This window comes from Paraburkholderia sp. A1RI_3L (assembly GCF_048957895.1).
GTDB lineage: Bacteria > Pseudomonadota > Gammaproteobacteria > Burkholderiales > Burkholderiaceae > Paraburkholderia > Paraburkholderia kururiensis.
In genome coordinates, this window is record NZ_JARCHA010000003.1 from 286,511 (window position 1) to 343,115 (window position 56,605).

Sequence of the window (56,605 nt, forward strand, 5' to 3'; positions counted from 1 at the left end):
CGATGGCCGCATGCTCCAGCAACTCATCGAGCAATGGTTGACGTTGATGCGCGAGCGCGGGCTCGGCCGCAAATTTCGTCAGGCGGGCCACTTCGAGCTCGGTCAGATAGCAGATCTTTTTCTTCTTCACAGCGGTTCTCCTGTTCGATCCAGAAAAGAAAAGCTTGCGGATGCGACTGGCCCGGAGCCCGACCGGCCGGCTCCATAAGCTTGAGGGAGGGCTGGTTCAGATCGGGCGCCGGGCGGTGGAGAGCGGCGCGACGGCAAGACCGGCAAGGCACGCTCGCGCGAACGTACGGCGAGCGCGTGCGCTCGCCACGCCCGTTCGGCGGTGGCGACGCATGAGACTCGGCATTCGGGTGCGGGGCGCGGGCATGGGAGAAACAGGCGTTAGCGCAAGCGCGTGTCGCGCGAGGCATTGAGCAGATGGAACGAATTCATCATAGCACCGCGTCCGTATACCGGCTCGTGGCTGCTATCGGCATTGCGTTTGCGTCGGCACAAAAAATTTTCGCTGGCGCTGTCATAAGTGGCTCACACCACCGACCAACGTGCAGTTTCCTCGATTGGAGCCGGTGATGCAGACCAGATACGGATGGATGAGCACGCGGTGCATACGGGCGTTGGCGCTCTCGCTCGTATGGGCGGTGAGCGGCGCGGCGCAGGCTGCGTCGGTCTGCACGGCGCGTAGCCCGGCGCATCGTGTCGCGCTCGTCGAGCTCTACAGCAGCGAAGGTTGCAGCAGTTGCCCGCCCGCGGACCATTGGCTGAGCCAGTGGAAAGACGGCGGCACGGCGAGCGGGGTGGTGCCGCTCGCGCTGCACGTCGATTACTGGAACAGCCTCGGGTGGACCGATCGCTTTTCGCGGCACAGTTTTACGGAACGCCAACAAGGTCTCGCCGAGCGCGCCGGAGGTCATCTCGTCTACACGCCCGAAGTGTTCGTTTCGGGACGCGAGTTGCGCAACTGGTCGCATGCCGCGAGTTTCGATGCACTCGTCGCGCAGGTGCGCTCTGAACCGGCCGCAGCCGACATCACGATCACGCTCGAACCGGCTGGTACTGATTCGGCTTCCTCAGTAATGGGCGTAATGGGCGCGGCAGCGTCGACGCAACCGATGCATGTCGTGGTCGATGCGCAATTCACGGCTCACGGCGCACGCGAGCGTGGTCCGCTCGACGCCTACGTGGCCGTCTACGAGAACGCGCTCACGACGCAGGTGCGCGCCGGCGAGAACAGCGGTGCGACCCTGCATCACGATCGCGTGGTGCGCCAATGGATCGGCCCTGTCGCGCTGGATGCGGGACATGCGCACATCGAGCGCGAGATCGCCTTGCCGGCCGACGCCCAGGACGCGCTCAAAGCCTCGCGTGGGTCGTTCGGCGTCGTCGCCTTCGTCGAAAATGCGGCGAGCGGTGACGTCCTCCAGGCAGCCGACCTGCCTGCGTGCCACTGACCGGATTTTTCCTGGAGATCGATATGGCCACCCCTGAAACGAGCGCTCGCGATGTGCATCGCGACGCGCCCACCGAGAAACGAACGCATCCTTCCGGCGGCGTCATTCATCCGCTTTGGCTGCGCCTCACGCACTGGCTCAACGCGCTGGCCGCGCTCGTGATGATGTTTTCCGGCTGGCGCATCTATAACGCGTCGCCGGTGTTCGCGGGTTTCAGTTTTCCGAATGCCGTCACGCTCGGCGGCTGGTTGGGCGGTGCGCTGCTGTGGCACTTCGCGGCGATGTGGCTGCTTGTTTTCAATGGACTCGTCTATCTCGCGCTGAACCTCGCCACAGGCCGTTTCGCACGAAAGTACCTGCCGCTCACGCCACGCGCGGTGCTGCGCGACCTCGTGGGTGCGCTCACCGGCAAGCTTTCGCACGCCGACCTGCGCCACTACAACGCCGTACAGAAGGCAGCGTATGTGTTCGTGATAGCCGATCTGATCGTGCTCGTGCTGTCCGGGCTCGCCGTCTGGAAATCGGTGCAGTTCCCGCTGCTGCGTGACTTGATGGGCGGCTACGACAATGCACGCGTCGTGCATTTCGTTGCGATGTCGTTGATGGTCGCATTCGTCGCCGTGCATCTCGTGATGGTGGCGCTCGTTCCGCGCTCGCTCGTTGCGATGCTGCGCGGACGTTAAGGAGAAACGTCATGAGCATGGAAAGCAAAAAAACGATAGCGAAGCTCGACCGCGAGTCGATCCTCATCGACGCGCGCCGCGAACTAGCCATGCCGGCGCGACGCGCGTTCGGCAAGCAGTTGATGAGCCTTGGCGGCCTCGTGATGCTGACCGGCTGCAACGTCACGGACGAAGATTCGGTGAATCGCTTTCTGCGCGCAGTCTCGCGTCTGAATGACCGCGCGCAGGCCGCGATCTTCGATCCGAACCAGCTCGCTCCCACTTACACCGAAGCGCAGATCACGCGGCCGTTTCCGTTCAACGCCTACTACGGCATCGACGAAGTGCCTCACGTCGACGCGTCCGCCTACCGTCTCACGGTGAGCGGCCTCGCTACCGGCCAGCGCGTGTGGACGCTGCCCGAACTCTACGCGCTGCCGCACGTCGAGCAGATTACGCGGCACATCTGCGTGGAGGGCTGGAGTGCGATCGGACGCTGGGGCGGCACGCCGTTTCGCGAGTTCTTGCGGCGCGCAGGCGCGGACACCACGGCGAAGTACGTCGGCTTCAAGTGCGCCGACGACTACTACGAAAGCATCGATATGCCGACGGCGCTGCATCCCCAGACTTTGCTCACGTTCGACTACGACGGCGAGCGTCTACCTGCCAAATACGGATTCCCGATGAAATTGAGAATGCCGACCAAGCTCGGCTACAAGAATCCCAAGCACATCGTGGAAATCTTCGTCACCAACACGTTCCCTGGCGGCTACTGGGTCGATCAGGGCTACAACTGGTTCGGAGGCTCCTGACGCGCGCGGGCGGCCACACCTGATCGGTCAAAGGCGGCCCCGGACGGCAGGTGCTTCAGAAGACCCGGCAACGCATGGTGCGTGGCCGGATAGACACACCTCATCACAACCCATGGAGTGATCAACATGAAGACGCTGAAGAAAATGACGATGGCAGTCCTGACGATTTCGCTGATGACGGCGGGTGGTGTGGCATTCGCCCAGGAAGCGAACGGCGCGATGTCTCACGACGCCATGTCCCACGACACCATGTCTCATGACTCGATGTCGAAAGACAACATGAAGCACGACAAGATGGCAAAGAGCGACAAGATGAAAAAGGGTGACGCGATGAAGCACGAAGCGTCGGGCGCGATGAGCAACTAACGAAGGGAAGGGGCACACCTGTCCCATTGACTGGGATAACGCGTTGTCATGCAAAAGCCGGGTTTACCCGGCTTTTTAATTTGCTCTGAAAAACCGGTAAGACATTGCCGCTGCGGCAGTGGAAATGATGCGCTTCAGGTGCAATTTTTTACCGGGTTAAGGTATTTGAATAAGGTGTAATTACTGAAATAGTGTTTTGTAATTTAATAGAAAGGTGATGTTAATGTTTTCCGCCGGAGCCGTGCCAGTTAAGGCTGTAGCGGCGGCTTTCATGCACGCCACATTAATTGTGACAATGGGGCGTTCAGCCTTTCGAGGGATTACTCTAAAAACAGTATGTTCTCATCAAAAAAAGTTTGACCGCCTATTTTGAAGTGACTATCTTTGCACCCCATCCAGTCCGGCGCGCAACTTTCGGTAAGGTTCTGGATCGTAGCGAGCCCTCCCGCAATCGCTGTCGGCCGCTATAGCTTCCTTCTCGCGCGTCGGGCTTCATTGCAGTCGATTAGTACCACTATCTAGTACAGAAGGTGCGGTGCTTACGGAAATGTGCGGTTCACGCAGGGAGGTGTGAAGGTGGTCTCGAAAGTCGAAGGGCAGTTTCCGGTTGCGGCGGGCCGGCTGGCAGGGCAGGGGCGCCCACGCCAGTTCGGTCGCAAGCAGCAAAGTCCCGCGCGCCGCTTCGGCGGTATCGCAGCTGTCATCCTTCTGCACGTCTTGCTTGTCTACGCGCTCCTCAACGGCCTTGCGACCAAGGTCGTGCATGTCATCCAGCATCCCATCGAAACAAAAATCATCGAGCCGGTGAAGCCGCCGCCGCCTCCGCCGCTGCCCGTCGTGCAGTTGCCGCCGCCGAAGTTCGCGCCGCCTCCGCCGCCATTCGTGCCGCCGCCCGAAGTGCCTGTGCAGGCGCCGCCTCAGCCCACCATCACCCATCAGGCCACGCCGGTGCAGTCCGCGCCGGCCGTTGCTCCGCCAGCCCCGCCCGCGCCCGTGGCGCCCGCCAAGCCGGTGAGTCATGAGATTGGCGTGGTGTGTCCGAACTCGGATCAGGTGCGTGCTTCCATGACGTACCCGAAGGAGGCGCAGGAAAACAACATCACGGGTGACGTCCTGATCGAATTCGTTGTGGACCCCGAAGGGCACATCACGAACGAGCGTGTCGCGCAGTCCGCAGATCCGGTACTCGATCGCGCTGCGTTCAACACGGTGAGGCGCTTCAACTGCATTTCTCAGGGCCAGGCTGTCCGTGTACAGGTTCCGTTCTCGTTCAACTTGAACTGAACACGCCGCACGTGCGGTACCGGTAGCGATTGATTAACGACACAGGTTGTACAGGTTCAACGGACAAAGTGGAGTAGATATGAACAAGCGTACTCTCGCCGCTCTGGCGGCAGGCATCGTGATCGCAGCAGGCGCGGTGGATACCTTCGTGGTGCCGCAGGCAGCGTGGGCTCAGGCGAGCGATGCGACGGCGACGGCAACGGCTGCGCCTCAAACGGCTGCGCCCGCTGCCGATCAGCCGGCGCCGCCGCCCGCACCGGCCAGCACCGAAGCGGTCGAGAATCCCTATGGTCTCGGTGCGCTCTGGAAAAACGGCGACTTCGTTGCGCGCTTCGTGCTCGGTCTGCTCGTGGTGATGTCGATGGGTAGCTGGTACATCATGATCACCAAATTCTTCGAACAGTTCCGCGCCAACCGCCGCGCCAAGGTGGCCGACGAGCAACTGTGGAGCGCGCCGTCGCTGGCAGAAGGCGCGAAGCAACTCGAGGAATCGTCGCCGTTCCGCTTCATCGCCGAAACCGCGATCGAAGCCGGCGAACATCACGACGAAGCGTTGCTCGAAGCAGTGGATCGCAATACATGGATCGATGCGTCGGTCGAGCGCGCCATTACCAACGTGTCGAACCGCCTGCAGGACGGTCTCGCGTTTCTCGGCACGGTGGGCTCCACGGCGCCGTTTGTGGGTCTCTTCGGCACGGTGTGGGGCATCTATCACGCACTGACCGCCATCGGTATTGCCGGCCAGGCTTCTATCGACAAGGTGGCGGGCCCTGTGGGCGAAGCGCTCATCATGACGGCCATCGGTCTCGCGGTCGCCGTGCCCGCGGTGCTCGGCTACAACTTCCTCGTTCGCCGCAACAAGTCGGTGATGGAACGCGTGCGTGCCTTCGGCGCGCAACTCCATACCGTGGTGCTGGCAGGCGGCAAGCGCCAGGTGCGTGTGGCAAGCAAGGCGCAGCTCGTCGAACAGGCGGGGTAATCAACCATGGCCATGACCGTTGGAGACGCAGAGAGCGACGAAGTCATCTCCAATATCAACACCACGCCGCTCGTGGACGTGATGCTGGTACTCCTGATCATCTTTCTGATCACGATTCCGGTCGTCACGCACACGGTGCCCCTGCAATTGCCGAAGGAGCGTATCCAGCCGCTGCAAACGCAGCCGAAGAGTATCGAGATCGCGGTGAACCGCGATGGCGATTTCTTCTGGAACGAAACGCACGTGGACGCGCAGACGCTGCTGGATCGCCTGAAGACCGTGTCCGTGCAGACGCCGCAGCCCGAAGTGCACGTGCGCGGCGATCAGAGCACGCGCTACGAGTTCATCGGACGCGTGATTACGGCGTGCGAGCGCGCGGGTATCGCGAAGGTTTCATTTATCACTGAGCCGCCTGCGCGCGGCGGCTAGGAGTCGACGATGGGGATGAACGTACCTTCGGGCGGTGGCAGCGAACCGGAAGTGATGGTCGACATCAACACCACACCGCTCATCGACGTGATGCTGGTGTTGCTGATCATGCTGATCATCACCATTCCGATCCAGATGCACGCCGTGAAGATGGACCTGCCGGTCGGCAATCCGCCGCCTCCGCCAAAGCAGCCCGAAGTCGTGCAGATCGATATCGATTTCGACGGCACGACGACGTGGAACGGCACGCTGGTGCCCGACCGCGCGGCGCTCGAAGCACGGCTCGCACAGGTGGCTGCCGAGCCGGACCAGGCCGAGATTCATCTGCGACCGAACCGGCTCGTGCCGTACAAGGACGTGGCCGCCGTGATGGCTGCGGCACAGCGCGTGGGTGCGACGAAGATCGGGTTGATCGGCAACGAGCAATACATGCAGTAGGTGTGCCGGGTCGCAACCGCAAAGCACATCTAAGCAACTCGCAATCGAAAGGAAGGCAGGGCACCGATGATTCATCAATGGTTCAGGGTGGCGCTCGTGCGCCGGGCTGTAGTCGCGGCCGTCTTCGGTGGTGTGTGCACAATCGCGGCACTGCCGTCGGCACAGGCTGCGGACACATTGCGTCCTGACGTGGCGAAGCCGCTCAATGCCGCGCAGGACCTGTACCGCGCGCACAAGTACAAGGACGCGCTGGCGAAGATCGCCCAGGCAGCCGCTGTGCCGGACAAAACGCCCTACGAGAACTACATGGTCCTCGAGATGCGGGGCGCTGCGGCGATGGCCGCAGGCGACGACGCGACGGCGGCGCAGGCCTACGAGTCGCTGCTCGGCTCCGGCCGGCTCAGCGCCGAAGACGAACAGCGCACCACAGCCGCGCTCGCCGGTATCTACTTCCAGCAGAAGAACTACGCACGCGCCATCGCCACGGCGCAGCGCTACCAGAAGGCAGGTGGCGCGGACCCGCAGATGCGCACGCTGCTCGTGCAATCCTGGTACCTCTCGGGCGACTGCGCAAACGTGGTCACGTCGCTCAAGTCGAGCGTCGATGCACAGACGCGCGCAGGACACACGCCTGACGAAGCCCAGCTGCAACTGCTCGGCACTTGTGCACAACGCGTGAAAGACGACACGTCGTACCGTGCCGCGCTCGAAAAGCTCGTCGCGTATTACCCGAAGCAGTCCTACTGGGACGACCTGTTTCATGCCATACGCGCGAAACCCGGCTATTCGTCGCGCCTCGATATCGACACCTACCGGCTGCGTCGCGCCACCGGTGCGCTCAACACTGCCGAAGACTACATGGAGATGACGCAGCTCGCGATCGTGGCGGGAACGAGCGCCGAAGGCAAACAGGTAATCGACCAGGGTTTCACATCAGGGGTGCTGGGTCGCGGGCCGGATGCCGAACGCGAAAAACGCCTGCAGGCGCTTGCTGCGAAGCGCGCGCAAGGGCCGGCTGATAGCGCCAATCCCGTGGCACCTGTAGATGCCGGTTTCAACCTCGTGTTCGCGGGTCAGGCAAAGCAGGGCATCGACCAGATGGAAGACGCCATCAAGAAGGGTGGTCTCGATCATCCGGATCAGGCGCAGCTTCATCTGGGCGAGGCGTATTACATCGCCGGCGAGAAGGCGCGTGCGGTGCAGGCATTCCGGGCAGTGAAGGGCACGGACGGCTCCGCGGACCTCGCACGGTTGTGGCTGCTCGTGGCCGCCAGGTGATCGCAGCAAGCGGGATGTTTGCGTTGCCGTATGCAGTGACCGCAGTGACGAAGGGGAGGTGAAGGCGTCGGGAATCGATTGCTGCATACGCAAGTCTGGATCGGCACGAGCCTCGATGAGGGGATTGTTCGTGGTTTTAAACGCGGCTCATGTTCGCTTTTAAAGCCTCGGCAAACCACGCATTTCGGCACGCCGATATACGAAAGCCCTTAGCCTTCAAAACATGATTTGCTTTTATCAAACAAATTTTGACTACGGGATTGTGTCTTGCTATGGTTTCGCCACTCGATAACAAGGCACGCGCCGCAGTACATGCTGTGGCGATAGGCAGCAAGATTCGCGCGCTGCGTCACCGGCTCAGATACACGCTGGCGGAAACAGCGGAAGCGGCGGGCATTTCGAAGCCGTTTCTCTCGCAGGTCGAACGAGGGCACGCTACGCCGTCCATCACATCGCTGGTCGGCATTGCGGAAGCGCTGGGTGTGAACGTGCAGTACTTTGTCGAGACACCGAACGAAGCACGGTCGGTATGTCGCGGCGAAGAGTTGAAGTTCTTCGGGTTCGCCGATTCCGCGAATCTTTTTGGACGCCTGACGAATCTGTCGGACGACCGCAAGCTGGAGGCCATCCTGGTCAGGATGCCGGCGGGACAGCAGCCTTCCGAAGTAACCACGCATGCGGGAGAAGAGTTCCTGTATGTGATCCGCGGACAGCTCTCTCTCACGCTGGAAGGTACGACATTCGGATTGCAGGCCGGTGACAGCGCGCACTACGCGTCCACGGTGCCGCATGGGTGGACGAATACGGCCGCTGAAGAAACGGTGCTGGTCTGGGTGGGTACACCCAAATTGTTCTAGTCGTATGCAATAACCCGTCGTTTCGTGCGAGTTTTATTGCACTCGTGACTTAGGATTACTGAATTGTAAGTGTTGATTGCCGTGCTCACGTCATACGTAGAGCGCGTGGCCGGGTATTACCTGTTTTCGGCTTTGGCGCATTGGGACCACGCACATGGCAATAGCGCAATGAGAGGTGATGGACCGGCTTTGAAGCGCGAAGTTCTTTGCAGTACTTGTTTTGGGATGTCTGGATGAAGACGGGTGACCGGGCCTGCGAAGCTTGAATTCGGCGAGCCAAGAGGACGGATAGACCGGTTTGGGATAACAACTTGACCTTACTGACAGGGTAAAGAAGGGGAATATGAAGCTAACTGTTCTAGGATCGGCCATCCGAAAGATTCTATGGGCCGAAATGGCGTTGACGGCGGTGCTCGGCACGTCTGCCTTCGCCCAAACTCCGCCGGCCACCACGGGTTCGTCCACCGGTTCATCCAGTGCGGCACCCGCCGCCGATACGCAACCCGCAGCCGCTGCGCCTGCTGCTGCATCGGGTGCAGCAACGGCTGAAGCACCGGCCGTCAAGAAGCTGCAGAAGTTCGAGGTGACAGGCTCGCTGATCCGCTCGGCGGACAAGCAAAGCAATCTCGAAGTGCAGACGATTACCGCGAAAGACATCCAGCAGAGTGGCTACACCACCGTAGCCGACTTCCTGCGTGGCACCGCGGCGAACTCGGCAAGCAGCTGGTCGCAGAGCACGATGAACACCTCGGCGCCGGGCGGCGCGGGCATCGCGCTGCGGGGCCTCAGCGAAAAGTACACGCTGGTGCTCGTCGACGGTCAACGCGTGGCGAACTACGCGCAGGCGGTCAACTTCACCGACACGTTCTTCGACGTCAACTCGATTCCGGTCAACATCGTCGACCACATCGACGTCGTGAAAACGGGCGCGGTTTCAGTGTATGGCTCGGACGCCATTGCGGGCGTGGTCAACATCGTCACGAAGAAGAACTTCCAGGGACTGCAGATCGATGGCCAGCTCGGGAAGGCACAGCATCCCGGCGACGGCCAGGGCAGCTTCAGCGTATTGGGCGGCTTCGGCGACCTCAATTCCGATCGCTTCAACGTGACAGCGGCCGCAAGCTACTACCGCGATAGCGGTTCGACGCTTGCCGATCGCGACATGACGAAGAACCAGGACTTCACTCAATACCCCGGCGGTCTTGCGGCACCGCTCGGTCCCAACCAGCAGTCGTACTGGGGTCCTGCCGGCTCCACCACCGCACTCTCGCCGTGCCCCCCGGGCAGCAGCGCGGCGAATACGGGCGGCGCATCGTGTACCTACAACACGGCTGCCGGCACGTCGCTGATTCCGGCGACCACGCGGCTCAACGCGAAGGTGCGCGCCACCTTCAAGATCGATGACACCACTGAAGCCTATGCGGGCTTCTGGGCAAGCCGCGACGAAACGGTTCAGCTGGTGGGCCCCGCGGCACTCTCAAGCACGTCGAACTTCTTCACTCCGTCGTCGGGCAGCGTGACGCAGCTTTCGCGCACCGTGCCGGCCTCGAACCCATTTAACCCGTTCGGCGTGCCGACGCCGATCAACCTGACGTTCCCGAACAACGTCGGCGTGGCGGATACGGTTTCCACGTACTGGATGGCGTCCACGGGCGTGAAGGGCTCGTTCGACACGGCGAAGTTCGGTTCGTGGGACTGGTCTCTCGATTACGGCCACTCGCAGAGCACGGTCGACTCCACGTTCACGAACCGCCTCAACGTGGCTGGCGTCGAGAACATGCTCGCCAACGGCACGTACAACTTCTCGAATCCGGCTGCGACGCCGAACGGCCTGAACGGCGTATTCAGCGACGACAACCAGCAGGCCATCTCGAAGCTCGATAGCGTCACGGCGAAGACGTCGACCACGAACCTGTTCACGCTGCCCACCGGCAACGTGGGATTCGGCGTGGGTACGGAGTTCCGTCACGAGTCGTCGCTCATCAATCCGCAGACGCTCGCCGGGCAGGGCATCACCGCGCCGGCGAACGTGCAGACCGTGGACGCTTCGCGCAACGTGGCGGCAGCGTTCTATCAGATCGACATTCCGATCCTGCACAACCTCACGTTCACGCACGCGGGTCGCTACGACCACTACAGCGACTTCGGCGGCGCGTTCTCGCCCAGCTTCGCGCTGCGCTTCCAGCCGGTGCGCATGCTGACGACCTACGCGTCGTACAGCCGCGGCTTCCGCGCACCGACGGCGGTGGAAAACTCGCAGGCCGTTTATCTGGGCCATCAGAACCTCGTGGACCCGAACGACCCGAGCGGCGTGCCCACCAAGCACTTCACGACGGAGCAGACCACCGGCAACCCGAATCTGCAGCCTGAGCACACGAAGAACTACAACATCGGCTTCGAGCTTTCGCCGGATGCGACCACCGACATCGGCGCCGCGTTCTACAAGGTGCACATCGACAGCGTGATCGGCACCGCCGATCCGAACGCCGTGCTCGACCAGAACGATCCGTCGAAGGTCATCCGCAATCCTGACGGTACGGTCCGCTACATCGTGCAGCCGTTCGTGAACCTGGGTTCGCTCGATACCGACGGCTTCGACATGAACTTCCGCAAGGCGGTTCGCACGTCGCTGGGTACCTTCACGCTGGCTGGCGACTGGGCCTACGTGTGGCACTTCAAGCTCAACACGCCGGGTGCTCCCACCCAGGACTTCGCGGGCAACAACCTGGCGCTGCTGCAACCGTTCGGCGCGAGCAATCCGCGCTGGAAGGGCAACACGAGCCTGAGCTGGGACTACCACATGTTCACGACGACGCTCACGTGGCAGTACACGGGCCCGTATACGAACGCGGTGGCGGCGGAGTTCGGCGACGGCGGCACGCTTTCGGTGGCGTCGTACAGCCAGTTCAACCTGATGGCGACGTACCGCGGCATCAAGCACTGGACGATCTACGGCGGCATCACGAACCTGTTCGACCGCAAGCCGCCGTTCGACGTGGAATGGCAAGCCGTGCCGGACATCACGGGCTACGACCAGTCGCTGTACACGAACCTCGGCCGCTTCTTCCAGGTGGGCGCGACGTACCGCTTCTGATGCTCTGACGGCATCTGCCGATGGACACGCTGCTTCCCGCCCGAGGAAAAATGGGCGGGAAGCAGCGGACCGAGTGACCCATGATGAAACTCCCGATGTATCGCGTACTTCGCACGATGCTGCGCACGATGTTCCTCCGGCCAGGCGCTGTCGCACTCGGCGCGCTCCTCGTCGCACACGGGCTGCCTGCCGAAGCCAGCCCGTTCCTTGCCCAGTTTGGCAATCCGAAATACCCACCCGACTTCACGCACTTCGACTACGCCGCCCCGAACGCGCCGTCGAACGGCACGCTGAATTTCCAGAACTACAACGATCTGCAAAGCTACGACTCGCTCAATCCGTTCCTCGTCACGGGCGCGGCCGCCCCAGACATCCAGAACCTGATGTTCGACACGCTGATGCAGCGCAGCTGGGACGAACTTGCCTCTGAATACCCGCTCATTGCTGACGACGTGGAAGTGGCGGCGGACGGGCGTTCGGCCACCTTCCACATCAACCCCGCGGCACGCTTTTCGAATGGCGACCCCATCACCGCGGCGGACGTGAAGTATTCGCTCGACACCCTGAAAAGCCCGCAGGCTTCGCCGCTCTTTTCGTCGCAGTTCGCTGAGATCAAACGCGCGAGCGTCGTGAATCGCCTGACCGTACGGTTCGACTTCGCCGATGCGTCGAGCGCGGCGCCGCTCATCGCGGGCGACCTGCCCATCTTCTCGCCGAAGTGGGGCATGCGTGCCGACGGCACACGCCCCCCGTTCGATCAGATCTCGAACGTGCCGCCCATTGCGAGCGGCGCGTATCTGATCGAGCAGCGCCGCAACGACAAGCAGATCACCTACCGCCGCAACCCGCACTACTGGGCCGCGAATCTGCCCACGCGGCGCGGCATGTACCGCTTCGAGCGCATCAACTTCCGGCTCTATCTCGACCAGTACACCAAGCTCGAAGCATTCAAGGCCGGCAACGACGACACCGACGTCGAATACAGCGCCACGCAATGGGCGCGCAAATACGTCGGCAAGAATTTCAAGTCGGGGCTGCTCGCGAAGGGCCTCTTCCCCGATGGCCCGCCGCAGATGCAAGGCTTCCTCATCAACACGCGCAAGCCGCAGTTCCAGGACGTGCGCGTGCGCGAAGCGCTCACGCTCGCGTTCGACTACGACTGGATGAACCGGTTGATGTTCTACGGTCAGTACGTGCGCACGAACAGCTATTTCGAGGACACGCCGTTCGGCGCCACGGGCACCCCGGGGCCAAAGGAACTCGCGTTGCTCGAACCCTTCCGCAAGGACCTGCCGCCCGCCGTGTTCGGGCCGATGGTGCGCCAACCCAGCACGCTGCCGCCGGGTTCGCTGCGCGCCAACCTGCGCCGCGCGCGCGAACTGCTCGCCGAAGCGGGCTGGCACTACAAGGACGGCGCGCTGCGCGATGCGAACGGCACGCCGATGACGATCGAGATTATGGACAATCAGCCCGGCATGGACCGGCTCATCATTCCGTACACCCAGGCGTTGCAGACGCTCGGCATCAACGCATATCTGCACGAGATCGACGCGGCGCTCTATCAACGCCGGCTCGACAACTTCGAGTACGACATGACCACGTTCATCTATCCGCCGGTCACGATTCCGGGCGTCGAGCTGCTGCGCCGTTTCGGCAGCAAGGCCGCAGGCGAGGTCGGATCGGAGAACTACCCCGGCATCCGTTCGCCCGCCGTCGACGCCCTCGTGCACGCTGCGGTCAGCGCCACGACGCTCGACGATCTGGAAACAGCCACGCGCGCGCTGGACCGCGTGCTCATCAACGAGTACTACCTCGTGCCGCAGTACTACATGCCGAACGCGCGCATCGGCTACAAGACGACGCTGGGCTTTCCTGCCGTGGTGCCGAAGTCGTATCAGTACGAGGACTGGGTGATCGACTACTGGTACTGCAAGCCGCAAGGCGCGGCCCAACCCGGCACCACGGCCGCAGCGCATTGAGGACCACCATGCTCGCTTACATCATCCGACGTCTGTTGCTCATGGTGCCCACATTGATCGGCGTGGTGACGCTGACGTTCGTCGTGACGCAGTTCGTGCCGGGCGGCCCCGTCGAGCAGGTCGTGAACCAGTTGCGTCACGGCGCGCATCACGGTGAAGGCGGCAGCGGGGGCGGCGGCTATCACGGCAGCCAGGGCGTGAGCCCGGAACAGATCGAACAGATCCGCAAGCAGTTCGGTTTCGACAAGCCGCCGCTCACGCGCTACCTCATGATGCTGAAGAGCTATGCGACGTTCGACCTCGGGCAGTCGTATTTCCAGCATCAAAGCGTGTGGAGCGTGATTCGCTCGAAGTTGCCCGTCTCCATCACGCTGGGGCTTTGGACCGTGATTCTGACCTACGCGGTGTCGGTGCCGCTCGGCATCGCGAAGGCCGTGCGCAACGGGTCGCGCTTCGATACCGTGACCAGTGTGCTGGTGCTGGTGGGCTACGCGATCCCGGGCTTCGTGCTGGGCGTGCTGCTGCTCATGCTGTTCGGCGGTGGTACGTTCTGGCAGGTCTTTCCCATGCGCGGCATTACTTCGGATAACTTCGAAAGCCTTTCCGCGTTCGGCAAGCTGCTCGACTATCTCTGGCATATCGTGTTGCCCGTCACCGCGGCCGTGGTCGGCAACTTCGCGATCGTCACCATTCTCACGAAGAACACGTTCCTTGAAGAGATCGGGCGCCAGTACGTGCTCACGGCACGGGCGAAGGGCGCGCCCGAACGCGACGTGCTCTGGAAGCACGTGCTGCGCAACGCCGCCATTCCGCTGCTCACGGGCCTGCCCGCCGCGTTCGTGGGCGCTTTCCTGAACGGCAACCTGCTGATCGAGACGCTCTTTTCGCTCGACGGCATGGGCCAGCTTTCGTACGACTCCGTGATTCGCCGCGACTACCCGGTGGTGCTGGGCTCGCTCTTTCTCTTCACGCTGATCGGTCTCATCACCAAACTCATTGCTGACGCCTGCTATGTCATCGTCGACCCCCGCATCCAGTTCGAACGGATGGACCGCTGAGGTGGACGCGGCCTTGCCGGCCGCGTCGCTTTCGCCGCCTCCGCACATGCCGCAGTCACCCTCGCCGTGGCGGCGCACGTGGCTGCGCTTCCGTAGCCAGCGGCTCGGCTACTGGAGCCTCGTGATCTTCGTCACGCTGTTCGCCATCAGCCTCGTAGGTGAACTGATCGCCAATGACCGGCCGCTCGTGGTGCGCTACGAAGGGCACTACTACTTTCCGATCGTGAAGGACTACCCCGAAACGCAGTTCGGCGGCGACTTTCCCGCGCGCGCGAACTACCTCGACCCGTACATCCGTTCCCGCATCACGTCGAACGGCAATTTCGCGATTTATCCGCCCAACCACAACCACTACGACACGATCGACTATTTCGCAGTGCGCCCGTTTCCGGCGCCGCCGTCGTCATCGAACTGGCTCGGCACCGACCAGTTCGGCCGCGACGTGCTTTCGCGGCTGCTGTACGGCTTTCGCGTCTCGGTGCTGATGGCGCTCGCGCTCACTGCGTCGGGCGTGTTCTTCGGCGTACTGACGGGCGCGCTTCAGGGCTTCTACGGCGGTCGCACCGATCTGATCGGTCAGCGCCTGATCGAGATCTGGAGTTCCATGCCCGACCTCTATTTGCTCATCATCTTCGCGTCCATCTTCCAGCCCACGCTATGGCTGCTGTTCATCCTGCTTTCGCTGTTCGGCTGGCTCGTGCTCTCCGACTACGTGCGCGCCGAATTCCTGCGCAACCGCTCGCTCGATTACGTGAAGGCTGCGCGCACCATGGGCCTCTCGAACCGCGAGATCATCTGGCGTCACATCCTGCCCAACAGCCTCACGCCCGTCATCACGTTCCTGCCGTTTCGCATGAGCGCCGCCATTCTCTCGCTCACGAGCCTCGATTTTCTGGGCCTGGGCGTGCCGCCGCCCACACCGAGTCTGGGCGAGCTGCTTCAGGAGGGCAAGAACAACCTCGACGCATGGTGGATTTCCATTTCGGCCTTTGCGGCGCTCGTCGTGACGCTGTTGCTGCTCACGTTCATGGGCGACGCGCTGCGTAATGCACTGGACACGCGCTCGCGCGGCTCGGCATTCGGAGGCGCAAAGTGACGCAGATGCCAACCTTGCCCCGCCAACTGCTCGAAATCGAAAACCTCTCCGTCGCTTTCGGCGAGCGCACCGTGGTGCGCGACCTCAACCTTTCCATTGCGCGCGGCGAACGCGTGGCGCTGGTGGGCGAATCGGGGTCGGGCAAGAGCGTGACGGCGCTTTCCATCCTGCGGCTCGTGCAGCATGCGATGTACACCGGCCGCATTCTGCTCGATGGCGAAGACCTGCTGCGCAAGACGGAACAGCAGATGCGCGGCCTTCGCGGCGCCGACGTCGCGATGGTCTTCCAGGAGCCGATGACGGCGCTCAATCCGCTCTTCACCATCGGCAAGCAGATTGCCGAAAGCTTGCGGCTGCACGAAGGTCTGCGCCCGAACGCGGCGCGCGCGCGGGGCATCGAGCTGCTTCGGCGCACAGGTATTCCGGAGCCCGAACGACGCATCGACAGCTTTCCGCATCAGCTTTCCGGCGGCCAGCGCCAGCGCGCGATGATCGCGATGGCGCTGGCGTGCCGTCCGCGTCTGCTGCTCGCCGACGAGCCCACCACGGCGCTCGACGTCACCGTGCGCCAGCAGATTGTCGATCTCCTGATCGGCCTGCAGGAACAGGAAGCAGCCGAACGCGGCATGGCCGTGCTGCTCATCACGCACGACCTCAATCTCGTGCGCCGCTTCGCGCAGCGCGTGGCGGTGATGGAGAAGGGCGTGCTCGTGGAAACCAACACCACCGATGCGCTGTTCGCGAATCCTCAGCATCCCTACACGAAGCGGCTGCTCGACAGCGAACCGCGTCGGCAGGTGGGGGCGGTGCCTACAGATGCCGCAGCCGTGCTCGACGTGAAGCAACTGGCGGTGGACTACCGCACGCACGTGAAGGGCTGGCGTTCGCTCTTCGGCAGCGCGTCGTTTCGTGCGCTGCACGAGGTGGATCTGACCCTGCGCCGCGGCGAGACGCTGGGCGTGGTGGGCGAGTCGGGTTCCGGTAAATCGACGCTTGCGTCCACCGTGCTCGGTTTGCAGCGCGCAGCGTCGGGCCAGATTCTGATCGACGGCAAACCGTGGTCGAGCCTGCGCACGCCGCAGGCGCGCCGTGCGCTCAGTGCGCAGATGCAGGTGGTGTTTCAGGACCCGTTCGGTTCACTCTCGCCGCGCATGACGGTCGAGCAGATTGTGGGCGAGGGCTTGCGCGTGCATCGTCGGGAAATTGCGCCGCAAGAGCGGCGTGCTCGCGTAACCTCACTGCTCGAAGAAGTCGGACTGCCCGCCGACGCGCTGCTGCGTTATCCGCACGAATTCTCGGGCGGCCAGCGCCAGCGCATCGCGATTGCCCGCGCGCTCGCGGTCGAGCCGGAACTGCTCGTGCTCGACGAACCCACCAGCGCGCTCGACGTATCGGTGCAGCAGCAGGTATTGAATCTGCTCACGCGCCTGCAAAAGAAATACGGGCTCAGCTATCTCTTCATCACGCACGATCTCGCGGTCATGCGCGCGATGGCGCATCGCGTCATCGTGATGAAGGCTGGACGAATCGTGGAAGCGGGCGATACGCTTGAGGTCCTGCGCGCTCCCGCGCATCCCTACACCCGGTCGCTGCTCGCCGCCTCCATGCAGGCGCCGCCGGCAGATATTCGCGAGGAACTGGCATGACGGAAGAAAGCTGGACGCACGCGGCGAAGTCGCTTTCGAGCGAAGCGGACTTCTGGTCGTTGCGCGTGGTGGACGAGCGCACGGAAACCCATGCGGTGCGCAACGATGTCGTGCAACCGCTGCGCATGTCGCGCGACCGCGGCGCGATGCTCACGGCGTGGTCCGGCGCGGGCGCGGGCTACGCGGCCACGGCGGACCTTTCGGCGGCGGGTTTGCAGGCCGCGCTCGATAGCGCGCTCGCCCGCGCACGCGCGGCACAGGCCTTCGCGCTTGTCGATCAACGCAGCGTGCCGCGGCCCTCGGCGAGCGGCAGCTACGCGTCGCCGAACGTTCAGGCACCGCTGCCGGGCCGCCGCGAATGGATCGAGCGGCTGGCGCGCGAGTGCGCTGCTGCAAAGATCGACAGCCGCATCGTGGAGCGCACCGCGAGCGTCGAAATCACGCAGACCGAGCAGGTCTATCTGACGAGCGACGGCGTGCGCATCGAACAGCACTTTCGCTTCGTCATGCCGCACTTGAGCGTAGCGGCACATGCGAACGGCGACACGCAGATGCGTTCGCTCGGTGGTCACCACAGCGGGCTCGCGCAGGGCGGCCTGGAGGTACTGGCGCGGCGCGGTTTCGACGGCGCGGGCGTGCGCGTGGCCGACGAAGCGCTGCAACTGCTCGCCGCGCCGAACTGCCCGTCGGGCACGCGCGACCTGCTGCTCATGCCCGACCAGATGATGCTGCAGATTCACGAGTCGATCGGCCATCCGCTGGAGCTGGACCGCATTCTGGGCGACGAGCGCAATTTCGCGGGCTGGAGCTTCGTGAAGCCGGAGATGTTCGGTACCTATCAATACGGCTCGGAGCTGCTCAATGTCACGTTCGACCCGCAGCCGCCAGAAGAAGCCGCGTCCTACGCATTCGACGACGACGGCAGCGAGGCGAGCCGCCAGTATCTGATCCGCAACGGCGTGCTGGAACGGCCGCTGGGCGGTGCACTTTCGCAGCAGCGCGCCCATCTGCCGGGTGTGGCGAACTCGCGGGCGTCGAGCTGGAACCGGCCGCCTATCGATCGCATGGCGAACCTCAACATCGAGCCCGGCACGAGTTCGCTTGCCGAGATGATTGCGGGTATCGAGCACGGCGTTCTGATGTCGTCGAACACGTCCTGGTCCATCGACGATCATCGCAACAAGTTCCAGTTCGGCTGCGAGTTCGGGCAACTGATCGAAAACGGCCGGCTCACGCAGGTCGTGAAGCAGCCGAATTACCGCGGTATTTCCGCGAGTTTCTGGCGCAGCCTCGCGGCCGTGGGCGACGAATCGACGTGGGAGGTCTACGGCACGCCGTATTGCGGCAAGGGCGAGCCGGCGCAGATCATTCGCGTGGGGCACGCGTCGCCCGCATGCGTGTTCCGCAACGTCGACGTATTCGGAGGCGCCTGATGGCCGAGACTTATTTCTCCAGCGACGTCGCGGCGCTCGGCTGGCAGCGGCACTTCGCGTTGCTCGCGGACGAGATCGGCCGCATGCGCCGCACCGGCGAAACCACGCTCGTGTGGTTCTCGGGCGAACACTCCGAATTCATCCGCTTCAATGCGGGCAAGGTGCGGCAGATCGGCAGCGTGTCGCAGGGCACGCTGACGTTGCGGCTGATCGACGGCATGCGCCAGGCTTATGCGAGCTTCACGGCGAGCGGCGACGCCGCCGCGGACTTGCGCGAAGCTGCGGCCACCGTCGCGATGTTGCGCGAGAGTCTGCGCGATGCCTCCGACGACCCGCACGTGCTCTTCGACACCACGCCATGGACCCAGGAGACGAAGCGCAGCGGCTCGCTGCCCGAACCCGACGCACTCGTGCGTCTTGTGGAGCAGTGCGCACGTCAACTCGATTTCGTCGGCTTCTACGCGGGCGGCACGGTGGCGCGCGGCTTCGCGTCGTCGGCGGGCAGCCGCGGCTGGTACGAGGTGGAGAACTTCGACTTCAGCTGGTCGCTGTACGGCCCGGGCGGCCGCGCGATCAAGACGGTCTACTCGGGCGAGTCGTGGGACGACGCCGTGTTCGCACGCAAGATGGAAGAGGCGGCGCAACGGCTGCCCGTGCTCGCCGAAGCGCCGCGCGTGCTCGCGCCGGGCCGCTATCGCGCCTACCTTGCGCCCGCGGCGTTGGGCGAACTGCTCGGCACCACGGGGTGGAACGGTTTCTCGGCGCGTCAGCAGCAAACGGCGCAAAGCGCGCTGTACCGGCTGCATCGCGGCGAAGTCGCTTTCGATGCACGCGTCACGATGACCGAAGACCTGAGCCTCGGCATCACGCCGGCCTTCAACGCGGACGGCTATTTGCGCGAGAGCGTGCCGCTCGTCACCGGTGGCCGCAGCGTAGGGCAGTTGACGAACGCGCGCAGCGCCCGCGAATACGGGCTCGTGCCGAACGGGGCGCACGAGGGCGAGGTGCCGACCTCGCTGTCGATGCAAGGCGGCGACCTCGCGGCGGCCGACGTACTCACGGCGCTCGATACGGGCCTCTACATCGGCAACCTCTGGTACGTGAATTTCTCGGACCGCCTGAACGGCCGGCTCACGGGCATGACGCGCTTCGCGACGTTCTGGGTGGAAGGCGGTCGCATCGTGGCGCCCGTCGATGCGATGCGCTTCGACGACAGCCTGTACCGGCTGCTCGGCAGCGAACTGGAGCGGCTCGACGCCGAGCCGCAACTGCTGCTCTCGGACCACACCTACGGCGAACGCGAGACGGGCGGCATGAAGCTGCCGGGCGTGCTGGCGAAGTCGTTCGAGCTGACGCTTTGAATGGAAGATGGATCGCACGTTGCCGCGGGCAGGCGAACGCGGCACGTATGAAAAAAGGACGGAGACGACAGGTGCACACAACACGTGAGCCGCGCACATGAAGACCACGACGCGTGCGTTGCCCGAAGGACTCACGCTGCGGCCGTTGAGCGAGGCGGATGCGCCGCAATTCCACGCGCTGCATGCCGACCCCACTGTGTTTCATCACGGCAGCATTCGCCTTGCCGTCGACACGGTGGAATCCACGCGAGAATGGATCGCGACCTTCACGCCGCCTTCGGTCGCGATTGTCGCCGTGGTGAGCGATACGCTCGTGGGCTGCGCCGAACTGTATGCCGGCCGGCTGCGCCGCGCGCACTCGGCGTCCCTCGGCATCAGCGTTCATCCTGCCTGGCACCGGCGCGGCATCGGCTCGCGTCTCATGGCCGAACTGCTCGACGTCGCCGACAACTGGCTGGGCCTGCGGCGCGTCGAACTCCAGCTTTACGCCGACAACGCGCCGGCGCTCGGCCTCTATCGGGCACATGGTTTCGAGATCGAGGCGCGCTATCGCGGCCATGTGCTGCGCGACGGCGTGCTCGTCGATACGCTCCTCATGGCGCGGCTGCGCGATGCCATGCCTTTTATGGACGCCGCCCCGCGCGCGGCGGAAATTGGATGAGCCAGCCGATGGAAGAACGCGAGGAAGAACGCCGCACGCCCATGCCGGGCGCCGTGGAGACCGTGGACAGCGCGAATGCGCCGCGAGGCCGCATCGTCGTGCGCGCCACGCAGTCCACCGACCTCGACGCCCTCGCGGCGCTCTTCAATCTGCCCGGCGTGCGTCGCGGCACGCTGGCCATGCCCTTTCTCGCCACCCGAACGCTTGTCGAGCGCGAAGCGAAGCGCACGCGCGGGAGCGTTCAGGCGGTGAGCTTCTGCGCCACGCTCGACTCGCGCGTGATCGGCACGGTGGACGTCATTCCGCAGCCGCCCAGGCGCGCGCATTGCGCCGAAATCGGCATCGCCGTGCACGACGCGCACGCAGGCCGCGGCGTGGGCACCGCGCTGCTGGCCGCGGCCATTGCTTGCGCCGACCAGTCGCTCGGGCTGCGCCGTCTCGAACTCAGGGTGTTCGTGGACAACGCCGCAGCCATCGCGCTGTACCGCAAGTTCGGCTTCGTGGAGGAAGGGCGCTCGCGCGGCTATGCGATGCGCGACGGCGTGCTGGCCGATGCGCTGCACATGGCGCGCTATGCCGAGGCGCCGGCGTTCGCTTCGCCTGTCGCTTCGCCCCCACTGAACTGAGCCGAACTGAGCCAGGAGCCATCGCCTTTGCCATCGTTCTTTATCGATCGTCCCGTCTTCGCCTGGATCGTCGCGCTCGCGTTCATCGTGGCGGGCGTGCTCGTGGTGCCGCTGCTGCCGGTCGCGCAGTATCCGCGGCTCGCACCGCCGCGCATCGTGATCGGCGCGACGTATCCGGGCGCGTCGGCGGAAGTGATCGACAGCAACGTGGCGAGCGTGATCGAAGAAGGACTGGACGGTATCGACGGCCTGATGCACTACGAGACCACGAGCGACGCGCTCGGCAATCTCGAAATCGACGTGACGTTCGCGCCGGGTTCGAACCCCGACATCGCGATGGTCAACGTGCAGAACCGGCTCAAGCAGGTCGAGCCGCGTCTGCCGCAGCAGGTCGTGCAGCAGGGCATCGTGGTGGACAAGGCGGCCAACACGTTCCTCATGCTCGTCACGCTCACGTCGACAGACGGCACGCGCAATTCGGCCGAGCTCGGCAACTACATGAGCCGCTACGTGCTGCGCGAACTGAAGCGCGCGCCCGGCGTGGGCTCGGCCGAACTATGGGATTCCGACGAGGCCATGCGCATCTGGCTCGACCCCATGAAGCTGCGTGAGTACGACCTCTCGCCCGCCGACGTGACCGCGGCCATTCGCGCGCAGAACGCGGCGGTAACGGCAGGTGCGATCGGCGATGCGCCTGCGGTGACCGGGCAGACGCTGACAGCATCGGTCTCGGTAAAGGGCCAGTTGCAGACGCCCGCGGACTTCGCGGCCATCGTGCTCAAGGCGCTGCCGGGCGGCGCGACGGTGCGCCTTGGCGACGTGGCGCGCGTCGAGATGGGGCGCGACAGCTACACGTTCTGGTCGCGTCTCGACGGACACGCCGCGGCCACGGTCGGCATCCAGCTTGCGCCCACGGGCAACGCGCTCGAAACGTCGAATGCGATTCGCGCGAAGCTCGCGCAGATTTCGAAGACGCTGCCGCCGGGCGTGGCCGTGGCCATTCCCTTCGATACGGCGCACTTCGTGAAGATCGCCATCAGCGAGGTGATCATCACGCTGACCGAAGCCGTGGTGCTCGTGTTTTGCGTGATGTGGCTCTTCCTGCGCGACCTGCGCTACACGCTCGTGCCCACCGTGGTGATTCCGGTCGCGCTGATGGGCGCGTTCCTCGCCATGTACGCGTTCGGCCTTTCGATCAACGTCTTCACGCTGTTCGGGCTGGTGCTCGCGATCGGCATTCTGGTGGACGACGCGATCGTGGTGGTGGAGAACATCGACCGCATCATGCACGAGGAAGGGCTGCCGCCACGCGAGGCCACGCGGCGCGCGATGGCGCAGATCGGCGGCGCGATCGTGGGCGTGACGGCCGTGCTCACGGCCGTGTTCGTGCCGATGGCGTTCTTCCCGGGCAGCGTGGGCGGCATCTATCGGCAGTTCGCGATTGCGATGATCGCGGCCATTCTCGTGTCGGCGTTCATGGCGCTGTCGCTCACGCCCGCGCTGTGCGCGAATCTGCTGAAGGCGCCCGAGCCGCGCAAGGCGGGCGCCCGTGAAACCGGCATCACGGCACGCTTTGCTGCGGGCGTGGAGCGCGCCTCGGACCGCTATCGCAGGCTCGTCGTGCGCCTGCTGCGGCGTGCGGGGCCGGTCTTCGCGGTGCAGGTGGCGCTGGCGGTGGTGTGCGCGCTGCTTTATACGCGCATGCCGGGCGGCTTCCTGCCCACCGAAGACAGCGGCCAGCTTCAGGTCATGGTGCAGATGCCTGAAGGCGCGACCCAGGCGCGCACGCTCGCCACGCTCGAACGCGTGGAGGCGGTGCTGCGCCGCGAGCGCGCCGTGGGACACGTGACGAGCGTGGTGGGCTGGAGCTTCCAGGGCAGCGGCCAGAACGTGGGCATGGCGTTCGTGGAACTCACGGACTGGGCGAAGCGCAGCGTGGACGCACAGACCCTGCGCGACACGCTCAACGCAAAGTTCGCGACGTTTCCCGAGGGCAGCGTGGTGGCGCAGCTGCCGCCTTCGGTGCCGGGGCTCGGTCATGCCGAGGGCTTCTCGTTCCATCTGGAAGACCGCGGCGGCGTGGGCATGGACGCGCTCGAAGCGGGCCGCGAGCGGCTGCTCGAGATGGCGCGCCACAGCCCGGTGCTCGCCGACGTCCACTCTGACACGCTGCCCGACGCCTCGCGCATCGTGCTCGAAATCGACCGTGCGAAGGCCTACGCGATGGGCGTGCCGTTCGATGCCATTGCGGACGTGCTGGGCAACACGTTCGGCATGACCTATATCGACGACTTTCCCGCCAACGGCCGCATGCAGCGCGTGATGGTGGGTGCGCAGGCGTCGGCGCGTATGCGCGATCAGGACCTGTTGAGCCTTTCGGTGCGCAATGCGTCGGGGCAGATGGTGCCGTTCTCGGCGTTCGCCGCGCTGCACTGGACGCGCGGCCCCACCATGCTCACGCGCTACAACGGCTACCCCGAACTCGACGTGTCGGGCCATGCGGTGCCGGGCTACAGCTCGGGCGCGGCGATGGCCGAGATGGAACGCCTCGCGGCTACGCTGCCCACCGGCATCGCGTGGGACTGGGCCGAGGCGGCGCAGGCCGAAACCGAGGCCGCACGGCAGACGCCGCTTCTGATCGGCCTTTCGCTCGTCGCGGTGTTCATGGCGCTCGCGGCGCTCTACGAAAGCTGGACTGTGCCGCTCGCGGTGCTGATGGTCGTGCCGCTGGGCGTAACGGGCGCGATCTGCGCGATGCTCGTGCGCGGGCTGCCCGACGACGTCTACTTCAAGATCGGCATGGTCACGGTGATCGGCCTCTCGGGCAAGAACGCGATCCTGATCGTGCAGTTCGCGCGCGAACTCTGCGCGCGCGGCGTACCGCTGGGCCGCGCCATCGTCGATGCCTGCGCGATGCGTTTCCGGCCCATCCTGATGACCTCGGCGGCGTTCCTGCTCGGCGTGGTGCCGCTCGTCATTTCGAGCGGCGCGGGCGCGGAGAGCCGGCATTCCATCGGCACGGGTGTGTTCGGCGGGATCATCGGCGCAACGCTGCTCGGTCTCGTGTTCACGCCGGTGGCATTCTGCGTGGTGATGCAGATGACGCGGATGAGACGTGCACGCCGCGCACGGCGCGCGGGCCGTACGGGCCTTTCAGATCGTGCGGCTGCGCGCACCGATAGGGCAGTGGGCCGTGCGCCGTATGCGGAGACCGCAACGCAGCCGCATGCGGAGTCGCATGATGCGCCAAGAGGCAGACCGAGGGACGACCTCAGAGACGACCCGAGAGACGGTCTTCGAGACGAACTCAGAGGCGACCTCGGAGACGGCGAGGCCGAGCCTTCGTAAATGACCCCGCGATAGCCAGGCGGGCCCGAACTCGCGCGCTTGCACGTTACATTTCAATAACGGCCGTGCGCCGCGCTTATTGCATAATGCGCGAGTGCGCGGCTGCTGCGTAGCCTGGGTGCTTCGCTTGGTGCTTCGCCTGGGTGCTTCGCTTGGGTGCATCACCTGGTTCGTAGCGCGCCAGCGGGTCCGTTTCCTCGCGCACCCGGCGCCGCGCCGGTTTCCTTCCACACGTACGACAAGCACTTCCCGTTCTACCGCCATGCCGTTCAGCCCAGCCTGCCGTGCGCCATTCGCCGCCGCGCGTGTTCATTGCGCGATCTTTTCAGTGCAGGCGTTGGCGCCGCTGCGCCGGCTGGCTCGACCGGCCCGGCTGACGCAAGCCGCCCCGGTCCTGCGGGCGAATTGACCATGTCCTTTCGCCTGCCCACGCGCCTGCCCACCGGTTTTTCCTCGCGCTTCGCGCTTCGTCTGCCCGCCACGCGCGGCGGACGCGTCGCGCTCGCGCTGATGGTTGTCTATATCGTCTGGGGCTCCACCTACCTTGCCGTGCACGTCGCGCTCGGTTCGTTTCCGCCGTTGCTGATGTCGGGCCTGCGCAACCTGTTCGCGGGCATCGGGCTCTTCGTGTTCGCGATGCGGCGCAACCCCGCGCTGCCCGATCTCGTCGAGGTCCGCAACGCCGGGATGGTCGGCACCATGCTCGTGGGGTTTTCGAGCGGCCTGCTGGCCTTCGGCATGCGCACCGTGGGCACCGGCACCGCGGCCGTGATGGTGGCGACCGTGCCGCTCTTCGCCACGGTGATCGCGGCCATCGCGGGGCGGCCCATCGCGAAGGGCGAATGGATCGCCGTGGGGCTCGGGCTCGTGGGCATTGCGATTCTGAGCAGCGGCAGCGAGACCTCGGGCACCGCGGGCGGCAGCCTCGCCATTCTGTGCGGCGCGCTCTTCTGGGCCGGGGGCGCGCACCTGGCGAGCCGCCTCAGGCTGCCCTCGGACCTCTTTCTCTCCACCGCCTTGCAGATCGGCCTGGGCGGCGCGATGTCCACCATCGTCGCGCTCGTGACGGGCGAGCGGATGCTGGCGATCCACTTTCTGCCGATCCTCGCGTTCGTCTATCTCATGCTGGTGGGCACGATGACCGCTTACGTCGCGTACGGTTACCTGATCCGGCACACGAGCCCCATCGTGGCGAGCAGCTGCATGTACGTGAATCCCATCGTGGCGGTGGCGCTGGGCGCCGTGCTGCTGGGCGAACCGGTCACGCGGTCCACCATCGTCGCGACGGTGGTGATTCTCGTGAGCGTCGGGATGTCGTTCGTGTTCGACCGCAAGCGCGCGCAGCAGTAGGGCGCTTCGAAGGCGGCCCTCCAGGGGCAAGCCCCCGAGGTACTCCCCCAAGGCAAACCTCAAAGCCGCGCCGCAAGCTCCGCGCCTTCGCGAATTGCGCGCTTCGCATCGAGTTCCGCGGCGAGCGCAGCGCCGCCGATCAGGTGATACCGCGTGCCATTCGGCGCCGGCGCAGCCGGGTAGAGTTCGCGCAGCGACTCCTGGCCCGCGCAGATCACGACCGTGTCCACCTCGAGCCACTGCTCGCCGCCGCCGCGGGCAATCTTGAGCCCGCGCGGACCGATCTCGAGATACGCGACCCCGCCCAGCATCTGCACGCCGTTGCGCGCGAGCACCGCGCGGTGCACCCAGCCCGACGTTTTGCCGAGACCCGCGCCGGGCTTGGCCGTCTTGCGCTGAAGCAGCCACAGTTCGCGCGGCGGGTCGGCGCGGCGCGGCGGCTTGAGCCCGCCGCGTTCGCGTACGTCGGGGTCCACGCCCCATTCGTCGAACCAGTCCTCGCGCGGCTGCGGCAGCGGCTCGCCCGCGCGATGCAGCAGGAACGCGGCCACATCGAAGCCGATGCCGCCCGCGCCGATCAACGCGGCCCGGCGACCCACCGGCGCGCCGTTCAGCACGTCGAGGTAGGAGAGCACGTTGGGCGCATCGATGCCCGGAATCTGCGGACGGCGCGGCACGATGCCGGTCGCGACGATCACGTCGTCGAAGCCGGCCGCCGCGAGCGCCGGCGCATCCACGCGCGTGCCGAGCCGCACCTCGACGCCGTGACGCGTCAGCTGGCTTTCGAAATAGCGGATCGTTTCCCTGAACTCTTCCTTGCCCGGAATGCGCATGGCCAGATTGAACTGTCCGCCGATCATGGGCTGCGCCTCGAACAGCGTCACGCGATGGCCGCGCGACGCCGCCACCGTGGCCGCCGACAGACCGGCCGGCCCGGCGCCCACCACGGCAACCGCACGCGCGCGCTCGCTCGAGCCAAGCGGCCGATAAACGAGTTCGGTCTCGCGGCCCGCGCGTGGATTCACGAGGCAGGTGGCGCGTTCGTTACGGAACGTGTGATCGAGGCAGGCCTGATTGCAGGCGATGCAGGTGTTGATCTCGGCGGCGCGGTTGGCCGCGGTTTTGGCGACGAACTCGGGGTCGGCGAGCAGCGGACGCGCGAGCGAGACGAGATCGCCCATGCCCTCGGCGATCAGGCGTTCGGCACGCTCGGGCGTGTTGATGCGGTTCGACACCACCACGGGCACGGAGACGGCCGCCTTGAGCTTCGCCGCAAGCGGCGCGAAGGCCGCACGCGGCACCGAGGTCACGATGGTCGGCACACGCGCCTCGTGCCAGCCGATGCCGGTGTTGAAGAGCGTGACGCCCGCCGCTTCCAGCGCTTTCGCCACCTGTACCGTTTCGTCCCAGGTGTTGCCGCCGTCCACGAGATCGAGCACGGAAAGCCGGTACATCACGATGAAGCGCGGCCCGCACGCGGCGCGCACGGCGGCCACGATCTCGCAGGCAAGACGCATGCGGTTTTCGATGCTGCCGCCGTAATGGTCGGTGCGCCGGTTCGTACGCGGGCAGAGAAACTGGTTCAGCAGATAGCCCTCGCTGCCCATGATCTCCACGCCGTCGTAGCCCGCGCGCTGCGCGAGCCGGGCGCAGCGCGCGTAGGCGCGCACCGTGCGCGCGATGCCGGCAACGCTCAGCGCGCGCGGCTTGAACGGCGAAATGGGCGACTTCACCGCCGAGGCCGACACGACGAGCGGTTGATATCCATAGCGGCCTGCGTGAAGAATCTGCAGCGCGATCTTGCCGCCTTCCTCGTGGACGGCGCGCGTGAGCTGGCGGTGGTTGTGCAGGTCGAGCGAGGAATTGAGCGTGCCGCCGAACGGCAGCAGCCAGCCTTCGCGATTGGGCGAGATGCCGCCCGTCACGATGAGCCCTACGCCGCCGCGCGCACGTTCGCGAAAGTAGGCGGCGAGTTTCGGGTAATGCCAGAAGCGGTCTTCCATGCCGGTATGCATGGAGCCCATCACGACGCGATTTCTGAGCGTGGTGAAGCCGAGGTCGAGTTCGCTGAGCAGATGCGGGTAGGGCGAGGGCATGCGGGTCACGCGCAAAGGGGAGGACGCGCATGACGATACACGCCGCCGGCGGAGGCGCCGTCGAAGGAAGGTTCTAACGGGAGGTGCGGGGACTCGTCAGGCCGGGGACGGCGGCCGGCCGCAAGCCGGCCGCCTCGATTGGCCATGAGCTTCGACGAAGCGCTGAAATGCAGCGCTTCGGGCCCGCGAGCGGAGCAACGAGCGGGTAAGCGAGCAGACCCAGCGAGCAGACCCACGAGCGGGTAATACGCCGACCGCAAACGGCGCAGCAAGGCCACCGCAAGCGGGCCGCCACGCAAGCGTGCAAGCGCGGCGAGGCCTGCTGCGGCCCGCGGCCGTGCTGCTACTCGTGCTGTTCCGCTGAATTGGTAATGGCGTGCCCGCCCTTGGAGATGTCCTGTCCGGCGCCCGCCACGGTGTTGCAGGCGGCGAGTGCCGTCGAGCAGGCGAGCACGAGCCAGGCGATGAGTCTAGTCGTCATACCGGTTTTCTCCCTTTCTGTTTGAAACCTTCAGCGCAGCCGCAAACGGTATGCCCGCGTGCACGCCGCAGCGCAGCAGCGTGCCGGGAACGCTGGTTGCTGCGGTGGCTTCGGTGTTCGCGACGCCGCGCCTGCTCGCGCTTTCGCTCGGCGCAAACGCAGGCGCGCAAAGACCGGACACCGGAAAGAGAAACGGCCGAAGAGAACTTCAACGCGACATCACTGCGCGCATGGGCGCATGGACGTTGTGGCCCGCGGCACCGCGCGACGAGGCAACGAGGCAACGAGGCAACGACACGCGGACCCGCCCGCCCCAGCAAGCCGCCGACGCGCGCAGTCAACCGGAGGAAAAGGTCATGCTTCATTACGCCATCGTGTTCTTCGTGATCGCCATCATCGCCGCCGTGTTCGGCTTTACCGGCATCGCGGCCGGCGCAGCGGAGATCGCGAAGATACTTTTTTACATCTTCCTTGTCGTCTTTGTCGTCACGCTGCTGCTGGGCGTGGTCAGGCATTGACGCGGCAAAACCCACTCAACCCTAACCGTAACGAGGAGCGGCCAGAATGTCGAAATCCACAGACCCGTTCGTGCTCGACCTGAAGAAGATTCGCGAGCAGGCGCGCCAGCACATGGACGAGGGGCCCGTCACATCGAGCTACACCGCGAATCGCGAAGTCGTACTGAAACTGCTCAACGACGCGCTCGCCACCGAGCTTGTCTGCACGCTGCGCTACAAGCGCCACTACTTCATGGCGAAGGGCATTCATTCCGAAGCGGTAGCAGAGGAATTCGCGCAGCACGCGTCGGAAGAGCAGGAGCACGCGGACCGGCTTGCGGAGCGCATCGTGCAGCTAGGCGGCGCGCCCGACTTCGCACCGGACGGGCTCGCCACGCGCGCGCATTCGGAGTACAAGCCGGGCAGCGACCTCACGGACATGATTCGCGAGAACCTGGTGGCCGAGCGCATCGCGATCGATACCTATCGCGAGATCATTCGCTATCTGGGCGACAGCGATACGACGACGCGGCGCATCTTCGAAGAGATCCTCGCGGTGGAAGAAGAGCACGCCGACGACATGGCCGACCTGCTCGACCAGCGCGGTTGAGGGTTCGCGGCGGCGGCGGTCGGCAGCGGCGCGGCGGTCGGGTGGTCGGCATGAGGCCAGGGCCACGCGCGCTGCCGCGTTTGCGTACGCGCTACGGCATGGCCTGCGCGCATGCACGGCTCGCTACGCCGAGCACGCCCGCGCGCTCATGCACGCTGCCGCGCTCACGCGTACGCCGCTTTCACGACGCCGCAAGCGCCTTCTCATGGCGCGCCGCATGCGCCCACGCAGCGAGCCCCGCAAACACGAGGCCGGCGATGCACACGCCGGTCCAGCCCGAGAGGCGCCACGCGGTCGTGCCCACCACCGAGCCGATGGCGCCGCCAATGAAGTACGTCACCATGTAGACCGTGTTCACGCGGCTGCGCGCTTCGGGCTTGAGCGCATAGATGCGCGACTGGTTCGAGATCTGCGCGGCCTGCACACCGACGTCGAGCACGATCACGCCCACCACGAGCCCCGCGATGCTCGCGCCCGAAAACGCGAAGATCACGAACGACAGCGCAACGAGCCCAATCGCGAGCGTGATGATGGCGCGCGGCCCGCGCTTGTCCGCGAACTTGCCCGCGCGGGGCGCCGCGAGCGCGCCCGCCGCCCCCACGATGCCGAAGAGGCCCGCGGCCTGCGGCCCGAGATGAAACGGCGGCCCCGCAAGCAGCAGTGTGAGCACGGGCCAGAACAGGCTGAACGCCGCGAACAGCGCCGCGCCCGTGAGCGAAGCCTGGCGCAGGCCCGGCAGCTCGACTGCGAGATGCCACATCGAGGCGAGCAGCTTGCCGTAGCCGAGCGTGGAGGTGGGTTGACTGCGCGGCAGCCGCATCATGATGACGGCGGCAAGCACGACGAGCGCCACGATCGATGCGCCGAACACCGCGCGCCAGCCGAAGTATTCGGCGATGAAGCCGGCCGCCGTGCGCGCAAGCAGAATGCCGAGCAAAAGCCCGCTCATCACCGTGCCCACGGCATGGCCGCGTGCGGCGGGCGGCGCGATCTCCGCGGCGAACGGCACCGCCTGCTGCGCGATGGTGGCGAGTATGCCGATGGCGAGGCTTGCGCCCGCCAGCACGGCGAGCGTCGAGGCCGTAGCCGCCACGAGCAGCGCGACGCAGATGCCGGCGATCTGCAGCAGGATCAGCCGCCTGCGGTCGAACCGGTCGCCTAGCGGCGCGAGCAGCAGCATGCCCGCCGCGTAGCCCAGTTGCGTGGCGGAGGGCACCGCGCCGATCCACGAGGCGTCCTGCGGGAACGACTGGCGGAAGTCGTCGAGCAACGGCTGGTTGAAATAGATGTTCGCGACCGCCACGCCGGCAATGGTGGCCAGCAGGAACAGCAGCGCGGGAAGCGAACGCCCGGCGGCGGGCGAATCGGTAGCGGGTGTGGACATGGCAGCGAAGGGTGGAACGAGCGGGGTGGCGAGCGTGATGGCTACGCGCGACAGCAAAGCGTCGCGACGAGCCGGCCCGGCGCCCGCGTTCGGTCAACGGCCATCCTTTCGGGTGGCAGCGGCGTATCGGGTAGAACGAGGGGCCTGAACTACGGGGATGAACCCCGGGCCTGAACCACGCGCCCGACGGCACGACGTTGAACGCACTGCAGCAAACGGACAACGTCGAGCGGCCGATCATACCGGAGCACCGCCGATCGTGCAGGCGCGCCCGCACCCCGTGCCGGCCGCGTTTTCGGGGCGTTTCTTCCAGCCCGCTTTTTCCCGGCGCGTTCCGGCGTGTTCGGGGGCGCGCATTGCGCCCCATCGGCTTGTCGCCTGGCGGCCGAACCCCTCAGTCGATCAACTTCCCCGACGGCTCGAAGAACGGATATGGCCCTTCGGCTTCGTCCACGTAGGCGTGATGCGTGACGAGGCCCGCCGCCGCGTCGTAGCGGTGCAGCGCGTAGGCGGGCGGTTCGAGCACGAAGGCCGAGGGCGCGTCGTCGCGCAGATCGAGCGCAACCTGATGCGCGGGCGACGGCACGGCGCACGCAATCGTGCCGCCGAAGCGCACGAACATGGGCCGATGCACGTGGCCGCACAGCACGCGCTCCACGTTCGGATAGCGGGCGAGCAGGGCGGCGAGCCGCGCCGACGCGTCGGGCGCGAGGCGCAGGCGGTCCATGTGGCTCACGCCGCAGGCGAACGGCGGGTGATGGAGCGCAACCACCACGGGCTTGGAGGTGGCCGCGGCGAGTTCGCGTTCCAGCCACGCGAGCCGCGCGTCGCAGAGCGTGCCGGGGCTCTGGCCGGGCAGCATCGAATCGAGCGCGATCACGCGCAGCGGGCCGACGTCCACGGTGTACTGCACGAATTCGCCGCCTGTTGCGAGTTCGGGCCGATCCGCGAACACCTCGCGCAGCGCCGCGCGGTCGTCGTGGTTGCCGACAAGCAGATACCACGGCAGTTCGAGCGTATCGAACAGCGAGCGCAGATGCCGGTATTCCTCGGCCGTGCCGAGATCGACGAGGTCGCCGGTCACGAGCACCGCGTCGGGCCGCGGCACGAGCGCATTGAGGCGGGCGATGCAGCGCGCGAGGCTCGCGGCGGTATCCACGCGGCGATACGCGAGCGCGCCGGGCCGCTTGATGTGCAGGTCGCTGATCTGGGCAAGCAGCATGGTGATTTCTCCCGGTGGGTGCAGCGGTTGATCGGGTGGTATTGGAGCCTTCGAGCGAGCGCTTTGAGGTGACCGCGCAGGTGGCCGTTCTCAGGCGAGCGCGATCAGCGCATGGTCCGCCAGCGAAAGACCGACCGGCGTGCCGCGCGCCAGTTCGATGCGGCCGGCCACGTCCACCACGAGCGCGTCGGGCGCGGCGCCCGCTACCGTGAGGCGCGTGCGCTCGCCCAGAAACGCTGCGTGCTCGATGGTGCCGCGCAGATGCGCGTGGGCCGGGTCGGCGAGGTACGCGTCTTCGGGCCGGAAGAACAGCTCGCCTGTCTGGGCCGACGGCGCACCGCCGCCTGCAACGTGCGCCGCGAGTGCGCCGGGCACCGGCACGGCGCCGCCGCTCGTCGCGAACTGGCCGTCGCGCCATACGCCGGCAAGGCGGTTGAGCGTGCCGACGAACTGCGCGACCGTGCGGTTCGCGGGCCGATAGTAGATGTCGCGCGGCGTGCCGATCTGCTCGATGCGCCCCGCGCTCATCACGACGATGCGGTCGCCCAGTTCCATTGCTTCGGCCTGGTCGTGCGTCACGTAGACGGTCGTGATGCCGAGGCGGCGCAGCAGTGCGTTCATCTCGCTGCGCAAGGCGTCGCGCAGGCGGGCGTCGAGCGCGGTGAGCGGTTCGTCGAGCAGCAGCACGCGCGGCTGCATGGCGAGCGCGCGCGCGAGCGCCACGCGCTGACGCTGGCCGCCCGAAAGCTGGCTGATGGGCTTCTCGGCGTGGGCTTCGAGCCGCATCATCGCGAGTAGTTCGTCCACGCGTTCGCGCGTCGCTGCCGCCGGCACGCGCTGAATGCGCAGCCCGTAGCCGATGTTGCCGCGCACCGTGAGGTTGGGAAACAGCGCGTAGCTCTGGAACACCATGCCCACTTTGCGCTTTTCGATGGGCAGCGCCGTGACGTCCTCGTCGCCGAATGCGACGGTGCCGCCCGCGTCCGGCGTTTCGAGACCGGCAATCATGCGCAGCGTCGTGGTTTTGCCGCAGCCCGACGGGCCCAGCAGTACGAGCGTTTCGCCTGCGCCGATGGCGAGGTCGAGCGGCTCGAGCACGCGCGTGCCGCGAAAGGTCTTCGCGCAGCGCGTGAGCGTGATCGGAATGGAGTCCAGTTTCATTGCGGGGTTCCTTGGGCAACGGGTGCGGCTGGTGCTGCTTGTGCGGCGGGTGCGGGTTCAGCGGTGTCGTCGGCGGCGTCGCCCGGTGTGGCTGCGTTGCGCTTGCCGTTCCGAAGGCTGCGCACGTGCCGCATGCCGGTTGCGTCCACACCGAGCCACTGCATCGCGACGAGCAGCGGCATGGTCATGATGAAAAAGAGAATCGTGTAGGCGCTGCCCACCTCGATGCGCAGCGACGCGTAAGTGTCCGCAAGACCCACGGGCAGCGTTTTCGTCTCTGGCGTGTGCAGCATCCACGTGAGATTGAATTCGCCGATGGAAAGCGTGAGCACCGCAAGCGCGCCCGCCACGATCCCGGGCCGCGCGTTGGGCAGCACGATGGTGAAGAAGCGCTGGAAGAAGCTGGCGCCAAGGCTCGCGGCGCCTTCTTCGAGCGTGCGCAGGTCCGACGCGGCGCACACGGCGGCCACGGCGCGCACCATGAACGGCAGCGTGAACACCACGTGCCCCACCACGATGAAAGCCACGCTCATGCGAAACATCGTGAAGCCGCCATACACGACGAGCAACGCGAGCGCGGAGGCGAGCCCGGGCAGCGCGATGGGCAGCACGAGCAGTTCCTCGACCACGCGCGAGAACCGCGTGCGGCTGCGCGCGAGCGCGTAGCCGGCGGGCACGCCCGTGACGAGCGTGACGGCGAGCGTGGCGGCGGCCACTTCGAGCGAGAGAAACACGGACGCGTGATATTGCGTCCACACCTCGACGAGCCAGCGCAGCGTGAGACCGCTCGCCACGCCCTGAAAGTAGTTCACGGTGAGGCCCGCAAGAACGGACATCACGATGGGCACGATCAGGAAGGCGCAGAGCAGCAGCGTGACGGCCCACTGTCCGCAGGCGAGCCACGCGCGCGCCGACGGCAGGCGTGCGGCGCGGCGGCGCGTGGAAGGCGGCGTCGTGGGCGCGGGCGGCGTGGCGGGCGAGGTCGGTCTGGCGGGCGAATGTGCCGAAGCCGTCGAAAGAGAAGAAGGCATGGAGGACATGGCGGAAGCGAGCGGGTTCGTCGGCATGGCGGCGAGGCCTTGGGGCAACTCTGAGGCGCTCATGCGGTGGCCGCCACGGCGGAGCCCGTCGCGCTGCGCGCGCAGGCCAGCACCGCCCACGTGACGAGGCCGAGCACGATGGAAAGCCCCGCAGCCGTCACCATGTTCGCGTTGAGCGTGAACTCGGTATAGATGGTCATGGGCAGTACGTCGATGTCGGTGGCGAGCGTGAACGCCGTGCCGAATGCGCCCATCGCGGTCGCGAAGCACACAGCGCCCGCGGCGATCAAACCGGGCGAGAGCGCGGGCAGCACGACGTCACGCATGATCTGCCACGGCGAGGCGCCGAGCGATCGCGCGGCTTCTTCGAGCGAAGCGTCGAGCTTGGTTGCCGAGGCCATTACGGTCACGATCACGCGCGGAATCGAGAAGTACAGATAGCCGACGAAGAGCCCGGCCATCGAATAGGCGAACACCCAGCGCTCGCCCGTGAGCTTGAGCGCGAGTGCGCCGATCAGCCCCTGGCGGCCGGCCAGCATGATGACCATGAAGCCCACCACGACGCCGGGAAACGCGAGCGGAAATGTGAGCAGCGCGACGAGGGTGCGCTTGCCCGCGAATTCGCGCCGCGCGAGCAGCAGCCCGGCAATGACGGAGAGTACGAGCGTCGCTGCTGTCACCGCGGCCGAGAGCATGATCGTCGCTGCGAGGCTCTTCATGTAGCGCGCGTTCGTGAGCAGCGCTGCGTACGTCGAAAAGAAGTGATGGTCCGCGCTGACCTGCACGAGCGCCACCATCGGCAGCAGCCAGAACGCGATGAACACCGCGAGCGCGGGGGCAATGAGCGCGATGCGCCAGCGTAGCGGGAACGTAATGTCGTGCATGCGGTTGCCGTTGAATGCGTGTGTTGAACTTGATGTGACGCGGTGTGACCTGGGGTGACTTCGGCGATTTCGGCGGTTTCGGGTAGCGACCGGCCCCGCAGCGTCTCGCGCATCGCGTGATGCGCGTGCCGTTGTGAGGCCGGTCGAGACCGGGTTACGACCGGGTTGCGACCGGATCACGACCAGGCGGCGATCAATGCATGATCTGCAGATAGCGTTCGCCGAAGCTCTGCTGCTTCTCGGCCATCTTCGCGAAGTCGACGGGCTTCGCGCGGGCATAGTCGCTTGCGGGCAAGAACTTCGCGGCCGTTTCCGCCGACATTGCGCTCGCGCGCACAGGACGCAGATACGCGTTGGCCCAGAGCTTCTGGCCTTCGTCGGAGAGCACGAAATCCAGCACCTTCTTGCCGTTCGCCTCATGCGGCGCACCCTTCACGAGACTCATCACATAGGGCACGGCGATCGTGCCTTCACGCGGAATCACGAACTCCACGTTGGCGTGGTCCTTGTATTTCGCGCGATACGCGTCGAAGTCGTAGTCGAGCAGAATCGGAATCTCGCCCGAGAGCACGCGCGCGTAGGCGGTCTGCTTCGGCACGATGGGCGCATTGGCCTTGAGCTTGCGGAACCAGTCGAGGCCGGGCTCGAAGTTGTCGAGCGTGCCGCCCAACGCCTGGTTCACGGCCACCGCGCCTGCGTAGCCCACGAACGCGCTCGACGGATCGAGGTAGCCGATCATGCCTTTGTATTCAGGCTTGAGCAGGTCGGCCCACGAGCGCGGCACGGGCTTGCCTTCCAGTGCGTCCTTGTTGACGAAGAAGCCGAGCGTGCCTGAGTGGATGGCGAACCAGTAGCCCTGCGGGTCTTTGAGGCCCGCCGGAATGTCGTCCCAGTGCGCGGGACGGTACGGCTGGATCACGCCCTTGTCCTTCGCCTGGAAAGCCGAGGAGACGCCGAGATAGACCACGTCCGCGACGGGGCTCTTCTGCTCGGCCATCAATTGCGCGATGGCCTGGCCGGAGTTCTTGTTGTCGAACGGCACGCGAATGCCGGTCTTTTCCTGAATGGCCTTGATCTGGCTGGCCCAGTCGGCCCACTCGGGCGGGCAGTTGTAGCAGATCGCGGTTTCTTCGGCATGCGCCGCTTGCGGAGCGACAAGCGCGAAGGCCGAGGCGAACGTGGCCGCGGCGGCGAAGAGCAGGGCCGCGCCTTTTCGGGCGGCGCGGCCAAGCGGATGAGCGGAAGCGAAACGACGGGTCACTGCGGGTCTCCTTCGAAACGTGGTGCGAGAGGACGAGGGTGAAGCGATTAATCGATTGTTTAGGAATACGTCGAAGTTGTTGCGCGGCTTGCTTGCGGGCTTCGTAGTACGCATGCTCGGTGAGCGGTACGCCGGTTCGGCGACGTGTCGCGCGGTGCGTTGCGTGATGTTTCGCGGTGCGCTCTGTCGCGTGGGCAGCGCCATCATCGGCGGCGCATGCAGCGTCGTGCGCGCCGCGCCGAATGCCGTCAGTTCAGCGCTTGCGCAGGCCGTTTGCGCGGTTCGGCGTCGCTGCTTGCAATGGCCGCGATCGTCGCGCCTTCGCGCAAGGTGTGCGGCAGCGTCAGCGTGTGCGACGCGTCGGTATAGGTGTCGTCGAGGCGCGCAATCAGGCGCTGCCATGCGGCGCAGCCAATCTCGCGGTTCGGCGTGCAGATGCTCGCGAGCGGCGGCGAGAGCAGTTCGCCCATTGCGAGGCCGTCGAAGCCCAGAATCGACATATCGTCCGGCACCTCGAAACGCGCGCGGCGCAGGCCGCGCATCACCACCATCGCGAGCAGGTCGTTGCTGCAGAAGAGGGCAGTGGGGCGCGCCGCGCCGTTGGCCGGGCTCGTCAGATGCGCGAGCACCGAGGGCGCGAGTTCATCGGCGTTGAAATCGATTTCCAGCGCGGGCATCGGTGCGAGTCCCGCTTGCTCCATGGCTTGTGCGTAGCCCGCGTAGCGCAGCCGTGCGCGGTCCGAAGCCGCGAGCGTGCCGGCCAACATCAGGATGCGGCGGTGACCGTGCGCGATCAGCATGCGCACGCCGTCGTACGCGGCGAGACGGTTGTCCACCGAGACCGAGGGCCGGCGCACCGTGTCGTTATGCATGAGCACGTAGCGCGGACCGTTGCGGTCGAGTTCGTCGAGCAGCGGGTGCGTGTCCGCGTCGGCTACTGTGAGGATGAGGCCGTCTACGCGCTGCGCGCGCAGGGTCTCGATGGCGTGGCGCTCGCGGTCCGCGTCGTATTGCGTGGTCATGAGCATGAGCCGGTAGCCTTGTGCAGAGGCCAGTTCGTCGATGCCTTGCAGGCATTCGGCGAATACCGGGTTCGCGAGCGTGGGCAGCACGACGCCCACGAGCCGCGTGCGCTCGCCGCGCAACTGGCGCCCGAGCGGGCTGGGCCGGAAGTTGAGCGCCGCAATCGCCTCGCGCACCTTTTCGAGCGTGACGGGGTTCACCGTGTGCGGCGCGTTGATGGCGCGCGAGACGGTGGCGATGGAAAAGCCCGCGTGCGCGGCGACGTCCTTGATGGTGGGGTTCATGCTGTTCGCCGATGGATGTAAACGTTTTCGACGAGCGCATTATCAGCAGCGTGTGTGACGGCGCGATGACGGTTTTGGGCCGTGGTTCGAGCCAATGGTAGAATCGCGTCCGCCCTGCCGGGGTGATGAAATTGGTAAACATAGCGGACTTAAAAAATTGAGTGCCCGGCCGGAAACGGCCGGTGTAGAACCCCTCAAATTCGGCGAACCCCCTGGCGCGAACGTACGCACATCGCATGCAACATCGCGTGTGCGCCGCCGAGGCAACGCCGAGCCAAGCCCGCCCGCGTAGCAACAACGCGAGGTGTGGAAGGTGTAGAGACTAGACGGGGGGCGCCTAAGGCCGTGCGCCGGTCAGCCCTTGCGGGCGACAGCGCGCGAGCGATGGCGAAGGCATAGTCCAGCGCACGAACGTTGGCGGAAAGCGCGAAGCTTTTCGCCGACGGCGTCGAAAGACGTGGTGTGAAGAAAATCCGCCGCTTAACGGCTTGCCGGTTCGAGTCCGGTCCCCGGCACCAGAATATCTTCCGACAAGTTCCGCACAAGTCCACGGACTCGCTGCGGCACAAGGCCTTCCGGCCTTTTCTGTTTCGACACGTTGCGGGTTGGTGGATGTGTGTGCGTTGGCAATGGGCGGTGTTTTGGGTGGTATCAACCTGGATCTCTGTCATCTCGATCGGGAGATACCACCATGCCGCTCACTGACTGAACGCGCGCAAGACCCACGTGCCAATTGGTCAGCACGATAAGACTTCGGCACGGTTCAATCGTGGCGGCGGCGCAAGTCCTTTCTATCAGGACGGTGACTGCTGAGAGATCTGCAACCACGACATCCAGAGTTCGGCTGGCCGACAACTCAGGCCGGTGTTCCGGTTGCAGTGTCGGGCGCGGCTTGTGGCACTGCAGCGTCAATGGACTTCGCAGACTTCACGGTTCTTGCCACGCGTGCTTTTCGAACGACCGGTGATTTAGCGCCCGCGCTCTTCTTCGAAGCCGTTTTGCGCGCCGGCGCTGTTGCCTTCCTCGTAGCAACCTTCCTGGCCGGTGCTTTCTTCGCTGCCGTCTTCTTCGTTACCGTTCTGCTGGCGGGCGTGGCCTTTTCGGCTTTCGCTTTTCGCGGGGTCGCGGGCGCTTCGACCTTTTCGATCAAAAACTTCGTGCGGTCCCTGGCGTTCGCCATCCACGCCGGCGCACGACCACGTCCGCTCCAGGTGGCTCCGGTTTTCGGGTCTTGGTACATCGCGGGCTGGGGGCCGCGTACATAATTTCCGGCTTTCGCTACTTTCTTCGTCGTAGGCGCCGCCCCTGTGGGAGTGCCTGAAATCAAGAATTTGTTGCGGTCTTTCGCCGCGGCAATCCAGGCCGGTGCCCGCCCGTGACCGGTCCACGTTGCACCGGTTTTGGGGTCGCGGTACTTCGGCGCGCCTGCGGCGTGCTTCGAAATGTTTGCCTGTTTCGTTGCCTGTTTTCCAGGCTTGTGACCGCGCCGCTTGCCGACATGTGCCTCGATCTCGGCGGTGGTTATGCCGTGCTTCGTCATGAGTTCACGGATTTTGTCGAGAACGACCGTAGATTGCTTTGCAACCAGTTCCTGTGCTTGTGCCTGCAATTGCGCGATTCGTGCCTGGATGCTTTCGAGCGTGGCCATTAGACCTCCTTATCCATGTTCAAGTATGGGACTATGCCATATTGCGCGGCATTCCCACCAGAACCACCACTTTGGTTTTGGTGTGCATTATCGTTTTGGCAGTGTTCTGGCAATGTTGCTCTATACGAATACAGCCCATACGGTTAGTGATGTGAAGATCAATGTGTACAAAGCTGGTGCGCGGTGGGGGTGAGCGGTGCGAATCAGTACCGCTTGTCGAAACGGACGTATCTGTATGACCAGGCGATTTATCGGCGCATTGTTTATCCTCGCGGGCGCGATCATGGGCCTACGCGCCTCAATGAACTCATTCCCGGTTGGAGCGAACGGGGCGGACCGCTGAAGGGGCCCCGTCATATCCTCCTTTCTGAAACTGACTCGTGGGCCGTGCCGAAGCGAATGAGGCGGCGAAGCGCGTGAAACTGGCCTCCGGTGTGCTGAGACTCGACATGTCGACAATCCTGCCGATCATCGACACAGCCCGCGCGCCACTACGGCAGTGAATGTAGAGGTTGCGCACTTTATCGGCGGGCCATTCGTCCGACCGGCACCGTGGGTGGACCGACAAGAGACAAGGCGCCGGACTTTCGTTCTCTGCGTGCCGTGTCCGTCTTGTTCCACTATTTCTTGGGACAGATCTCCGACGTGTCGCAGGCATCGCCCTGAATTCAGGATGGCTGATCAAGTCATTCGTCCGGATAGGTCTCTTCCTGATCCCGCATAAATGCCTGGAATTTTTGGCCGTTAGTGAGGCAACGAGCCGCGCATGCCTACCCAGAGCTTTGGCGCGCTCAACTTCTTCGTCCTCCTGCTCAACGCCTCCGTCATCATGATCAAGAACATAAGTATTCGCGTACGTCTCGCGCTGGCAATGAGTTTTCTCGGTGCATTGCTCGTTGTCGGTGGCCTCATGGGTGTTGTCGGTGTGTCCATGAGCAACAACGATATGAGCGATCTGTATTCCAGCCGGCTCGCCTCTTCGGAGGCGCTGGGGCAGGCCAACGTAGCGCTTTCGAGAACCCGTCTCTGGCTGTATCGCATTGCGCTCGATCCCACGGGGCCGGACGTGGCCCAGCAAACGCAGATGTCCCGCGATCTGCTCGCGGCATCGAAGAAAGCGTGGGACGTGTATCGCGCGCTGCCGCCTTCCAGCGCTGACGAAGCGCAGCGCGCGACCGATGCGAACACGAAGTTCGATGCTCTCGTCGAGAACGGCCTTGAGCCGATGTTCAGCGCGATTGCCACGGGCGATCCCGCGAAGATCGTCGACGTCTGGCGCCAGATGCCGCCGTCGCTCTTCATCGATGTGTCAGACAGCATGGATGCGCTCGACCGCATCCAGGTGCATGCGGCGCGAGCCACGTTCGATGCTGCGCAGGCCCGCTTTCACGGGTTCGTCGAAGTCGCCGTTGCAGGCATTCTGATCGCGCTCGCCGCGGCGGCGCTCGCATGGTGGTCGCTGCAGAGGTCGATCAGCACGCCGCTTGCGCAGGCACTCGGTCATTTCAGCGCGATTGCGAACGGCGATCTGACGACGCACGTGGAGGTCCATTCACGCGACGAGATGGGGCAGTTGATGAGCGGCCTGCAGGCGATGCAGGCGAAGCTCGTTCAAACGATCGGCGTGGTGCGCAACGGTGTACGGTCCATCGGCACCGCCACGCATGAGATCTCGGCCGGCAACGTGGATCTGTCGCGACGGACTGAAGATCAAGCCGCGTCGCTGGAAGAAACCGCTGCGTCAATGGAGGAACTTACTTCGACGGTTCGCCAGAACGCGGACAACGCGAAGCAGGCCAATCAGGTGGTATGCAGTACGGCCTTACTGACGGAGCGGGGCAACGAGGCGACGCTGGAAGCGGTGCAAACGATGCGCGGCCTGTCCGAGTCGTCCGGCAAGATGTCCGAAATCATCGGCGTGATAGAAGGCATCGCGTTTCAGACCAACATCCTGTCGCTGAACGCCGCGGTGGAAGCAGCACGCGCAGGCGAACAGGGGCGCGGGTTTGCGGTGGTGGCGAGCGAAGTGCGCTCGCTGGCTCAACGCAGCGCGGCCGCCTCGAGAGAGATCAAGGACCTGATTACGGATTCGCTCGATCGCGTGGAAACCGGCGCGAGGCAGGTCCATCGCGCAACGGAAACGATGACGGAGATTCTGGCTTCGGTTCGAAGCGTGAGCGACCTGATGGGCGAGATTGCGGCGGCGTCGCACGAGCAGTCGAAGGGTATCGAACAGGTCAATCAGGCAGTGGCGCAAATGGACCGGGCCACCCAGCAGAACGCGGCGCTCGTTGAAGAGGCCTCAGCGGCGGCGCGGTCGCTGGAAGAGCAGGCGGGGCAGTTGGACGCCGCCATCGCGGTATTTCGTGTCGATCGTGCGTAGACGCTCGAAGCAAGCGTAGCAGCCGGATTCTGGTCTACGATGGCGATTGATCTGCACTGCGAGGTGACGGGAGGTCATGGTGAGCGAGCCGAACCTGAGCGATATCTATCGCGATTACCTCGATTGCCTGAATCGTCGGGATTGGGCATCGCTTGGCCGGTTCGTGGCCGACGACGTCGTTCACAACGGTCGGCGCATCGGCTTGTCCGGCTATCGCGACATGCTGGAACGGGATGTGCATGAGATACCGGATCTTCGTTTTGTCGTCGAACTCCTGGTGACGCAGCCGCCTGTCGTCGCGAGTCGTCTGGCGTTCGACTGCAGACCCCGGCATCGTTTCCTCGGGTTACCCATCGACGGCAGGCGCATCTCTTTCGCAGAAAACGTGTTTTATACGTTCCGCGACGGGAAGATCGCGCAGGTATGGTCGGTGATCGACAAGACGGCCATCGAGACGCAACTGTAATTGCGGGCGCGGTGGGCGGCAGTTTCCCAAACCTTTCAGACAGCCTGCGAGCGACGAGGCGGCAGAACCTTCTCCCGAAAATCCCGTAAGACTCGCGGGCAACAATTTCTCGTACCATACCTGGATCGAAACGGTGTAACGCTCCAGCAAGGTACGACTATGTCCAATTGCCCCAACACCCCTCATGAGTTCGAGGACAGCGTGGCGGTCAGCGTTGCCATCGTCGGGCGGGACGAGCGCGGCGAGCTTGTTGTCACGGCATGCAATGACCCTTTCTTGCAGATGATTGGCGCAGCGCTGCCGGACACGCAGACATTTCCTGTGCCATTCGATTCGCTGAGTACCGACGGCAAGTGGCAAGCGTTGCGCGAGACGCTGGAAACCTGCCTGAGGTCCGACGCAGCGCCGCAAAAGCAGGCGTGCGAGTTTCACGACGTCCACGACGGCGCCCTGCGTTGGCGCCTCTCGTTCAAACCGTTTGCACGTTCTCATGGCGGTGCAGCGGCGCGCGAAATACTCGTCACGGGCGTGAGGGCCGCGCCGACCTCGCCGCTCGCACGCGAAATGGAGGCTAGCGCTTCGCGTTACCGGGCAGTAGTCGATTCGGCTTACGACGCGATTGTCGCGATCGATCAGCAGCACAACATCACGCTCTTCAATCGCGCGGCAGAGAACCTGTTCGGCTATACGTCGGCCGAGGTGCTCGGGCAACCCATCGAAATGCTGTTGCCCGAAAGGTTTCGCGCGGGCCACTCGCAGCGCGTACGACAGTTTGCGAACACCGTGCAGATGAGCGAGCGGCAGGTCACGCCCCCGCGCATGGACGGCAGCAACAGTGTGTACGGACGGCATCGGAATGGCTCCGTCATTCCGGTCGAAATCGCGATCTCCAAAATCGATGTGAACGGCGTAACCGAGTTCACGGCAGTCGTGCGCGACATCACGGATCGTGCCCAACTCATGGAACAGTTGAAGAAGCAGGCGGGTACCGATGCATTGACGGGCCTGCCGAACCGCCGCGAGTTTCTGGATTTCGTCGATAAGGCGCTCGGCGCCGACGACGTTCTGTCAGCGTTCATTCTTGACATCGACTTCTTCAAGAAGATCAACGACAGCTATGGTCACGATGCCGGCGACGAGGTCTTGCGCGTGCTCGCGAAAGTGGGGCTATCGGTGATGCAGGATTCCAATGTATTCGCGCGCTGGGGCGGCGAGGAATTCGTCGCGGCGCTGCCGGGCGCGGATGCGAACGTCGCGCAGAAGGTGGCGGAACAACTGCGTCGGCGTATCGAGCAGCACGATTTCGAGCATGCGTGGCGTCTCGAGGCGATTCCGTTTACCGTGAGCATCGGCGTCGTCACGCGCGAAGCAGGCGAGCGCGACGTCGATGCGCTGATGAAACGCGCGGACCGGGCACTCTACCGCGCCAAGCAATTGGGCCGTAATCGCGTCGAGGTGGGTTAGGCGTACTTCCCGGGCCCGGTGGCCGCATGCGCCTGTGTTCGCGAGAGGCCAACATTGAAAGGAGACATGCGATGTCGATTCAAAAGATCACGCCGTTTCTCTGGTACTCATCCGAAGCCGAAGAGGCCGCCGCTTTCTACGCGGGTATTTTTCCGGACTCGCGCGTGAATCGCGTCACGTCGGTGCAGGGCACCGCGTCCACCAAGGTGGTCGAGTTCGTTCTCTTCGGGCAGCCCTTCATCGCCATGAGCCACGAACGGCGCGAGGCTTTCAATCACGCGATATCGTTGATGATCAGTTGCGGCGATCAGGCGGAGCTGGACCGCTACTGGGGCGCCCTTATGGACGGCGGCACGGCCGACGGCTGCGGCTGGCTGAGGGACCGCTTCGGCGTATCGTGGCAGATCGTCCCGGACGACCTCATCGCGATGATCGCGGATCCGGATCCGGTCAAGGCGGGGCGGGTCGCCGCAACCATGATGCAGATGACGAAGTTCGACGTCGCGGCGCTGAAGGCGGCGTATGCGGGGACGCAGTCATAGAAGGCTCGCGCCCGGCATCTGTGCGCAACCTGCGTGCGGCGTCGCGGACTCATCAGCAGAAAGCGGGCCGACGCCGGCAGCGCAGCGCGAAAGAAATAGCATTTGCGTACCAGAAGCGACCGGGCGTGCGCAACACAAGATAAGCACGCGGGTATTATGGTCGGCACAAACGCCACGTCGACGCACACTTCCACTCTCGGAAAACGCCGAGAGGCTTTCCATGATTCCGATGCCGACCGTCCGCATTGATTGCTGGGCAGACTATGTGTGCCCTTTCTGTTATTTGCAGATGAGTGTGCTCGAGCGGTTCATCGAAGAGTCGCGCGTGCCGTTCGTGCTCGAATGGCACGCGTTCGAACTGCGTCCCGAGCCCATTGCGCTGATCGAACCCGACGGCGAGTACATCACCAACATCTGGCTCAATGCGGTTTATCCGCTCGCGGCCGAACGCAACGTGAAAGTTCAGTTGCCGCCCGTTGCACCGCGCAGCCGTCTTGCGTTCGAAACGGCTTTCTTCAGTCGCACGGTGGGACGCTTCAACGCCGTGCATCGTGCACTGTTCAAGGCCTATTTCGAGCATGGCCGCGATATCGGCCGTGCGGACGTGCTGCTCGATATTGCCGCCGAATGCGGTGTCGATCGCGCGGCGCTGGCTGCATCGCTCGCCGCGCAGCGCTTCAAGACGGCGATCGAGGACGACGAAGCCAGGGCCGGCCGCCTTGGCGTAACCGGACTGCCGTTCGTGATGCTTTCGCACACCAGCGACGAGGCACGAACACGGCCACCGGTCGTGGTGCGCGGCGTCGCGCCCGTGGAACACCTGACCGCCGCGCTGGACCGGCTGGTTGCCGATATGCCGTCGGCAGACCTTCGATTGTTGGCGAGAAAGAAGAGGGCTGCGTCATGATGGGGCGATCCGCTGCGGTCTTCGTCGCGCCATCGTTCGTCACGGTTCAGGTGTGTGCGGTCCAGGTGAGTGCCGGCGGCGACGAACCCGACGACAGACGACAGAACGCCGCGTCTGCGCTCTTCTTCGACCTCGCTACGCGCACCGTTCGTGCCTACGTGCTCGACGACTGCGGCCACACGCACCCGACAGGCGCCCTGCGACGCGTTCGCGGCGGCCTGTCCGCTGCGCATCTACAGCTTGCCAAGACCATGCTGTCGGTGCGCGATCACGACAGCGTCACGCTCGCGGCGCTCGGCGAAGCGTGCGGGCTCTCGCCCAGTCACTTTGCGCGGGAGTTCAAGCAGTCGACAGGCTTGCCGCCGCATCGGTGGGCGCTCAAAAACAAGGTCGCGCTCGCAAAGGACCTGCTGCGGCAAGGCGGCCTTGCGTTGCCGGCCATTGCGCTCGCATGCGGCTTTGTGGACCAGTCCCATCTGGGGCGATGGTTCAAGCGCTTGACGGGCATCAGTCCGCGGGCCTGGCAGCGCCTCCATCTCGATAGCGTCGCGATACCGGCGCGCGCGGTCGCGCCTCGCGGGCAAGCGCTCTGAAGGTGGACAGGCCGGTTGCCATTCGGGCGTGAAGCCGTCTGCCGAAAACTCCGGCTTAGAGGCCGGAAACGCGGGTCGCGCAAGGTGAAAGGCCGCTCGCGCCGGCCAACCCCGGCCCGCCATGGAATACAAAGGCCGCTAGTTCGTTATTGCACACACCGCAACCCACCAGGAAGGAAGACGCACGATGACGATGAACAGACGTAGCTTCTCGGCGGCACTCATTGCAGGCGCCGCCGCCTCGCTCGTATCCTCGCGCGGCATGGCCGCCATGCCGGCTCCTGCGAAGGCGCGCAATGTCGTGCTCGTGCATGGGCTCTTTGCTGACGGGTCGTGCTGGTCGGAAGTGATTCCGCGATTGCAGGCCGCGGGCCTCAATGTCACCTCCGTTCAAAACCCGCTGACCACGCTGCCCGAAGCCGTTGGCTCGGCCCAGCGCGTGCTGGACCGGCAGGATGGTCCCACGGTGCTGGTCGGGCATTCGTTCTCAGGCATGATCGTGACGCAAGCCGGCGTGCATCCCAACGTCTCGGCGCTTGTCTACGTGGCCGCGCGTGCGCCGGATGCGGGCGAGGACTACACGGCACTGGCCCGGACCTATCCGACGCCGCCGGCCTCCGCTGGAATCGTCTTCGACGGCGACGAAGGGCGCCTGACCGAGGCAGCCTTCCTGCGCGACTTCGCGGGCGACCTGCCTGAAGCGAAGGCCAAGCTGCTCTTTGCGGTGCAGGAGCCGTTCCACAAGGCATTGCTCACCGGCAAGACGACGCAGGCGGCGTGGCGGTCGAAACCGAGCTTCTACGCGGTTTCCACGGAAGACCGCACGATCAATCCCGACCTCGAACGCTTCATGGCCAAGCGCATGGGCGCTAAAACCATCGAATTGAAGTCGAGCCATCTCTCGCTGATCTCCCATCCTGAGGAGATCTCGCAGCTCATTCTCGAAGCGGCGGGGCAGCGCGGTTGAGATGGTTCTGCGCGAAGCGGTGGGCCCATTGTTGGGGGCCACCGCTTCGGTCAGCCTTTTTTCAAGGCCGCACGAACGAACGATACGAACTGCGAGGTCACGGGGTTGTGCGCCCCGCTGGCCCATACCAGCCCCACGCGCCACGTTGCATGCTTGCCGCGCAGCGGCACAACGGTGGCGTCCCGCAACAGGTGCTCGGCCCGCGACGGAATGAACGCGACACCCACGCCCGCAGCGACCGACGCGAGAACGGACTGCACATCGTCGGCCTTCTGCGTGACGTTCGGCACGAACCGATGTTCGCGACACCAGTTTTCGATTTGCGCTGCGAGCCCGGGGCCGCGTGTGCGCCGCAAGGCCACGAAGCCCATTTCGTTCAGCTTCCCGAAGTCGGACGGAAGACGCACGCGCGCAAGGCTGGGCGGCAACGCCAGCGCGAGCCGCTCGTCGACGACGTTCAGAGAAGAGAGGCCCTCGGTACGGGAGAGGCGCATGAAGCCCACGTCCAGTTTGCCGGCCTGAATGCGGCGGATTTGCTCGTCGGAGGACAGGTCGCTCAGCGCGACCGCGATACCCGGACGCCGCTGGCGAAAGTCCGCGATGATCTGCGGCGCGAGCGTCAGCACGGACAGGCAGATGCCCACCCGCAAGTGTCCGCGCGTGCCGCTGCTGGCTTCGCGCGCCCGCCCGAGTATTTCATCGGCGTCGTAGACGAGTGCCTTCGCGTCGGGCAGAAAGCCCTCGCCGAAGCGCGTCAACGCAGCGCCGTGCCGCCCGCGTTCGAAGAGCTTTCCGCCCACGCTCGCTTCCAGCGCGTTCACCTGCTTGCTCAAGGCAGGCTGGCTCATATGCAGGGCGTCGGCTGCGCGTCCGAAATGCCGTAGCTCGGCGACCGTCAAAAACGCTCTCAGTAGCTTGAGTTCCATTCCGGCACGTTATCGTATCGATCGAATCATTCATTTTACTGATCGATGCGCGGCGTGTTCAATACGGACATGCCCTTTTACGAGCGACGCCTCATGGCTTCCAAAGAGATCTGCGACTGCCTGCACGAGGCAGCGCGAACCGATGCAGCCGGCAACGGCTCGGCGTCTCAGGCCGAACCGTTGCCAGGCGCTTCTTCCAGTCGCAACGCGCGCGTGCGTCGGCCACGCTTCGACATGACGCCCCCGGAAGACGCGACGTCCGGGCAGGGTGGGGCGATAGCAGTGAGTTTCGCCGTTGTCTCGCGCAAACGCTGGCCGCTATGACGGCGAGGCACGCTCACGCGGCCATGCGTGCCTCGGCGATACGCTGCGGCGCTTCCGGACGCGCATACAGACGTTCCAGGTAGGCCTGCAACTGCGGGAACGTATCGATCAGATGCAGTTCGTTGGCCCAGTCGATCAGATACGCAGTTACGCAGTCGGCCACCGAGAGCGCGTTGCCGACGATGAATTGGCGCCCATCGAGATGCCTGTCGAGAATCGCGGCCATCGTCTTGAAGTCTTCGCGCGCGAGTTCGATATCGGCGGGGGAACGTTTCTCGGGCGGATAAAGCAAGGTGTGACGCGTGATTCGCCAGAGCGGCTGCTCGAGTTCGGTCACTGCAAACAGGGTCCAGCGATACGCCTGTGCGCGCTCGCGCAGGTCGTCGGGCATCAGCCCTTTCTCGGGATACTTGTCCGCAAGATACAGAACGATTGCTGCGGATTCCGGAATGATCTGGTCGCCGTCGATCAGAACCGGTACCTTTCCCGCAGGATTGATGCGCAGGAATTCGGGCCGCTTGTGCTCACCCTCGCGCAGATTCACCGACACGAATTCAAAGTCGGCATCGACTTCCTTGAGGCCCCAAAGCGCGCGCTGCGAGCGCGTTCCAGCAAATCCGTAAAGTCTCATCATCTTCCTCCAAAGAACCGCCGTCGCTCATGAACAAGCGGCTGTATCGATGTTTTTCCACACCGCGAGACAGCGCCTTTCACATGTGAGGGATAGGTAGAACGGGCATCACGTCGATCGACTCACCCGGGAAAACGGTGAAATGCGGATGGCCCTCGAATATTCTGGCCGCCTCGTCATGCGACGTACTCCGTAAGACCGTAAACGCGGCGAGCGCGTTGGTCACATCCTTGATGCCCTGTTCGCTCACGTTCTTTGTTTTGCCAAGTGGACCACCCATCTCGACAATGGCTGCCTTGTGCTTGTCGACCCACGCGCCCCATGCGGCGATGCCTTCCCGTTCCCTGGCGCGCCGTTCTTCTTCGGAAAGCGCCAGCCATGTCTTCATGCGCGGATTGTCCTTGCTGCCGAGGAAAACGGCGAGAAACAACGGTTGATCGCTCATGCCTCCTCCTTCTGTTGACGGGCGCAACGGGATGTTGCGGCCCGGCGTTGACAATATAGGTTGATATCAACATAATTGCAATATGGCACACGCGAAAAAGCTTCCGAAGTCTCTTCCTTTCGAAACCACGCTGATGGTGCGCGACTGCTGCCTGTGTCTGCACATGCAGCGGGCGGCACGCAATCTTGCGCGCCTGTTCGACGAGGCGTTGCGCCCGTTCGATCTCACGAACGGGCAGTTCTCGCTTCTGATGTCGCTCAATCGGCCTCAGCCGCCGGCAATGAAAGACGTGGCGTCGCTGCTGGCAATGGATCGCACTACGCTAACGGCTGCGCTCAAGCCGCTGGAGCGGCGCGAACTGGTCGTCGTCGAGCAGGACGCGCAGGACAGGCGCAGCCGTCGGCTTCGCTTGACGCCCGCGGGCGAGCAATTGCTCGCCCGCGCGTTCCCGGTGTGGCAGCAGACGCACACCGAAATCGAGAAGCCGTTCGCGCAAGGCGAGGTGGACAGGCTGCGCAATCACCTGAGGTCGCTTTCGTAACGGCAAGCGACGAAGAGGACGTTCACTGCGCCGCGAGCGCCGTCGCGATGGCGTCGGCTCCGGCGGGCAGGCGCATCGGCGCGGCGGGATCGGTCACGGCGGTCCACACGGCTGCGGCGACGTCCTCGGCATACGTGACCGGCGTGCTCGTGTCGCGTATCGAGGGCGAAGACGCCTTGTGTGAACGCGGCGTACGGCTCGGGCACGTCTTCGTTCATCAGGCGGCGGGCGTTGTTGCCGAAGCTCGTGCTGGGCGAGCGTCCGGGCAGCACGAGCCGCACGCGCACATCGAAGGGCGCCAGCTCCAGCGCGAGCGATTCGGTGAACGCATTCACGGCCGCCTTGCTGCCCGTGTAGACCGAGAGCAGCGGCAACGGCTTCAGCGTCACGGTCGACGTCACGTTCACGACCACACCCGCGCGCCGCTGCCGGAACTGCGGCAGCACGGCCTGCGTCACCGCAATGGTGCCGAGCGTGTTGGTCTCGTAGACGGTGCGGGCGTGGTTCAGATCGATTCCTTCCAGCGGTCCCGCCATGCCGACGCCGGCGTTGTTGACGAGCGCGTCGATCGGTCCGGCCGCTTCGATGCAACGCCGGATGCTCTCGATATCGGTGACGTCGAGCGGCAGCACGCGAAGCCGCTCCGACGCCGGCAGCAGATCCTCTCGCGGCGTGCGCATCGTTGCGATAACGCGCCAGCCCTTGTCGAGGAAAAGCCGCGCGGTCTCAAGTCCGAAACCGGACGAGCAACCGGTGATAAGAACGGTGGAAACAGGGGACATCGGGAACTCCATCGGTTGGCAATGCCTGTACGATAGCGGCCCGATTTCGGACGAACTATACTTCGAGATCCATTTCTTTGTTGAAATCGTCCAGAATGGTCGACCCCCTCGCCGAAGTCGTGTCGTTGTTGCAGCCAGGCGCGCCGTTCTCGAAACTCGTCGTGGCCTCCGCCACGTGGGCTGTGCGCCGCAGCGAGACCGGTCGTCCGTTTTATCTCGCCGTGCTCGAAGGCGGCTGCCGTCTGACCATAGACGGAGCGACAGGCAGCGAAACGATCACGCTCAACGAAGGCGACTTCGCCTTGCTTCCCGCCGCGCGCCGCTTCGCGACATCCAGCCTTAATGGGCCGCCGCCTGACGAAGGCGACGCCTTTGCTTCGCCCATCACGCCGATTCCCGGCGGCGCGCGCGTGGGCAATCCCGATGAGCCCGTCAACGTGCGCATGCTCGTGGGCCACTGCGTGTTCGGCTCGCCGGACTCTGCGCTGCTGGTTTCGCTTCTGCCGCAATGGGTGCACGTGCGCGGGGCGTCGCGTCTTTCCACGCTGGTTCAACTGGTGGGCGACGAATCGCGCGCAGACCGCCCGGCGCGCGAAATCGTGATGGCCCGGTTGCTCGAAGTGCTGCTGATCGAGGCGCTGCGCTCGACCGCGAGCACGGCGGCGTCACCTGGCCTCGTGCGCGGACTTGCCGATGCAAAGCTCGCGCTCGCGCTACGGCGCATGCACGAAGATCCCGCGCAGCCTTGGACCATCGCTCAACTGGCGCGCGAGGCCGCGATGTCGCGCTCGGCGTTCTTCGAACGCTTCAGCCGCGCGGTGGGTGTCGCGCCGATGGAATACCTGCTCACGTGGCGCATGGCGCTCGCGAAACGGCTGCTGCGGCAACGGGACCGGTCGATTGCGGAGATCGCCGCCCATGTGGGCTATGGATCGGTGAGTGCCTTCGGCGTGGCGTTCACGCGGCACGTCGGCATGCCGCCCGGCCGCTATGCGCGAAGCGAGGTGGACGACGTGCCGGCCTGAGGCGGGCGCACGCGAAGGCTATCGGGACGACCACGCCAGCAGCCGGATGCCGGCCACTCCGAACACGACCGCGAGGCATCCTTCCAGCACGCGGCGCGTCCTCACGTAAGCCGCTCTGGCCGTCGCGGTGGAAAACACGAGCGCATACGTGCTGAACACCACCATGCCGATCACCGCGCAGCCCGGCACCACGGCGTCGTGGGCAGGCCCCACGTGATTCGACGAGAGCGCGACGATCGACACCCAGACGAGAATCGCCTTCGGGTTCGTGAGATGCAGCAGCGCGCCTTTCGTGTAGAGCCGCTTCAGCGGCTCGGCCTGCGCGTCGCGCGGCGCGGCAGCGGGCTGTGCGCCGAGCGCAGTGCGCGCCGACTTGAAGGCGAGCCAGAGCAGATACACGCCGCCGAAAACCTTCACTGCGACGATGAACTGCGACCACGCAATCAGCGCGGCCGAGATGCCGGCTGTGGCCACCGTCGCCCAGAACATCGATCCGGAAATCACGCCCAGTGCGAAGGCGAGGGCGGCTTTGCGGCCGTGATGCGCGGCAATGGACATGATCGCGAGATTGCTGGGCCCGGGGCTTGCGACGCCGACGAAATACGCCGTATAGGCGAGCAGCAGGTTGGCCGAAAAGAGCGTGTTGCCTGACATGGGGATCGGACCTCTTCGAATGAACAGCGTGATGCGACGTGGCCTGATATCGACGACGAACTACGCGATGCCCGCGCGCGGCGTCATCGGGATTTCCCGGCCGCCACCGCTAGCATGGCCTCGCCCAACTCTGTGTGGCCGCCTGCCTTGAGGGCCTCGCCAGCACCGCGGATATCTTCCGCATCCTTGTTCTGGCCGATCTTGCTTTTGCCCACGAGGCGCGTGATGTCGATCTGCAGCCCGACAATCGATTTCAACATGGTGTCGATATAGTCCGCCGGCGCATCGCCCATCTTCCAGGGCGCCGGTTGGGCCGCCTCGTGCGTGCGCGTGAGCCGGCCGACGAGTCCGCGCAGGAACCGTTCGTCGTCGAGCACCGTTATGCGTCCGTAAGCGTGGACGACCCTGTAGTTCCACGTCGGCACCTGCTTGTGATGCACCTGCTTGCTCGGGTACCAGTTGGGCGAGATGTAGGCGTCGCCCGCGTGGAACATGACGAGCACCTCGTCGCCGTTCGCCACGTCCTGCCAGACCGGATTCGCTCTCGCCACGTGCGCACGCAGCACGCCGAGCGGACCTTCGGCGGCAGCCAGCTCGAAGGGCAGGTGATTGGCGTCCAGTCCGCTTTTGCCGTGTGTGACGAGCGTGCCGAACGGATGTTGCGCGATGCGCGCATGCAGAACCTCGGTGCGAGGTTCGTCGAAATGGGCGGGTACGTACATGGTTCTTCCACGGATTGGGCTGCGGGATCGCAGGCGGCAATCCCGAGGCAATCCCGATTGTGGCGGCAAACCGGTTCGTCTCACAGAGCCAGTTTTGCCCGTTTCGACAGGGCCAGCCGCGCGCCTGCCCGCGGCACGTCCCTTGCTGCTTCGCGGCGCGTGCGGCGTATTCACTTTCAAACCTTTTACTTTCCGATTCATTGACTACAATCGTCGGACAGCCATAACAACGGGCATTGCCACCGATGCTGAGAAGAACCGCTGTTGCCATCCTGCTGTGCGTTTTCCCTTGGGGCTTCGTCTTCGGACAGGGGACGTCTGCCGAGCGTGCGCCCGACACCCTGCAGGCGCGCGTGCTCGCGTGTGCGGCCTGTCATGGCAAAGAGGGCGAGGGTACCGATAACGATTACTTCCCGCGCCTTGCCGGCAAGCCGGCCGGCTATCTCTACAATCAGCTGACAGCGTTTCGCGATGGCCGCCGGCAATATCCGCCGATGAACTATCTGCTGGCGTATCTGCCCGACGCATATCTCAAAACCATCGCCGATTACTTCGCGCGCCAGCGTCCGCCATACCCGCCTGCTTCGACGCCGGCCGTGAGCCCGCAGCTACTGCGGCGCGGCCAGCAACTCGTGAAAGAGGGCGACCGCACGCGCAACATTCCGGCCTGCGCCGCCTGTCACGGCGCCGCGCTCACGGGCATGGACCCGGCCATTCCCGGCCTGCTCGGTCTGCATGCGCAATACATCAGCGCCCAGCTTGGCGCATGGCGCTACGGCACACGTAGCTCGATTGCGCCGGACTGCATGCACGACGTCGCCTCGCGTCTCGGCAACGACGACATCACGGCGGTTGCCGCCTGGCTTGCCGCATCGCCCGGGCCGGCGAATCCGGCGCCCGCGCCTGCGCGAAGCCTGAAGCTGCCCATCGCCTGCGGAAGCGAACCCCAATGACGGAGCCCACGGTGCGCATCCTGTCCTTTCCGTCCCCCCGGGTCTTGGGGTCCTTCCGGTCCTTTCCGGTTCGCCGCGTGGCGAAGACGCTGGCCGTTCGCCTCGGTGCCGCGTTCGCGCTGGGTGTCTGCGTGGGTTTCGGTGTGATAGCCAGCACGCCGCTCGCATTGGCACAGGGCGGCTCCAGCCAGGCCGACGTCATCAAGCGCGGCGAATATCTGGCCCGTGCGGGCGATTGCATCGCCTGCCATACGAAGCCGAGCGACAAGCTCTTCGCGGGCGGCCGCGCCATGCCCACGCCGTTCGGCACGCTCTATTCGCCGAACATCACGCCCGACGACGAAACCGGCATCGGCCAATGGAGCGCCGACGAGTTCTACGCGATGATGCACACCGGCCGTTCGCGCGACGGCTCGCTGCTCTATCCCGCGATGCCCTACGCGGCCTATACGAAGGTCACGCGCGAAGACAGCGACGCGATCTTCGCGTATCTCAAGTCCGTGCCGCCCGTGAAGCAGCCGAACCGTCCGCACGAGATGCGCTTTCCCTACAACAACCGGCAATTGCTGCTCGGCTGGCGCACGCTGTATTTCCGCGAAGGCGAGTACAAGCCCGATCCTGCGAAGTCGGTGGAATGGAATCGCGGCGCGTATCTCGTGCAGGGCCTCGGGCACTGCTCCATGTGCCATACGGCGATCAACGCGTTGGGCGGCAGTTCGGAGTCGAAGGCCTTCGAAGGCGGGCTGATTCCCATGCAGGACTGGTACGCGCCGTCGCTCACGTCGAACCGCGAAGCGGGCCTCGGCGAATGGAGCATCGACGAGATCGCGGACCTGCTGCAAAAGGGCGTGTCGCGGCGTGGCGCTGTCTACGGTCCGATGGCCGAAGTGGTGTACGACAGCCTGCAATACCTTTCCGACGACGACGTGCGCGCCATGGCCGTCTATCTGAAGTCGCTGCCGCAGCACGGCGGCGAGGGTGCAGCCACGGCCACGTCGGCGATGTCGCGCGACGAGCGCGATCTGCTCTTCAAGCTCGGCAGCAAGATCTACGACGCGCAGTGCGCCACCTGCCACGGCAAGAACGGCGAGGGCAAACTGCCTGACTTCCCGCCGCTCGCGAACAACCAGTCCATCCAGATGACCTCCGCCGTGAATCCGATCCGCATGGTGCTCAACGGGGGTTACGCGCCGGGCACGGCGAAGAACCCGATGCCCTACGGCATGCCGCCGTTCGCCCAGTCGCTGTCCGACGACGAGGTAGCGGCGGTCGTCACGTTCATCCGCACGGCGTGGGGCAACCACGGCACGCCGGTGTCGGCCAAAGATGCCAATGCGCTGCGTTCGGCGCCGCTGTACTGAGGGGAAGCCATGAGCGAGTCGACTGGCGAACGAGTACCACCGGGGGCGGGCGGCCCGCGTCCCGCCGACGACGAAGGGCGCGTGGCCGACATCGTGCGCGCCGGCCCGAAAGGCGCCGTGGCACTGGCCGGCATTGCGACGGCCATCGTGATTGCGCTCTGGTTTGCGTTCTACTTCCTCGTGTTCCTGCCTCGCGGCGTTATCCAGTAAACCTGCGCCCATGTCGAACGTCCCGAACACTCCAAACAGTCCGCTGCCGGGCCACGCCGACGGCCACGATGGCCACGAGGTCGCGGCCCGCACCGAGCGGCGCTGGGCCATCTTCGCGGTGGCCATTCTGCTGCTGCTCGTGGCGATGGTGATCTTCACCGGCCTGCACTGGGCGATGATGCCGCCCTCGCGCGTCGAAACCATCGACCCCACCACGCTGCACGTCTCCGGCGAATTCGTGGAGAGCAATCTCGGCACGGCGCGCGAGGCGGACGGCTCGGTTACGGTGCGCATCGTCGCCCAGCAGTACTCGTTCACGCCGCAATGCATCCTCGTTCCCGCGCGTACGCCGGTGACGTTCCGTGCCACGAGCGCCGACGTCGTGCACGGTTTCCTGATTGCGGACACGAACATCAACTCGATGGTGGAGCCCGGCTACGTCGCGACGTTTCGCACCACGTTCAACGAACCGGCGGACCATCTGATGCCGTGCCACGAGTATTGCGGCACGGGCCACGAAGGCATGTGGGCACATGTGAAGGTGATCGATGCCGCCGAGTTCGACACACTCGCGGCCGGCGCGCGGAGGCTCAGCTGTGTTAAATAACCGACGACTCGTGCTCGCGCATTTCTGGTTCGCTTTTGCGACCTTCGGGGTGGCGTTGCTGCTGGGCGCCTGGCAGATGTACGTGCGCAGCCCGCTGCATGCATGGCTTTCGGCGCCGGAGTTGTACTACCGCTCGGTGACCGCGCACGGGTCCGTGATGGCCTACGTGTTTCCGACGCTGATCGCCATGGGCTTCGGCTACGCGATCACCGAACTGTCGCTCGAGCAAAGGCTCGTCGGCCGGCGCTGGGCGTGGGCGGGCTGGTGGCTCGTGGTGGTGGGCTCGATTGTGGCGAT

General features: G+C 65.0%; 53 protein-coding genes and 1 pseudogene (2 of these 54 cut by a window edge). 37 read left to right on the top strand and 17 right to left on the bottom strand.

All coding sequences use genetic code 11. The features are described 5' to 3' along the window. Positions 1-130, bottom strand: partial view of a GreA/GreB family elongation factor gene (locus tag PXJ20_RS11080; RefSeq protein ID WP_126875818.1) — the beginning only. 281 nt of this gene lie to the left of the window's left edge; only the first 130 of its 411 coding nucleotides appear in the window; its start codon is at positions 128-130; the stop codon falls past the left edge of the window. A gap of 448 nt (positions 131-578) precedes the next feature. Here PXJ20_RS11080 and PXJ20_RS11085 point away from each other — a divergent pair, with 448 nt between their 5' ends. From PXJ20_RS11085 to PXJ20_RS11185, 21 genes are all read left to right on the top strand, one after another. Continuing rightward, complete coding sequence (locus PXJ20_RS11085; protein ID WP_421030710.1) at positions 579-1,457, top strand: DUF1223 domain-containing protein; 879 nt, start codon at positions 579-581, stop codon at positions 1,455-1,457. Between the two features lie 23 nt (positions 1,458-1,480). After that, positions 1,481-2,140, top strand: a complete 660-nt coding sequence (locus tag PXJ20_RS11090; protein ID WP_421030711.1) for a cytochrome b/b6 domain-containing protein — start codon at positions 1,481-1,483, stop codon at positions 2,138-2,140. Between the two features lie 11 nt (positions 2,141-2,151). After that, positions 2,152-2,931: a molybdopterin-dependent oxidoreductase gene (locus tag PXJ20_RS11095; RefSeq protein WP_277597739.1), complete on the top strand. Its 780-nt coding sequence runs from the start codon at positions 2,152-2,154 to the stop codon at positions 2,929-2,931. A gap of 126 nt (positions 2,932-3,057) precedes the next feature. Next, positions 3,058-3,297 (top strand): pentapeptide MXKDX repeat protein, encoded by a 240-nt coding sequence (locus PXJ20_RS11100; RefSeq protein ID WP_421030712.1) that lies wholly within the window; start codon positions 3,058-3,060, stop codon positions 3,295-3,297. A gap of 576 nt (positions 3,298-3,873) precedes the next feature. Further along, positions 3,874-4,581 carry an energy transducer TonB gene (locus tag PXJ20_RS11105; RefSeq protein WP_026122060.1) on the top strand — a complete coding sequence of 236 codons (708 nt, stop codon included), beginning with the start codon at positions 3,874-3,876 and terminating at the stop codon, positions 4,579-4,581. A 79-nt stretch (positions 4,582-4,660) separates the two neighbouring features. Then, positions 4,661-5,560: a MotA/TolQ/ExbB proton channel family protein gene (locus PXJ20_RS11110; protein WP_421030713.1), complete on the top strand. Its 900-nt coding sequence runs from the start codon at positions 4,661-4,663 to the stop codon at positions 5,558-5,560. A gap of 6 nt (positions 5,561-5,566) precedes the next feature. Then, positions 5,567-5,989: an ExbD/TolR family protein gene (locus tag PXJ20_RS11115; protein ID WP_017777874.1), complete on the top strand. Its 423-nt coding sequence runs from the start codon at positions 5,567-5,569 to the stop codon at positions 5,987-5,989. Between the two features lie 9 nt (positions 5,990-5,998). Then, on the top strand, positions 5,999-6,427 hold the full coding sequence (locus PXJ20_RS11120) for an ExbD/TolR family protein (protein ID WP_026122061.1): 429 nt from the start codon (positions 5,999-6,001) through the stop codon (positions 6,425-6,427). Positions 6,428-6,493: 66 nt separating this feature from the next. Continuing rightward, entirely contained in the window at positions 6,494-7,705 is a 1,212-nt protein-coding gene (locus tag PXJ20_RS11125; protein ID WP_413213593.1) for a tetratricopeptide repeat protein, read from the top strand. 272 nt (positions 7,706-7,977) lie between these two features. Beyond that, on the top strand, positions 7,978-8,562 hold the full coding sequence (locus PXJ20_RS11130; protein WP_033351945.1) for a helix-turn-helix domain-containing protein: 585 nt from the start codon (positions 7,978-7,980) through the stop codon (positions 8,560-8,562). A gap of 343 nt (positions 8,563-8,905) precedes the next feature. Beyond that, positions 8,906-11,656, top strand: a complete 2,751-nt coding sequence (locus PXJ20_RS11135) for a TonB-dependent receptor plug domain-containing protein (RefSeq protein WP_421030714.1) — start codon at positions 8,906-8,908, stop codon at positions 11,654-11,656. Between the two features lie 128 nt (positions 11,657-11,784). Next, positions 11,785-13,635: an extracellular solute-binding protein gene (locus PXJ20_RS11140; protein WP_413213862.1), complete on the top strand. Its 1,851-nt coding sequence runs from the start codon at positions 11,785-11,787 to the stop codon at positions 13,633-13,635. Between the two features lie 8 nt (positions 13,636-13,643). Further along, positions 13,644-14,693 carry a microcin C ABC transporter permease YejB gene (locus PXJ20_RS11145; RefSeq protein WP_017777880.1) on the top strand — a complete coding sequence of 350 codons (1,050 nt, stop codon included), beginning with the start codon at positions 13,644-13,646 and terminating at the stop codon, positions 14,691-14,693. Next, on the top strand, positions 14,647-15,789 hold the full coding sequence (locus PXJ20_RS11150) for an ABC transporter permease (protein WP_421030715.1): 1,143 nt from the start codon (positions 14,647-14,649) through the stop codon (positions 15,787-15,789). The genes PXJ20_RS11145 and PXJ20_RS11150 overlap by 47 nt, the downstream gene beginning before the upstream one ends. A 5-nt stretch (positions 15,790-15,794) precedes the next feature. Then, positions 15,795-17,435, top strand: a complete 1,641-nt coding sequence (locus PXJ20_RS11155) for an ABC transporter ATP-binding protein (RefSeq protein WP_421030716.1) — start codon at positions 15,795-15,797, stop codon at positions 17,433-17,435. Further along, positions 17,432-18,868, top strand: coding sequence for a TldD/PmbA family protein (locus tag PXJ20_RS11160; RefSeq protein ID WP_421030717.1), 1,437 nt, complete (start codon positions 17,432-17,434; stop codon positions 18,866-18,868). The genes PXJ20_RS11155 and PXJ20_RS11160 overlap by 4 nt, the downstream gene beginning before the upstream one ends. After that, positions 18,868-20,229: a TldD/PmbA family protein gene (locus PXJ20_RS11165; protein ID WP_421030718.1), complete on the top strand. Its 1,362-nt coding sequence runs from the start codon at positions 18,868-18,870 to the stop codon at positions 20,227-20,229. Before PXJ20_RS11160 ends, PXJ20_RS11165 begins: the two co-directional genes overlap by 1 nt. A 97-nt stretch (positions 20,230-20,326) precedes the next feature. Then, positions 20,327-20,890: a GNAT family N-acetyltransferase gene (locus PXJ20_RS11170; RefSeq protein WP_421030719.1), complete on the top strand. Its 564-nt coding sequence runs from the start codon at positions 20,327-20,329 to the stop codon at positions 20,888-20,890. Beyond that, positions 20,887-21,516: a GNAT family N-acetyltransferase gene (locus tag PXJ20_RS11175; protein ID WP_421030720.1), complete on the top strand. Its 630-nt coding sequence runs from the start codon at positions 20,887-20,889 to the stop codon at positions 21,514-21,516. Before PXJ20_RS11170 ends, PXJ20_RS11175 begins: the two co-directional genes overlap by 4 nt. 27 nt (positions 21,517-21,543) lie before the next feature. Beyond that, on the top strand, positions 21,544-24,864 hold the full coding sequence (locus tag PXJ20_RS11180; RefSeq protein ID WP_421030721.1) for a multidrug efflux RND transporter permease subunit: 3,321 nt from the start codon (positions 21,544-21,546) through the stop codon (positions 24,862-24,864). A 411-nt stretch (positions 24,865-25,275) separates the two neighbouring features. Beyond that, positions 25,276-26,214: an EamA family transporter gene (locus PXJ20_RS11185; RefSeq protein WP_277597752.1), complete on the top strand. Its 939-nt coding sequence runs from the start codon at positions 25,276-25,278 to the stop codon at positions 26,212-26,214. A 59-nt stretch (positions 26,215-26,273) separates the two neighbouring features. Here PXJ20_RS11185 and PXJ20_RS11190 read toward each other — a convergent pair whose 3' ends face one another. After that, a complete protein-coding gene (locus PXJ20_RS11190; protein WP_421030722.1) occupies positions 26,274-28,310 on the bottom strand; it encodes an FAD-dependent oxidoreductase in 2,037 nt (678 codons plus the stop codon). A 343-nt stretch (positions 28,311-28,653) separates the two neighbouring features. Next, positions 28,654-28,791 (bottom strand): entericidin A/B family lipoprotein, encoded by a 138-nt coding sequence (locus PXJ20_RS11195; protein ID WP_017777893.1) that lies wholly within the window; start codon positions 28,789-28,791, stop codon positions 28,654-28,656. 356 nt (positions 28,792-29,147) lie between these two features. Here PXJ20_RS11195 and PXJ20_RS11200 point away from each other — a divergent pair, with 356 nt between their 5' ends. Together PXJ20_RS11200 and PXJ20_RS11205 are read left to right on the top strand one after the other, a co-directional pair. Further along, a complete protein-coding gene (locus PXJ20_RS11200) occupies positions 29,148-29,309 on the top strand; it encodes a DUF1328 domain-containing protein (RefSeq protein WP_017777894.1) in 162 nt (53 codons plus the stop codon). Between the two features lie 46 nt (positions 29,310-29,355). After that, positions 29,356-29,898, top strand: a complete 543-nt coding sequence (locus tag PXJ20_RS11205; RefSeq protein ID WP_017777895.1) for a ferritin-like domain-containing protein — start codon at positions 29,356-29,358, stop codon at positions 29,896-29,898. Positions 29,899-30,079: 181 nt separating this feature from the next. On the opposite strand, the gene PXJ20_RS11210 is transcribed toward PXJ20_RS11205, so the two are convergent. The 8 genes from PXJ20_RS11210 to PXJ20_RS11245 all read right to left on the bottom strand — a co-directional run bounded on the left by PXJ20_RS11210 (position 30,080) and on the right by PXJ20_RS11245 (position 39,805). After that, positions 30,080-31,282, bottom strand: coding sequence for an MFS transporter (locus PXJ20_RS11210; RefSeq protein WP_033352091.1), 1,203 nt, complete (start codon positions 31,280-31,282; stop codon positions 30,080-30,082). Positions 31,283-31,676: 394 nt separating this feature from the next. Continuing rightward, positions 31,677-32,504, bottom strand: coding sequence for a phosphodiesterase (locus PXJ20_RS11215; RefSeq protein ID WP_421030723.1), 828 nt, complete (start codon positions 32,502-32,504; stop codon positions 31,677-31,679). 90 nt (positions 32,505-32,594) lie between these two features. Next, positions 32,595-33,665 (bottom strand): ABC transporter ATP-binding protein, encoded by a 1,071-nt coding sequence (locus tag PXJ20_RS11220; RefSeq protein ID WP_126875803.1) that lies wholly within the window; start codon positions 33,663-33,665, stop codon positions 32,595-32,597. Further along, a complete protein-coding gene (locus tag PXJ20_RS11225; protein WP_421031005.1) occupies positions 33,662-34,696 on the bottom strand; it encodes an ABC transporter permease in 1,035 nt (344 codons plus the stop codon). Before PXJ20_RS11225 ends, PXJ20_RS11220 begins: the two co-directional genes overlap by 4 nt. 68 nt (positions 34,697-34,764) lie before the next feature. Further along, a complete protein-coding gene (locus tag PXJ20_RS11230) occupies positions 34,765-35,589 on the bottom strand; it encodes an ABC transporter permease (protein WP_199541408.1) in 825 nt (274 codons plus the stop codon). 193 nt (positions 35,590-35,782) lie between these two features. After that, positions 35,783-36,790, bottom strand: a complete 1,008-nt coding sequence (locus PXJ20_RS11235) for an ABC transporter substrate-binding protein (protein ID WP_413213864.1) — start codon at positions 36,788-36,790, stop codon at positions 35,783-35,785. 308 nt (positions 36,791-37,098) lie between these two features. Beyond that, positions 37,099-38,157, bottom strand: a complete 1,059-nt coding sequence (locus PXJ20_RS11240; protein WP_421030724.1) for a LacI family DNA-binding transcriptional regulator — start codon at positions 38,155-38,157, stop codon at positions 37,099-37,101. Between the two features lie 856 nt (positions 38,158-39,013). After that, complete coding sequence (locus tag PXJ20_RS11245; RefSeq protein ID WP_421030725.1) at positions 39,014-39,805, bottom strand: H-NS family nucleoid-associated regulatory protein; 792 nt, start codon at positions 39,803-39,805, stop codon at positions 39,014-39,016. Between the two features lie 766 nt (positions 39,806-40,571). Here PXJ20_RS11245 and PXJ20_RS11250 point away from each other — a divergent pair. From PXJ20_RS11250 to PXJ20_RS11280, 7 genes are all read left to right on the top strand, one after another. Then, positions 40,572-42,188 (top strand): methyl-accepting chemotaxis protein, encoded by a 1,617-nt coding sequence (locus PXJ20_RS11250; protein ID WP_421030726.1) that lies wholly within the window; start codon positions 40,572-40,574, stop codon positions 42,186-42,188. A 79-nt stretch (positions 42,189-42,267) separates the two neighbouring features. Beyond that, positions 42,268-42,654, top strand: coding sequence for an ester cyclase (locus tag PXJ20_RS11255; protein WP_026122067.1), 387 nt, complete (start codon positions 42,268-42,270; stop codon positions 42,652-42,654). Between the two features lie 159 nt (positions 42,655-42,813). Then, the gene (locus tag PXJ20_RS11260; RefSeq protein WP_421030727.1) at positions 42,814-44,118 is read left to right on the top strand and encodes a sensor domain-containing diguanylate cyclase; all 1,305 of its coding nucleotides are present in this window, start codon (positions 42,814-42,816) and stop codon (positions 44,116-44,118) included. A 71-nt stretch (positions 44,119-44,189) separates the two neighbouring features. Next, positions 44,190-44,660 carry a VOC family protein gene (locus tag PXJ20_RS11265; protein WP_126875879.1) on the top strand — a complete coding sequence of 157 codons (471 nt, stop codon included), beginning with the start codon at positions 44,190-44,192 and terminating at the stop codon, positions 44,658-44,660. Positions 44,661-44,889: 229 nt separating this feature from the next. Next, positions 44,890-45,567, top strand: a complete 678-nt coding sequence (locus PXJ20_RS11270) for a DsbA family oxidoreductase (RefSeq protein ID WP_421057421.1) — start codon at positions 44,890-44,892, stop codon at positions 45,565-45,567. Beyond that, complete coding sequence (locus tag PXJ20_RS11275) at positions 45,564-46,160, top strand: helix-turn-helix domain-containing protein (RefSeq protein ID WP_421030729.1); 597 nt, start codon at positions 45,564-45,566, stop codon at positions 46,158-46,160. Before PXJ20_RS11270 ends, PXJ20_RS11275 begins: the two co-directional genes overlap by 4 nt. Positions 46,161-46,347: 187 nt before the next feature. Continuing rightward, complete coding sequence (locus PXJ20_RS11280) at positions 46,348-47,127, top strand: alpha/beta fold hydrolase (RefSeq protein ID WP_421030730.1); 780 nt, start codon at positions 46,348-46,350, stop codon at positions 47,125-47,127. Between the two features lie 50 nt (positions 47,128-47,177). Here PXJ20_RS11280 and PXJ20_RS11285 read toward each other — a convergent pair whose 3' ends face one another. From PXJ20_RS11285 to PXJ20_RS11295, 3 genes are all read right to left on the bottom strand, one after another. After that, entirely contained in the window at positions 47,178-48,053 is an 876-nt protein-coding gene (locus PXJ20_RS11285; protein WP_421030731.1) for a LysR family transcriptional regulator, read from the bottom strand. A 337-nt stretch (positions 48,054-48,390) separates the two neighbouring features. Then, positions 48,391-49,008: a glutathione S-transferase family protein gene (locus tag PXJ20_RS11290; RefSeq protein ID WP_026122071.1), complete on the bottom strand. Its 618-nt coding sequence runs from the start codon at positions 49,006-49,008 to the stop codon at positions 48,391-48,393. 79 nt (positions 49,009-49,087) lie between these two features. Next, positions 49,088-49,453, bottom strand: coding sequence for a hypothetical protein (locus PXJ20_RS11295; protein ID WP_421030732.1), 366 nt, complete (start codon positions 49,451-49,453; stop codon positions 49,088-49,090). A gap of 82 nt (positions 49,454-49,535) precedes the next feature. Between PXJ20_RS11295 and PXJ20_RS11300 the strand changes: the two genes are divergently transcribed. Beyond that, a complete protein-coding gene (locus tag PXJ20_RS11300; protein ID WP_277597769.1) occupies positions 49,536-49,994 on the top strand; it encodes a MarR family winged helix-turn-helix transcriptional regulator in 459 nt (152 codons plus the stop codon). 22 nt (positions 49,995-50,016) lie between these two features. Here the strand turns inward: PXJ20_RS11300 and PXJ20_RS11305 are convergent. Beyond that, positions 50,017-50,776: pseudogene (locus PXJ20_RS11305) on the bottom strand (SDR family oxidoreductase). 95 nt (positions 50,777-50,871) lie between these two features. On the opposite strand from PXJ20_RS11305, the gene PXJ20_RS11310 reads away from it, so the two are divergent. Continuing rightward, positions 50,872-51,801: an AraC family transcriptional regulator gene (locus tag PXJ20_RS11310; protein ID WP_421030733.1), complete on the top strand. Its 930-nt coding sequence runs from the start codon at positions 50,872-50,874 to the stop codon at positions 51,799-51,801. 18 nt (positions 51,802-51,819) lie between these two features. Here the strand turns inward: PXJ20_RS11310 and PXJ20_RS11315 are convergent, their stop codons facing one another. Further along, on the bottom strand, positions 51,820-52,455 hold the full coding sequence (locus tag PXJ20_RS11315; protein WP_017777921.1) for a LysE family translocator: 636 nt from the start codon (positions 52,453-52,455) through the stop codon (positions 51,820-51,822). A gap of 83 nt (positions 52,456-52,538) precedes the next feature. Next, positions 52,539-53,177, bottom strand: coding sequence for an FMN-binding negative transcriptional regulator (locus tag PXJ20_RS11320; RefSeq protein WP_413213621.1), 639 nt, complete (start codon positions 53,175-53,177; stop codon positions 52,539-52,541). 245 nt (positions 53,178-53,422) lie between these two features. Between PXJ20_RS11320 and PXJ20_RS11325 the strand changes: the two genes are divergently transcribed. From PXJ20_RS11325 to PXJ20_RS11345, 5 genes are all read left to right on the top strand, one after another. Beyond that, positions 53,423-54,130, top strand: a complete 708-nt coding sequence (locus PXJ20_RS11325) for a c-type cytochrome (protein WP_017777923.1) — start codon at positions 53,423-53,425, stop codon at positions 54,128-54,130. A gap of 77 nt (positions 54,131-54,207) precedes the next feature. Then, positions 54,208-55,491, top strand: coding sequence for a c-type cytochrome (locus PXJ20_RS11330; RefSeq protein WP_421030734.1), 1,284 nt, complete (start codon positions 54,208-54,210; stop codon positions 55,489-55,491). Between the two features lie 9 nt (positions 55,492-55,500). Then, positions 55,501-55,701, top strand: a complete 201-nt coding sequence (locus tag PXJ20_RS11335) for a hypothetical protein (RefSeq protein ID WP_026122072.1) — start codon at positions 55,501-55,503, stop codon at positions 55,699-55,701. A gap of 10 nt (positions 55,702-55,711) precedes the next feature. Continuing rightward, positions 55,712-56,308 (top strand): cytochrome C oxidase subunit II, encoded by a 597-nt coding sequence (locus PXJ20_RS11340; RefSeq protein ID WP_421030735.1) that lies wholly within the window; start codon positions 55,712-55,714, stop codon positions 56,306-56,308. After that, on the top strand, positions 56,298-56,605 hold the 5' end (the start) of the coding sequence (locus PXJ20_RS11345) for a b(o/a)3-type cytochrome-c oxidase subunit 1 (protein WP_421030736.1). It continues 1,318 nt past the right edge of the window; 308 of the gene's 1,626 nt are visible here — the first part of the coding sequence; its start codon is at positions 56,298-56,300; the stop codon falls past the right edge of the window. Before PXJ20_RS11340 ends, PXJ20_RS11345 begins: the two co-directional genes overlap by 11 nt.

Bases quoted from the DNA above. Each gene is read 5' to 3' on its own strand.
- PXJ20_RS11085 (WP_421030710.1), top strand. From the start codon at position 579: ATGCAGACCAGATACGGATGGATGAGCACGCGGTGCATACGGGCGTTG.
- PXJ20_RS11090 (WP_421030711.1), top strand. From the start codon at position 1,481: ATGGCCACCCCTGAAACGAGCGCTCGCGATGTGCATCGCGACGCGCCC.
- PXJ20_RS11095 (WP_277597739.1), top strand. From the start codon at position 2,152: ATGAGCATGGAAAGCAAAAAAACGATAGCGAAGCTCGACCGCGAGTCG.
- PXJ20_RS11100 (WP_421030712.1), top strand. From the start codon at position 3,058: ATGAAGACGCTGAAGAAAATGACGATGGCAGTCCTGACGATTTCGCTG.
- PXJ20_RS11110 (WP_421030713.1), top strand. From the start codon at position 4,661: ATGAACAAGCGTACTCTCGCCGCTCTGGCGGCAGGCATCGTGATCGCA.
- PXJ20_RS11115 (WP_017777874.1), top strand. From the start codon at position 5,567: ATGGCCATGACCGTTGGAGACGCAGAGAGCGACGAAGTCATCTCCAAT.
- PXJ20_RS11120 (WP_026122061.1), top strand. From the start codon at position 5,999: ATGGGGATGAACGTACCTTCGGGCGGTGGCAGCGAACCGGAAGTGATG.
- PXJ20_RS11125 (WP_413213593.1), top strand. From the start codon at position 6,494: ATGATTCATCAATGGTTCAGGGTGGCGCTCGTGCGCCGGGCTGTAGTC.
- PXJ20_RS11130 (WP_033351945.1), top strand. From the start codon at position 7,978: ATGGTTTCGCCACTCGATAACAAGGCACGCGCCGCAGTACATGCTGTG.
- PXJ20_RS11135 (WP_421030714.1), top strand. From the start codon at position 8,906: ATGAAGCTAACTGTTCTAGGATCGGCCATCCGAAAGATTCTATGGGCC.
- PXJ20_RS11140 (WP_413213862.1), top strand. From the start codon at position 11,785: ATGTTCCTCCGGCCAGGCGCTGTCGCACTCGGCGCGCTCCTCGTCGCA.
- PXJ20_RS11145 (WP_017777880.1), top strand. From the start codon at position 13,644: ATGCTCGCTTACATCATCCGACGTCTGTTGCTCATGGTGCCCACATTG.
- PXJ20_RS11150 (WP_421030715.1), top strand. From the start codon at position 14,647: ATGTCATCGTCGACCCCCGCATCCAGTTCGAACGGATGGACCGCTGAG.
- PXJ20_RS11155 (WP_421030716.1), top strand. From the start codon at position 15,795: ATGCCAACCTTGCCCCGCCAACTGCTCGAAATCGAAAACCTCTCCGTC.
- PXJ20_RS11160 (WP_421030717.1), top strand. From the start codon at position 17,432: ATGACGGAAGAAAGCTGGACGCACGCGGCGAAGTCGCTTTCGAGCGAA.
- PXJ20_RS11165 (WP_421030718.1), top strand. From the start codon at position 18,868: ATGGCCGAGACTTATTTCTCCAGCGACGTCGCGGCGCTCGGCTGGCAG.
- PXJ20_RS11170 (WP_421030719.1), top strand. From the start codon at position 20,327: ATGAAGACCACGACGCGTGCGTTGCCCGAAGGACTCACGCTGCGGCCG.
- PXJ20_RS11175 (WP_421030720.1), top strand. From the start codon at position 20,887: ATGAGCCAGCCGATGGAAGAACGCGAGGAAGAACGCCGCACGCCCATG.
- PXJ20_RS11185 (WP_277597752.1), top strand. From the start codon at position 25,276: ATGTCCTTTCGCCTGCCCACGCGCCTGCCCACCGGTTTTTCCTCGCGC.
- PXJ20_RS11190 (WP_421030722.1), bottom strand. From the start codon at position 28,310: ATGCCCTCGCCCTACCCGCATCTGCTCAGCGAACTCGACCTCGGCTTC.
- PXJ20_RS11195 (WP_017777893.1), bottom strand. From the start codon at position 28,791: ATGACGACTAGACTCATCGCCTGGCTCGTGCTCGCCTGCTCGACGGCA.
- PXJ20_RS11200 (WP_017777894.1), top strand. From the start codon at position 29,148: ATGCTTCATTACGCCATCGTGTTCTTCGTGATCGCCATCATCGCCGCC.
- PXJ20_RS11205 (WP_017777895.1), top strand. From the start codon at position 29,356: ATGTCGAAATCCACAGACCCGTTCGTGCTCGACCTGAAGAAGATTCGC.
- PXJ20_RS11210 (WP_033352091.1), bottom strand. From the start codon at position 31,282: ATGTCCACACCCGCTACCGATTCGCCCGCCGCCGGGCGTTCGCTTCCC.
- PXJ20_RS11215 (WP_421030723.1), bottom strand. From the start codon at position 32,504: ATGCTGCTTGCCCAGATCAGCGACCTGCACATCAAGCGGCCCGGCGCG.
- PXJ20_RS11220 (WP_126875803.1), bottom strand. From the start codon at position 33,665: ATGAAACTGGACTCCATTCCGATCACGCTCACGCGCTGCGCGAAGACC.
- PXJ20_RS11225 (WP_421031005.1), bottom strand. From the start codon at position 34,696: ATGCCTTCTTCTCTTTCGACGGCTTCGGCACATTCGCCCGCCAGACCG.
- PXJ20_RS11230 (WP_199541408.1), bottom strand. From the start codon at position 35,589: ATGCACGACATTACGTTCCCGCTACGCTGGCGCATCGCGCTCATTGCC.
- PXJ20_RS11240 (WP_421030724.1), bottom strand. From the start codon at position 38,157: ATGAACCCCACCATCAAGGACGTCGCCGCGCACGCGGGCTTTTCCATC.
- PXJ20_RS11245 (WP_421030725.1), bottom strand. From the start codon at position 39,805: ATGGCCACGCTCGAAAGCATCCAGGCACGAATCGCGCAATTGCAGGCA.
- PXJ20_RS11250 (WP_421030726.1), top strand. From the start codon at position 40,572: ATGCCTACCCAGAGCTTTGGCGCGCTCAACTTCTTCGTCCTCCTGCTC.
- PXJ20_RS11260 (WP_421030727.1), top strand. From the start codon at position 42,814: ATGTCCAATTGCCCCAACACCCCTCATGAGTTCGAGGACAGCGTGGCG.
- PXJ20_RS11265 (WP_126875879.1), top strand. From the start codon at position 44,190: ATGTCGATTCAAAAGATCACGCCGTTTCTCTGGTACTCATCCGAAGCC.
- PXJ20_RS11270 (WP_421057421.1), top strand. From the start codon at position 44,890: ATGCCGACCGTCCGCATTGATTGCTGGGCAGACTATGTGTGCCCTTTC.
- PXJ20_RS11275 (WP_421030729.1), top strand. From the start codon at position 45,564: ATGATGGGGCGATCCGCTGCGGTCTTCGTCGCGCCATCGTTCGTCACG.
- PXJ20_RS11280 (WP_421030730.1), top strand. From the start codon at position 46,348: ATGACGATGAACAGACGTAGCTTCTCGGCGGCACTCATTGCAGGCGCC.
- PXJ20_RS11285 (WP_421030731.1), bottom strand. From the start codon at position 48,053: ATGGAACTCAAGCTACTGAGAGCGTTTTTGACGGTCGCCGAGCTACGG.
- PXJ20_RS11290 (WP_026122071.1), bottom strand. From the start codon at position 49,008: ATGAGACTTTACGGATTTGCTGGAACGCGCTCGCAGCGCGCGCTTTGG.
- PXJ20_RS11295 (WP_421030732.1), bottom strand. From the start codon at position 49,453: ATGAGCGATCAACCGTTGTTTCTCGCCGTTTTCCTCGGCAGCAAGGAC.
- PXJ20_RS11300 (WP_277597769.1), top strand. From the start codon at position 49,536: ATGGCACACGCGAAAAAGCTTCCGAAGTCTCTTCCTTTCGAAACCACG.
- PXJ20_RS11310 (WP_421030733.1), top strand. From the start codon at position 50,872: ATGGTCGACCCCCTCGCCGAAGTCGTGTCGTTGTTGCAGCCAGGCGCG.
- PXJ20_RS11315 (WP_017777921.1), bottom strand. From the start codon at position 52,455: ATGTCAGGCAACACGCTCTTTTCGGCCAACCTGCTGCTCGCCTATACG.
- PXJ20_RS11320 (WP_413213621.1), bottom strand. From the start codon at position 53,177: ATGTACGTACCCGCCCATTTCGACGAACCTCGCACCGAGGTTCTGCAT.
- PXJ20_RS11325 (WP_017777923.1), top strand. From the start codon at position 53,423: ATGCTGAGAAGAACCGCTGTTGCCATCCTGCTGTGCGTTTTCCCTTGG.
- PXJ20_RS11335 (WP_026122072.1), top strand. From the start codon at position 55,501: ATGAGCGAGTCGACTGGCGAACGAGTACCACCGGGGGCGGGCGGCCCG.
- PXJ20_RS11340 (WP_421030735.1), top strand. From the start codon at position 55,712: ATGTCGAACGTCCCGAACACTCCAAACAGTCCGCTGCCGGGCCACGCC.